This window comes from Natrialba sp. SSL1 (assembly GCF_001861355.1).
Taxonomy (GTDB): domain Archaea; phylum Halobacteriota; class Halobacteria; order Halobacteriales; family Natrialbaceae; genus Natrialba.
Genome location: NZ_MASN01000052.1, coordinates 166288 through 220950, shown reverse-complemented (window position 1 = coordinate 220950; position 54663 = coordinate 166288). Strand labels below are relative to the sequence as shown.

Below are 54663 nucleotides of genomic sequence, written 5' to 3'. Positions count from 1 at the left end.
TGCTGCCGTTCCGCTGCGATAGACGGCGTACAGGACGAGGACAGCAATCGCGAAGTCGCTGCTGTGTTCGACGAGGTGGTGTACCGTCATCGGGACGAGGCCGAACACGGTTCCGAGTCCGACCAGCGACCGCGCGACGAGCAGCCCGAGCACGATCGTGATCAACAGATAACGGGTCGTTCGCCGCCGCGAGTAGGCCACGACCGCCGCGCCAAAGAGGATCGTCGTGCCGGCGACCGCGAGGAAAATTACGGCGAGTAACACGGGCGCGAACTCGGGCGCGAGCCACTCGACCTCGAACGGATTCGTATGGTTCATCGACACGAAGCTACGTGCGATGGTCCGGAACGAACCGACGTATGTGCTTCGATCGTCCCTTTTCCGGCGGCAGAGCGAACCGCCGTCCGCTGACCGGCGATACGCTCTCCCTCACGACGCTCACGATTCGGATTTCGGAACGTTCCCGACGATCGGGAACGAGCAAAACGCGTTATGGTGGTCGCGCCCATAGGCGCTGCTACCCAACTCGTAGTCGACTACGATTACGATTACGATTGCGACCGTGACCACAACCGCGACCGCGACCACAACCACAACCGCGACCACAACTACAACCAATCTCCCCAACGCAACTGTACCCCACCCCCTATCCACTGCCAATCTCCAGCAGACACACCACTCTCTCACACTATGACGACAACCCGACGCCAGATTCGAACCCACGTACAGGACAACGCCGGCATTCACTTCAACGAACTCGTCCGCGAATCCGAGTTCGCCCCCGGACAGGTCCAGTACCACATCCGCCAACTCCTCGCCGCGGACGAACTCGTCCGCAGCGAGTTCTACGGTCGAACCCACTACTATCCTCCCGAGTACGACGAGTGGGAACGCGCCACCCTTGCACTCTTCCGGCGCGAAACCGCCCGCACCATCGTCGTCCATCTCATCGAACACGAACCCGCAACTCCGGGCGCGGTCGCTGACACGCTCGGCATTGCACGGAGTACACTCGAGTACCACCTCGACCGACTCGTCGAACAGGGGGTCGTCGAGAAGTCCTACGACGAGCGCAATCGAGTGACGCTTCGACTCGCGAACGCGGAGGGGACCGGTCGGTTGCTGTCGACGGTCGAGCCGACGGTGCCGGATCGGTTGGTCGACCGGTTTACGCGGCTGGTGGATGGACTGCTCGACGAGTCGGGAGAGCGGTAGGTGGATAGATGGTCAGGTCGCTAGACTGGTAGACCGGTAGCGGTCGTCCCCGCGTTCGGGATTCAAGAACTGAACCACGTTTTCGACAGCCGTACCATAACCACGAATAATACGGAGTGTGGAGAGTCGGGTATGGATCCCTCCACAGATCGACGACGGTTCGTGCAGGCAATGGGCGGCGGGTTTGTGGTTGCGCTCGCCGGCTGTCTGAGCGACGACGATGAAAACGGTGCGGAGAACGGTGGAGACGGGACGGGGAACGGTGACGACAATGGTAACGGCGATGGCGATGGTGATGGTGATGGCAGTGAAGGGCTCGTGTACGCCTTCGCGCCGAATACAATCGCGATCATCGACCCCGAGAACGGTGCGGTCGTCGACGAGATCACGGATGATCTCGACGACGAAGGGTGGGGCGATCCGCGAATCACTGCGGACTACAGCGAGATCTACGTCATTCGAGAGTCACCCTCGCAGGTGCTCGTCATCGACACCGACGGCCGCGAGATCGTCGACGAAGTCGACATCGGTCCGGGGCCAACGCACATGTATCACCCGAACGACGACGAGATGTGGGTTCACTCGGACGACGAAGGCATGTTCTACGTCATCGACACTGACTCTCACGAGGTCACCGACATCGTCGAATCGGGCCTCGAGAACGAGGGCCACGGCAAACTGCTCTACCACGAGGACTTCGGCTCGATGGGGTACGCGACGAACGTGAACGATCCCGGCGCACCGGTGATCGACCTCGAAAACTACGAGCGAAGCGACTTCATCGAATTCGACGACGACGATCAGGGAACCCACTACAAGGCGTACAGCCCTGAAACGGGGCTGGCGTACTTCGAGTTCGGGGACGAGACTGTCGTCGTGGACACCGAGGACGACGACATCGTCGACACACTCGAGTTCTCTGGCGGGATGTATCTCTCGCCCGACGAGCAGGTACTCGGCTTCCTCGACGGGGACAGCATCCGGTTCATCGACGCGACCAGCGAGGATAGCGAGGAACTCGGCGTCGTCGACGTCGGGGAGGGCCCCGACGCGCTTCGCTATCACGAGAGTGAGGACGGCACGCTCTACGCCGCAACCGCCCACACCCACACCGACGAGGCGTCGATCATCGACGTCGACGAACTCGCCGTCGTCGAGACGGTCGACGTCGGCGACATCGTCCGCCCCGAGGGTGCCCACCACTTCCACCGTTCCGGCGTCGCCGGCGGCGACTACTTCATTACGCCCGCCGACGAGGACGGAATCATCGCGATCGTGGATATGGAAGCACAGGAAGTCGTCGACCACGTTGAGGTCGAGGAAGGCGTCGACACAGTCCAGTACGTCGGAGACTCGGGCGTCGGCTACTCCAGTCGACTCCGCTAACTAATGCGTTCGAGATCGTCGCTCACTGAACGCGACGTGCCCGCTCGCCGGTCGCTTCTCGCGGCGATACTCGCGTGTCTCGTCGTCGCTGCACTCGCGATTGGACTCGTCGCGACGCCGGCCGCGGCCCACGCCTACCTGAGCGAATCGGACCCGGCAAACGGTGAGCAGGTTGATGACGTACCCGAGGAGGTATCCCTCTACTTCTCGGGTGACGGCGTTGTCAATGCTGACATCACCATTGAGGGTCCGGACGGCGAGGTCGTCTCGGCCGAACCCGAGATCGATTCCGACGATACGCAGATCGTTCGCGTGCCGATTGAAGACGCCGACGCCGAGGCTGACGCCGACGTTGACGCTGACAGTGGCGGTGAGGACGGCATGTACACCGTCGACTGGGAAGTCCTCGCTGACGACGGCCACACCACCTCGGGCTCGTTCTTCTTCGCCGTCGGCGACGAACCGCTCGACCGCGACGCCGTTCTCGAGGGGTACGAAGACGACGAGACGGACGAGTCGGTTCCACCGGTCGAGGCGGGCGCGAAAGCGCTGTTGCTCATCGGCGTCGTCGGCCTGATCGGCATTCCGGCGATCACGACCCTTGCGGTCGGTCCAGCCTTCGCTCGCACGCAGCGACGAGAGGCAATCGACCGCCGCCTCACCCGACTACTCGTCGGTGCTGCAGTACTCATGTTCGTCGGGGCGTTCGCCCTCGGACTCGCTCGGAGCACGGCACTGGGGCCACTCTCGGTCGAGACGATCACCCAATTCGCGGAGACGCCACTCGGTCAGGCCTGGCTCGTCCAGTCCGTCCTCAGCCTCGCGTTGGTCGGGCTCACGGTGGCGATAACTCGTAGACGGCCTCCCCGTCGCACGTCGCTCGTCGGCACGTTCATCGGGGCACTCGCTATCGCGGGAACGATCGCCTGGACGAGTCACTCGGCGACTGCGATCGACCGACTCCAGGGAGCGCTCGTCGACTTCGTCCACCTCGTCGGCGCTGGCCTCTGGGTCGGTGGCCTGGTCGTCCTCGCGTTCGTCGTCCTTCCACACGTTCGCGCGGCCGACACCGACGACCGATCCGCGCTCCTCGCGCGAACGATCCGCCGATACTCGATCCTTGCGCTCGTCGGCGTCACACTCGTCGTGACGACGGGACTCGTCCTTGCCTCCTGGCACGTTCCGACCGCTGACGGTCTCACGGACACGTTCTACGGCCTCACGCTGGTCGCGAAACTGGTCCTCATCGCCGCGGCGCTCGCACTCGGTGGCGTCACTCGGTTCGTCCTCCTGGGACGACTCGAGTCGGCCGGCAAAACTGGGGCGACTGGCGACGCACGACCGGCGAGCACCGACGGTGGAGTCGACCGGGACGATGACTTCACCACGGGATCCCGAATTGCTCACGCTGTTCGACTCGAGGTCGCACTCTTGATCGTGGTCGTGCTCCTCTCTGGTGTGCTTACGTCCGCGCCGACGGCCGCGGTCGCGGGTGTTGACGACGACGTTACCGAAGCGACGATCGAGTACGAGTACGACGATGTGCTCGTCGAGGTGACAGCGCTCCCGGCCGTCGACGGGACAAACGAGTCGTTCACGCTCGAGACGGACGAGCCGATCGTCTTCGAGATTACATTCCTTGACGACGGGGAGCCGATCGAATCGGACCAATCTGTCCGACTGCTTGCAAGCAGCGAGGAGGGGACGGAGATCGAGGTCGAACTCGAGGCCCACGACGACGGCACGTACGCGACGGTTCAACCCCTTCCAGACGAGGGTCACTGGGAGCTTCGCGTGACCGGCGCTCCCGACGGATCGTACGTGAGTGAATGGATCGATGCAACTGCCGTGTCGGCGGACGGTCACGGCGGTCACGCCCACGGCGAGCACGATCACGAGCATGACGACGAGCACGATGACCATGCGGACCATGCTCACGACGAGCACGAAGACCACGACTCGAGTCCCGACAGCGCTTTCGCGACGCTGTTACAGTTCGGGGCCGTTGCCATCGGTGTCGTCGGTTTCGTCGCTGTCGTGATCGAGACAACCCGCTTCCGGGACTAATCCGGACCGGTAAGCCGTGACTTGTCCGCCCCGCCGTGAGACTCACCACAGGCAGGGCTTGCCTCGGAAATCGCGAACACTTAGTACGGTGGCTTGCAACACACTTCATCATGGGATTCGACGACATGGACGTCGACACGATCTGGATGGACGGTGAATTCGTCGACTGGGACGACGCCCAAATCCACGTCCTCACGCACGGCCTCCACTACGGCAGCGGCATCTTCGAAGGCGCACGTTGCTACGAGACCGAAAACGGCCCCGCAATCTTCCGCTGGGAGGAACACCTCGACCGTCTCTTCCAGTCCGCACAGCCCTACGAGATGGAGATCGACCACTCGCGCGAGGAGCTCACCGAGGCCACGCTCGAGCTCATCCGCCGCCAGGATCTCTCCTCGTGTTACATTCGCCCAGTGGCTTTCTACGGCTACAACTCACTCGGCGTCAGCCCCGACGACTGCCCGACTCGAACCGCTATCGCCGCCTGGCCCTGGGGCACCTACCTCGGCGAGGAGGCACTCGAGAAGGGTATCGACGTGATGGTCTCTTCCTGGCGCAAGCACGCCTCGAGTCAGGTGCCGACGAACGCCAAGACCACGGGGCTGTACGCCAACAGTCTGCTCGCGGGCGAGGAGGCACGCCGGAACGGCTACGCCGAGGCACTGGTCCTCAACAAGGAGGGTAACGTCGCCGAAGGGCCAGGGGAGAACATCTTCCTCGTCCGTGACGGCGAGATCTTCACGCCGGGGCTCTCGGAGTCGATTCTCGACGGCATCACCCGCAACACGGTGATCACGCTCGCCGAGGATCTGGGCTATACGGTCCACGACAACGTCTCGATTTCGCGAGGCGAACTCAACACGGCTGACGAACTGTTCTTCACCGGCTCTGCGGCAGAGGTGACGCCGATCCGGAAGGTCGACAACGTCGTCATCGGTGACGGTTCGCGCGGTCCCGTGACCGAGGATATCCAGTCGCGGTTCTTCGATGTCGTCGAGCGGACGACCGACGAGTACGACGAGTGGTTCCAGTACGTTTGAGAGTCACGCTCTGCTTGCTCGCGTCTTTGGAACGGTTCTGGAAAACGTGAGGTGGGAACGGACACGTTCACACTCAAAACCGGGTTTCTGCGTCGATTCTACTTTCGTGACTTCTTCCAGGAGCGACTAGGCTACTTGCCGTGGCCCGCGACAGGAATCGGAGGGGAGAACGGGAACGCGAACAGAAACAGAAACGGAAACGGAAAACCGCTCAATCGTCGTCGGACTGTGTCTTCTTCGCGCTGCTCTCGTCGATCACGTCGATCGGAACACCCGCATCCATCCCGCGTGTTCGGTCCGCATCGCCGAAGCCCGCGCTCAACACCCGCGTCAGCGCATCCTCGACGTCCTCATCTAGCTCCGTAATGCGCTCTGAGTGGACTTCGATGACGAACCCGGTCGTAATGTTCGGCGACGTTGGGAGGAACAGCACCTCTCTGCCGTCTTCGGTGACTTTCCCCGTCTTGAACGCCGTCATTCGAAGCCCGTCCCACACCTCGAGTTTGACGGGTGTCTGGAGCGATTCCTGCTCACCGAAGGCGGTTTCGGCGGCCATCTTCGACGCGTTGTAGACGACGCGCATGACGGGGACCCGATTGGCGACGTTGTCGACGAGGCGCTCGACCAGACTGCCGACCGTCGTCCGCATGAGATAGCCGACGGAGAACGTCAGAATAATGAGGACCGTCAGTGCGACGACGACACGAAGGAACTGTGCGAGCTGCTCGCGCGTCTGCTCGCCGGCAATCAACGGCTCGAGTGCCTCCGCTTCGAGAATGAGGCCGGGCGTAATGCCGGCGATGAGGCCGTAGAGCCAGTAGATGACGTAGAGCGTAATGAGGACGGGCCCGAGGACGATCAGGCCGCTCGCAAAGTCCCGCTTCCACGAAGCCATGTCGATTCCCTCTCACTACGGGCTAATGAGCCCTTCCCTTTGGGTCCCGTTTGCACTCGTTACCGGCCGATGATCGCACGCAGCGCGAACCAGAGGTTCTCCTTTCGCTCCATAACACGCCGATAGAAGTACGACTTCCAGCGCCCGCCGTAGGGGACGTACTGCCAGACCTCGTGCTCCTCGGCGAGGTCGTACTGTGCGTCCTCTCGCACACCCATCAGCATCTGAATCTCGAACTCCGTCCCGTACTCCTCGTGCAACTCGATCGCCCGCTCGATCATCGCCGGATCGTGACTGCCGACCGCGACGCCATCCTCGAAGTGCTCGAAGGCGTACTCGAGTAGCGCCTCGTATTCTTCGTTGACCCGCTGGCTGTTCGTGTAGGCTACGTCGGCTGGCTCGTCGTACGCGCCCTTGACGAAGCGGACCTTGCCCGGCACGTCGGCGAGGCGTTCGATGTCCTCGCGCGTGCGCTTGAGGTTCGCCTGGACGCAGACGCCAACGCCGCCGTCGGCCCACGGGTCCGACGAAGAGTCTGTTTCGCCGCCACCGTCACCGCCGTAGTACTCCCGGGCAAGTTCTTCGTAGGCGTCGAGGGTCGCATCGGTCGTCGTGTGGTCTTCCATATCGACCCAGACGAAAACGCCGCGGTCGGCTGCTGTAGCGACGATGTCCTCAAGTTCCTCGCGGAAGACATCCTCGCCGAGGTCGAGACCGAGTTGAGAGGGTTTGACGGAGATACAGGCGTCGAGATCGGCGTTTGCGATATCTTCGATAAGCGAGCGATACTCCGCGGCGTCGTCGCTCGCGGGCGCGCGGTCGTCGTAGTGTTCGCCGAGCAGATTGACGATTACGTTGACATCTCGCTGGTTGACGGTTCGGACGTGATCGAGGGCCTCGGCGGGAGACTCCCCGGCAACGAACCGGTTTGCGATCGGCGGGATCATATCGATGACCTCGCTGGCCAGTCATAAGGAGTTTAATATCTCGCGCTGACTGCCTCTCTCTGCATCCGAATACTCTCCGATTAGTGAACGAATGGGCGCTGCTGAGTCGGATTCGTGACGAACCCACCATCTCCCAGCCAACGCGCCATCCCCTAGCCAACGGCTTTACCATCGCGACCGGTCACAACCGGTAAGAGCACCCTCTCACTACTCTCGTCCAGCATGGACGCTCCCGATATCGTCGTCCTCCGTGAAGGAACGGAGGGGCTCTCGATGGACTCGTACGCCGACCGACTGCGCGAGCGACTTCCGAACCGCACCGTCGCGCTCGCCCGAACACCTGCTGACGAACGCGACCTCGTCCCACAGGCTCGCGTCGTGACCGGGATCAGTATCGACGAAGACCAGTTAGCGCGCGCCGACCAACTCGAGTTGTTCGCCTGCGTCTTCGCGGGCACTGACCACCTTCCGTCGGCGGCGTTCCGTGAGCACGGCGTCACCGTAACGAACGCGGGCGGGATTCACGCCCCTGGCATCGCCGAGCAAGCCATCGGCAACATGCTGGTGTTCGCGCGGAATCTCCACGAGGGGTGGCGACGCAAGCAACAAAACGAGTGGCGACACTTCCAGTCCCACGAGTTCACCGATAGCACCGTCACGGTCGTCGGCCTCGGTTCGATCGGCCAAGAAACCGTCACGCGACTCGAGGGCTTCGACGTCGACACGATCGGCGTCAGGTACACGCCGTCGAAGGGCGGACCGACCGACGAGATCATCGGCTTCGACGAGGCGGCCATCCACGACGCGTTCGCCCGTAGCGACTACGTCGTGCTCGCCTGTCCGCTGAACGACCTGACCCGTGGCCTCGTCGGCGAAGCGGAACTCGCGACGCTGCCGCCGAACGCAGTCGTCGTCAACGTCGCTCGCGGCGGGATCGTAGACACTGACGCGCTGGTGTCCGCGCTCCAGTCGAACGCGATTCGCGGCGCGGCGCTGGACGTGACCGAACCCGAACCGCTGCCAGCGGATCACCCGCTGTGGGACCTCGAGAACTGTCTCATCACGCCGCACACGGGCGGCCACACGCCGAAGCACTGGGACCGACTGGCGGATATCGTCGCGAGCAACGTCCGAACGCTCGAAGCCGCTGGTGAGGACAGTGCGAGCGAAGCGACAGCAGGAAAACAGCACGATGAGGACTCCGAACTCGAGAACGTCGTCGTTCGTCCCGATTCGTCCTAACATCCGTCATCCCGTCGTGTTCCGTGTGTAACACAACCGCCTCCGAGGCGAGACCGAATCACTGCCGGTTAAGGCATCTCGGCGCATCGCGGCGAATATGGCAGTACTCGAGACAGTCGTGATTGCGTTCTGGGCGATGTTGCCGGCGTACGTTCCGAACAACGCGGCGGTGCTCGGCGGCGGAGGCAGACCGATCGATGGCGGCCGGACGATGGGCGACGCGCGGCTGCTTGGCGACGGCAAGACCTGGCGCGGAACGGCGGCGGGAATCACGGCAGGACTCGTCCTCGCGGGCGTGCTGACCTTTTTCGCCGACGACGTGAGTAGCGTGCTCGGCTTTGCCGTGCCGGCGTTCGAGCCGCTCGCAGCGCTCGGACTCGCCGCCGGTGCGATGCTCGGTGATATTCTCGCTTCGTTCCTCAAGCGCCGCACTGGCCGCCAGCGCGGCGCGATGTTCCCCGGACTTGATCAGCTCGACTTCGTCGTCGTCTCGCTCCCGCTGACAGCGCTGCTCGCGACGCAGTGGTTCTTCACGTGGTTTACGTGGGACGTCATCCTCGTCGTCGTCGTGCTGACGCCGATTCTTCACGTGACGACGAACATGATCGCGTACAAACTCGGACTGAAGAACGAGCCCTGGTAACGGTCGGTCACCGATCCGACCGTCGTCTCGAGCAGTCGAGAACTGAGCACGGTATCGAGGTCGACATACCCGCTTACGACGGTGCCGGCGGCAACATCGCCTCGTCCATCCAGAACGACTCGACGGCCTTTCCGAGCGAAGCGAACTCGCCCGGACTGTCTGGCTTCGTGAGATAAGCGTTCGCGCACAGATCGTAGCTCTTGGCGATATCCTCGGTCGCTTCCGAACTCGTCAACACGAGGACCGGTAACGACGCGAGGTCGGGATCGCTTCGGATCTCCTCGAGTACCTCGAAGCCGCTCGTTCGGGGGAGGTTCAGATCGAGCAAGACGAGGTCGATGCTTGGATTCGAGTCCGTCTCCGAACCAGTGCTTGTCGACACCTGCTCTTGCAGGAACGACAGCGCCTCGTCGCCATCGCGGGCGGTGTGAAACGTCGTCTCGATATCGACGGTCCGGAACGCTTCCTGTGCCAGCCGAACGTCGCCCGGGTTGTCCTCGACCAACAGGATATGTACCGACTCGTTCGTCGATGGAGAGGGTGATGGGGTACTCATGGGTTACTAGTACAAAACCGGACTATTCAGATAAGGCTGTGTACAAATAGCCTTGGTATGCGGTCGGTTTCGGAGAGTTCTGTATCGTCTGGGAGAGCGTCGGGATGGGGTTGGCTGTACGAACGGTGTCCGCGGTGCGTATAGTGTGAGCCACGAACGAGGGTGCCACAATATTGACTTCGGCGACTCGGTTCCACACCGCTTATTTCGGTTCGTCTCGCCACTTCGAGCAATGACGACCGATTCCGAGGAGGGAGAGAGCGCCACCGATGCTACCGACGCTACCGACACCACCGTCGACACAGAAACACTCATCGAGGCACTTCGAGACGCCGACGCCGTCCAGTTCGGCGAGTTCGAACTCGCCCACGGCGGCACCAGCGAGTACTACGTCGACAAGTACCGCTTCGAAACCGACCCCGACTGCCTCGAAACCGTCGCCGAGGCCTTTGCAGACCGAATCGACGCCGACGATAAACTCGCCGGCGTCGCCCTTGGCGCTGTCCCGCTCGCCGCCGCAACCAGTGTCGTCGCCGGCGCACCCTACGTGATCGCGCGCAAACAGCGCAAGGAGTACGGCACGGCCAACCTGATCGAGGGCGAACTCGAGGCGGGCGAGGAAGTGGTGGTACTCGAGGACATCGTGACGACGGGAACGAGTCTGGTCGATGCGATCGAGTCGCTTCGAGAGGCTGGCGCGACGGTCGACCGCGCGCTGGTGGTCGTCGACCGCGAGGAGGGCGGCCGTGAGAACGTCGAAGATGCAGATGTCGAGATGGAAGCGCTGGTGACAGCGAGTGAGTTGCTCGCTGACCGTGGCTGACCGCGACTGACCGCGACTGACCGTGACTGACCGTGACTGAGATGCTGTCTACGTGCGTCGTTCTGCTACTGAGCTACGCGTCCTCTTTGGCCTTGTATCGACGGTAGATCCCCACCGAGAGGACGAGCGCTGCAACTCCAGCGACTGCGAGTGATCCACCGACGACCCACTGCCCACGGAATCCGACCAGCATCGCGCCGAGACTCGCTGCGAAGATCCCGCCGTGAACGAGGACCCCGACGGTGACGAACGCCAGCAGTGTCGACCGATCGATCGACTCGAACGTACTCGCGATGTCCTCGTCGGCTTCGCCGTCTCCGGTGGAGCCGTCGCCGAAGGGATCGTCGAGCGGGTCATCCCCAAACGGGTCCTCGAACGGATCGTCGTCTGATGGGTCCAACACGGTGATCGGTTCGCGAGGTGGACTCAAAACCGTTCGGCCGCCGTCTCTCTCACTCTCACGCTTTCCATCCGTTTCGTTCTGCCTGCCCGTTTCGTCCCGGCTCACATCCGTTGGAGCACCCTCATCACAATGTTTTTATCCTGCACCGGACAAACCGTAGCTACGATGGTAGGTGTCCGCTTTACAGGGGCTTTCGCCCGCTTCTAACCCTCACCTACCGCTCGCTGTGTCGGCCGCGACCCACAGCAGAGCGGCACACGTACACGCCACACACGGCCACGAACTCGGACCCGAACACGGTCAGGCGGACACCGATCCGAACTTCTCGCAGGGCCACCACCAACAGAAGTTCACCAGTCACAACCAGCCAGAGCCATGTCAGAATCAGACCCACAATCAGAACCAGCACAGCTAACGGTCGTCCTCCCGGACGGCTCCGAACTCCACGTCGACGAGGGCGCAACGGTCGAAGACTGCGCCTACGAAATCGGCCCCGGTCTCGGCCGCGACACCGTCGCCGGCAAACTCGACGGCGACCTCGTCGCCAAGGAGCAACCAGCCTACGACGGCGCCGAACTCGAGATCATCACGGACCAGTCCGACGAGTACCTCGCCGTCATGCGACACTCGGCCTCCCACTGCCTCGCACAGGCAGTCGAGCGCCACTACGACGACGTCGACCTCGCCATCGGTCCACCGACGGACGAGGGCTTCTACTACGACTTCGACAACCTCGACATCGACGAGGAAGATCTCGCCGCACTCGAGTCCGAAATCGCAGACATCGTCGACGAGGATTACGAGATCGAGCGCGAGGAAGTCACGATCGAAGAGGCCGAAGAGCGTCTCGCGGACGAGCCCTACAAGCTCGAACTCCTCTCCGAGTTCGCCGACGAGAACGAGCAGGTCACCTTCTACAAGCAGGGCGAGTGGGAGGACCTCTGTGCCGGCCCGCACGTCGACTCGACGGGCGAGATCGGCCCCGTCAAGCTCCTAGAAATCGCTGGCGCCTACTGGCGCGGCGACGAGGAGAACCCAATGCAGACGCGCATCTACGGCACCGCGTTCGAAGACGAGAGCGATCTCCAGGACTTCCTCGAGCGAAAGCAGGAAGCCGAGAAGCGCGACCACCGCCGCATCGGCAACGAGATGAACCTGTTCTCGATTCAGGACGTAACTGGTCCCGGCCTGCCGCTGTACCACCCGCCGGGGAAGACGGTACTGAAGGAACTCGAGGACTTCGTCGAGGACCTGAACAAGGACGCCGGCTACGACTACGTCGAGACGCCACACGTCTTCAAGACGGACCTCTGGCACCGCTCCGGCCACTACGAGAACTACGCCGACGACATGTTCATCTTCGATGTCGGCGACGACGAGTTCGGCCTAAAGCCGATGAACTGCCCCGGCCACGCCGCTATCTTCCAGGATCAATCCTGGAGCTATCGCGACCTGCCGATCCGCTACGCCGAGAACGGCAAGGTCTACCGCAAGGAGCAGCGCGGCGAACTCTCGGGCCTCTCGCGCGTCTGGGCCTTTACGATCGACGACGGCCACCTGTTCATCCGCCCCGACCAGATCGAACAGGAAGTCGAGGAGATCATGGACATGATCATCGACGTACTCGAGACGTTCGACCTCGAGTACGAGATGGCACTCGCCACGCGCCCCGAGAAGTCCGTCGGCAGCGACGAGATCTGGGAGCACGCAGAGGAGCAACTCGAGAACGTCCTCGAAAAGCGCAATCTCGACTACGATATCGAGGAGGGCGACGGCGCGTTCTACGGGCCGAAGATCGACTTTGCGTTCGAGGACGCCATCGGCCGTGCGTGGGACGGGCCGACGGTCCAGCTGGACTTCAACATGCCAGACCGCTTCGACCTCTCCTACGTGGGCGAGGACAACGAAGAGCACGAGCCGGTGATGATCCACCGCGCGCTCTACGGCAGCTACGAGCGGTTCTTCATGATGCTCATCGAGCACTACGAGGGCAAGTTCCCGCTCTGGCTCGCGCCGGAACAGGTCCGCGTCCTCCCGATTTCGGACGCGAACCTCGGCTACGCCTACCAGGTCGCAAACGAGTTCGACGACTTCCGTGTCGAGGTCGACGACCGCGACAGCACCCTCGAGCGAAAGATCCGCGCGGCCCACGACGACCGGGTGCCGTACCAGATCATCGTCGGCGACAACGAGGAAGAGGACGGGAACATCTCGGTCCGCGACCGCTTCGAGGATCAGGAGTACGACGTCGAAATCGAGGACTTCCGTGACCACCTCGTCGCCGAGCGCGACGAGCAGCGCTCCGAGCCGGACTTCCTCCAGGGCTGAGACGGGCTGCTATAGCGATCTACCGGCGTATCCACATACCCACGCAATCACGTACCCACCACGCATCCACGCAATCACGCACCCACGGAACGATGGGATTGTGCCGGAAATGCTGCCCAAGTGTCCGTCTGAGGGACGCTCGCCGGTTTCTGTTCACCGATTTCTGCTTTGGCAGTCTCACTCCGTGAGTGTGGACTCTTGATCTCGTGCGCCAGTGAGTTCGCGAACGGTCTCGATGCCGATGAATCGGGGCACGCGTTCCGCGTAGCGTTCGTACCCCTCACCGTACTGCTCGCGTAGCCAGGGCTCTTCAGCGAACGGTAATGCGAGCCACCAGCAGAGGAAGACGGTACAGACGATGGCCACCAATGCCGAGTTTGTGAGCAACGCAAACCCGACCGTTGCGGCGATGTAGCCGACGTACTGCGGATTTCTCGAGTACCGATACCAGCCACCAGTCCGCAACTCACCGGACAGCCCCTTCGTTTCCTCGACGCCAAGATCACGGCCGGCCGCGAAGGCGACCGCGAAGCCGCCGAGGAACAGGACCGCACCCGCAGCGAAACTCGGGACTCGTGGAAGCCCGAGGCTGTTCCAGTCCAGATACGCGAGTACAGCCAGGACGACGTTGAGCAGGTGCGAAATCGTCCAGTGCGCGTAGAACTGCCACGTTCGTTCGCCCGGTGGCCAGTAGGTGGCAACGCCGAGCGCGCTGGCGACGATGCCCGAGAGGTTTGCGATCACGAGTGCGAGACTTACGGCGAACACCGCAGTCGGTATCGACAGCGAACCGAGTTCGATCACGGCGGCACCTCCGCCACGTGCTCCTCGGTTGTCGCTCGCTGCTCGCGTTTCACCAACTGTTGTCGACCCATATGGGATTGTCACGGCGGGACCACCGTTCGCGTTTTCGCGGCTCTACTAGTGTATATATAAGTGAACTGTCCTCGCAGAACTGAACGACGACCGATGAAGCACCTCGATGTCCGCCTTTCACAGCCCGACTGGATGCTCCATCCGATGCAGCGATTCATCCGCGAGACGAATGTGGTTCGCTACGAAGAACTACTGACGTGGAACGTCGTCGGTCGCGAGGACGGACTCGAGTACGAACTGTTCTACGTCGACGCCGATCGCAGCCCCTACGAAGAGAGAATCGAAGCCGTCGACTCGGTTCGCTGGTACGATCTCACGCCGATCGACGACGAGACGTTTTACGTCTACATCTGTCAGGAGACGCGTCAGGAGGACATCCGATGGCGCGAGGCGTTCGCCGCGCTCGATCTCGTGGTCGTGCCACCAATCGTCTACGATTCTGTAGCCGATTTCTACATGACGATCGTCGGCGCTGGCGACGATCTACAGGCGCTACTCGATGGGTTGCCCGACGAAATCGGCGTCGACGTTCGTGCGATCGGTGAGTACGACCGCCGTCACGTCCCGCTCAGCGGCGACCTGACGGAGCGGCAGTTCGAAGCGCTCGAGGCAGCTGTTGAGGTCGGCTACTTCGAAGTCCCGCGTGAGGCCGGCGTTGATGAGGTTGCCGACGAATTGGGCTGTGCCTCGAGTACGGCGTCGCGACTACTCCAGAAGGCGCAGGCACGTGTGATGCGGCGTCTGGTGCGGCGGTACGGTCGAAAATAGTCGACCCACGGTTCGTCCCGCCGTTCTCTCTAACAGTCGGCTTCATCTCTCGAAATCCCATGTTCGTGATGGTCTCTCACTCACGGGGAGATCGAAATCCACATGGTTGCGGAATCGTGCATACCTATATGAACCGAGCCGAGAAGGCTGCCCTCCAGCTTCGGGCGGTCGACGTTTTGCGGATGCTGAAAGAGACGCGAACCTACGACGAACTTGCGGAGACGACGGGCCTCCCGGCGGGCGACCTCAACCGCTACGTCAACGGCCACGTCCTTCCCGGTACCGAACGCGCCCGCGAAGTCGTCGACGACATCGGTCGCGAGGCCATCGCGGACGAACTCAACGCCCGCATTCGCGTCGACGACGAGGGGTACGTCGACAACTCCGGCACCGTCTTCGATCAGTCCTTCCTCGATCTCGTTGCGCCCGTCGTCGCCAACGGCTTCGAGTTCGACCGTCCAGATGTCGTCCTCACCGCCGCGACGGACGGAATCACGCTCGCCGCCTCGCTCGCGAGCTACTACGGCACTCGCTGTGCCTACGCGAAGAAAAGCAAGGAGACCGCCGTCGAGGAGTTCATCGAGGCCCGCCAGCGCCTCCAATCCGGCATCGAACTCACCTACTACCTACCCGCCTCTGCCGTCGACGCCGGTGACTCCGTTCTCGTCGTCGACGACCTCATCCGCTCGGGCGAAACGCAGGAACTACTCCTCGACATCGTCGAAACCTCCGAGGCGGAGGTCGCCGGCGTCTTCGCACTCATCGCTGCCGGTGACGACGGGATCGAACGCGCCCGCGAGCGAACCGACGCACCGGTTGGTGCGCTGACGACCGTCTGATCGCTGTCCGCCTCTCGTTGATATCCTCCACAAACACGTCTCTCCGTCCGATCAATCCACCCGACGCTCAGTTCTCGAGTCCCGCCTCGAACTCATCGAAGAGCGACGACACGCGTTCCTCGATTTCGTCGCGAATCTCGCGCACTCGCTCACGGTTCTGTCCGTGTGGGTCCGGGAGATCCCAATCGCGGCTGTCTACGGCGTCGGGTAGTGACAGCGTCGAACAGCCCATCGTCACGACGTAGTCGCTGGACTCGAGTACCGCGTCCGAAATCTCCCGCGGGGTCCGATCCGAGATGTCGATCTTATCACCGTACAGTACCTCAACCACCTCGTCGTGGACGCTTTCTGCAGGGCTAGTGCCGCCGGTGCGGATTTCGATCTGATCTTCGAGGTCCCGGCTACTGCGCTCGCGTTCGGCGTAGGCGGTCGCCATCTGGCTCCGGCCGGCGTTCTGGACGCAGACGAACGCGACCTGGAGCGGAGGCGTCGTGTGTGGCGCACTCATGGCTGGTCGTAGCGCAGTTGGGGTCCTAAGCGTTCGTATGAGTTCTCGTGTGCGGAACGTAGACACGGATACAGCCAGCCGGAGTCGCTGGCATCAAGCAAGTGACCTGTTCTTGAGTCGGCGTGAACTGGTAGAGTTGCTTACCGAACGATCGTCACCGGCACCGGCGACCGTCGTGCGACGTTCTCCGCGACGCTGCCCAGCAGAATCCGGCTCGCACCAGTCCGGCCGTGGCTCCCGAGTGTAATGTGGTCAACGTCGTTCTCCTCGGCATAGTTCACGATCGAGCGCGAGATGCCGCCGACGACGCGATCCGTCTGGATCTCGACCCCGTGCGTGTCGGCCTGTTCGCGGGCCGATTCGAGTAGCTCGTCGGCGCGGCTCTCGTGGTGTTTCTGAATTTCTTCGTAGTTCGCCATCGCACCGCCTTCGATCCCCGTTGCGGCGTAGAAGTCACCCGGATCGATGACGTGTAGTGCCGTGATCGTCGCGTCGGGGTACTCCTGGCAGGCGAACTCGAGTGCGTCGGTCGAGCGGTCCGAGTCGTCGACTGGGACGAGGACGTGGCTTGGCATAGTCGCCACTACGGCTGACTGTGATTTAAACTCCAGGCCGTTCTCTCGGGCGCTGGGATGGCCGATTCGTCCTGCTCCTGCGGGTTGCTGTGCAAGCGCCTCACCGTAAGTGGGGGGACCACGGATTGTTGTCGCGACGGCTCCCGTCGACGACGCTGTCGCTATGTGGGCGTAGAAATACAAATACAAATACAAAAGCGGAATCGAATTCGAGACCTTACTTCGCGCGACCCCGACCGCCCGTGTTGGACGGTCGGACCTTCTCTGCGCCCTTGCCGCGGTTGTTGAGACCGCGGTTGTCCTTGCCGGCGTTGGTGAGCCCACGGAACGCGCGGTTCGTGTGGGCGTCGTCGCAGATCCAGTTCAGGTCGTCGTCGTTCTGGATCGCAGGGTGTTCGGGATCCACGAGGATCACTTCGAACCACTTCTGGCTGCCGTCTTCGCCGACCCAGTAGCTGTTGAGGACGCGCAGGTTGGGGTACTTGCGCGAAACGCGCTCCTCACCGATGCGCTGGATGTTCTTGCGCCGCCCGATGCGGTTGACACCCTGGCGCTTGGTTCGGCGACCGGCCTTGAAGCGCTGCTTGCGTGCAGTCCCCTTGCGGACCGACACGCGGGTCACGATGATGCCCTGCTTTGCCTTGTAGCCGAGTTCGCGCGCCTTGTCGAGGCGGGTCGGACGGTCGATGCGCTCGATTGCGCCCTGCTTTCGCCATTCCTGCTTTCGCTGCCACTGCAGTTCCCCGAGCTTGCCGTCGTCGGGGTCCTTCCATGCCTCCTTGATGTGGGAGTAGAAGCTTTTTGCCATTGTTTGTCACCGCGGGCGTTTCCTGGTTCAATCCGAGCGCCGGATCACATCCCGTCCTGTGGCGGCGTCGCGTGCCGAACAGGTGCCCGCTGGTGCCCGCGATCCAGCGAGTCGGTTTCACCTATCCAACTCCCGAGTATAAGAGCTTCGAAGCGGGCGGACCGTGTCGTGTCGTGACGATCCACCGCAATCCGCCCGCTGTTCAGGCCTCTCTGGCCTCGAGTTCGGCCTCAAGTACCTCGTACTCCCGCGAGAGATCATCCCAAAACTGATCCACCGACTGCAGTGACTCTACGTCCGCGAGTCGGTTGTGCAACCGCTCGGCCTCCGCCTCTGAGGTCGATCCGACGTACACTGCCTCATCGATCACCGTTGCGAGCACGTGCTTTTGGTACTCGAGTGCTGTCTCTGACATCCCGAGTGAACAGATGACACAGTGAGTGATAGCTATGCACAGCACTAGACCGTTTCTATACGACTAACAGGCTGCTAATCGATGCGTTCCGTTGATTGATCAGCCGTAATTACAGTTCACGGTCGTCCGGTTCAGAAATCGCCTGCAGGCTTTTCGAGATCCCACTCGTTGAAACGGTTCGGTGTTCGACGTGAACCGCGGTTCTGTATACAGAACGGTTCTATCTTCTTGAGGCGAGAGAATCCCGTCGTTTTACGGCGGGCGTGAATCGCCGCACCACAGACGTACGTGTTCTGTGGCCGCACTGGGTGCTGACCGACGTAAAACAAGCCAGATAACTCCGAGTCAGCAGGGTAGAACCTCGGTCCCACTGCCGGATAGGAGTAACGGCGGCGTGGCCCCGCCAGCACCCCGTCGGTGTGTAAACGGAAGTTCCCAACGCAGCGGGCCTCGGTTCGTGGGAAGCCTCGCCGTCGTCGGGCGTAGCCCGACTGCCTGAGGGATCTTCGATCCCTCTCCGTAAACGGCGAGGAGGAGGTCACTCGGGCCATCAGCAGCGTATTCTCTACGAGTTCCATGCGGGGAAGGCGAATTACATACTTTCAGATAGTCACGAAATTCTGTATATCGAAATCCTGTTTATTAGTTCCACTTCATAATGTCTCACAGTAATCATCTGGCAGATACTGCGAGCAACTCACACTCAGTCGCCCAAAATGACGCAAAATAGGGCCGTGCGGATCGTTAGTCGTCGTTGTTTGCTTGTGTCCGACGAATCGTCTCGAACTCGCCGTCGATAATTTCGGTCGCAACCTCGTCGCCATCGATTTCATCTGAAACGTGCTGTGGATACTTTCGGCGAAAGTACCCCACCGCATTTCGGAGATCGCGCCGGAGGAACTCCTCGGCGTTTTCGTGATTCGTCGGCACGGCCTGGGGCCAGTCGAAGATTGTGACGCCTCCCTCGTCCAAGAAGACGTTGTACTCGCTCATGTCTGCGTGAACGTAGCCGTGTTCGTACGCACGTGCGATTTCGGAGACGAGCAGATCGAGTACGCCGAGCACCTGGTCGTCCTCGAGTTTCGTCCGTGAGAGTTCGACGCCGTCCATCTTCTCCATGACGATGGCGTGGCGGTTCTGGTCGATCGGCTGGGGAACCGCGACATCTGGGTATAGCTCCTCGAGAATCTCGTATTCGCGCTCAGCGGCCTTCCGGGCGGTGTACATCCAGGAGACGTGCTCCTTGTCGGACGTGTAGTCGCGTTCTTTCTGCACTTCACGGAAGTTCGTATACCCCTCGCGGTGGTACTTCAGCGCGAGCGGTTTGTACGATCGAACCTCGTAGACGTCACTCTCCTTGCCGACGCCCAGTGGCGAGCCAAACTCGGAGATCGTCTCGCGCTCGACGAGCGCGCGCAACGCGAGGATGTCGTAGCCCTCGAACTGCAGGGTGTACCCCTCGTACTGGATGGTTTTCTTCTCGACGAGCCCCCGTTTGAGACAGCGCTCGAGGCGGTAGTCCACCTCCTCTTCGGTGAGACTCGAGAACTTCGGGAGCTTCTCACGCTGGACCCACTCCGAGAAGCGCATCCCCTGTTCGACCCCCGAGAGGAGATAGAAATCCTGCTCCTCGAGTTCGGGCAACATTTCGGCGACGTTCCGCACCATATAGTCGGCGTAGCCGCCGTGTACGTAAAAACGTCGTGACACGGCACACTGTCGAAGTAAACTGGATAGGGCTATATCGAATCCGACGAATTTCCCGATTCTGTCTGGGTGCCGAATTCTCATTCTCTCACGAACCGAACCCATACCACTAACTCAACCGGCGGCAAGGAACAGGTATGACTGCGCTTGCCGACCGCGAGTGGCGACTCATCACCGACGAGGCCCGCGACGGGGCGACACAGATGGCACTCGAGGAGGCCGCCGCTCGGACGGCACTTGAAGAGGACGTTCGAACGGTTCGCGTCTACTCCTGGGAGCCGAGTACCCTGTCACTTGGCTACCGACAGGAGGCAGACTCAGTGGACTGGGACTTTTGTGAACGTGAGGGGATCGACGTAACCCGCCGCCAGACGGGTGGCGGCGGAATCTATCACGACCGATACGCCGACATCTCCTACACGGTCGTCGCGCCGGCCGAGGAGGTACCGGGCGATCTGATGGAGTGCTACGCGCTCTTTTGTGAGCCGATCCTCACAGCCTTCGAAGAGATGGGCGTCGACGCCGACTTCGCCGCCGCCGAGCAGTCGGCGATCTACAAACCGTCGTGCTATCTGCGGGACATCAACCCGGCCCACGACGTGGTCGCGCCGGCGAGTTCGCCCACAGAGTCCCGAAAAATCAGCGGTAACGCCCAGTACCGCCAGCGCGACGTTGTCATCCAGCACGGCTCGCTGAGTTACGCCCGCGAACCCGACAAACACGTCGGCGTATTCGACGAGGTACTCGAGATGGACACCTTCACCGACCGGGTGACGAGCATCCGCGAGGAGTCCGGGATCGACCGCGAGGACGCAGTCGACACCCTTGCGGCGGCGCTCGGTGACTGGTGTGACGCGACGCCGGGCGAGTGGCGAGACGAGGAACTGGCGACCGCCCGCGAGCTCGCTGACCGAAAGTACGGATCGGACGCGTGGATCCGAGAGCGAGAGGTTCTCGAGGCGGGAGAGCAGTAGCGTCTGTCGTCGCCACTCGCTCGGCGGGTCCCGAAAACGGACTGCTTTTGATCCGACGGCCGTACCGCTCAGTATGCGACTGACCGGACCGACCGGGATCGGTATTCGAGCCCTGCTCGGTGCCGGCATCACCGCGGTTACGCTGCTCGCGAGCGCGTACGTCGTCACCGTCTTCGCCGCGGCTGTTCTCATCTTCGTCGCGATGCAACTCGGGCCACTCGAGTTCACCGAGACGGGATTCCTGTGGGCGCTCGCCATCGGCGCGATTCCGGTCCTGCCCTGTTTTGCGATCGTCATCGCACACGCCATTCGACTGGAGCGCGTCGAACTTCTCGAGGGGACCGTTCCAGCCGCGGAGATCGACGCGGATGGAGGGCGATCGCTCGAGGCCTCGGTGACGCGACTGGCGACGCAGTTCGGCATTGCAACACCCGAGGTTCGGGTGCGGCCGGACGTGATGCCGCTGGCGTACACGACCGCTCGGCCGACCGACCCGGTACTCGCTGTCCGCCGCCGTGGCTCACCCGTCATTGTCGTTTCGAAGGGACTCGTGCAGACGCTCTCGAGTGACGAACGCGAGGCCGTGCTGGCTCACGAGTGTGCCCACTTGGCGAACGACGACCTCCAGCTCACCTCGTGGCTGCTCGTCCCGTTGTTCGCTGCCGAGTTCCTGTACGAAGCCGACGAAAACGACGAAGACGACCACTGGCGACTCGACCCGCTCGGTTGGGCGCTCACGTCGCTGTCGCTCGTCGGCGTCGGCGTGTTCGCTCGCGGGCGCGAACTCGCCGCGGACTGCGCGGCTGTCGAAGCCACCGGCGATCCTGGCGCGCTCGCGTCAGCACTCGAGCGGCTCGCGAATCGCCGTCGTCGTCGCCGTCGCCGACCATCGACGGACCTCCGTCACGCGCAGTCGACGAACGCGATCAACGTCGTGCCGACGCTGGGCGAGGGTGTCGACTCGGGTGGTCTGCGATCGACGCATCCACCGCTCGAGGTGCGACTCAGGGCGCTGCGGTCGGTGGCCGCCGCGTAGCGATCCCCGGTTGGAACGTCGCGAGCGGACGGTCGGCTCGTAGTGAGTGAACGGTCGGCTCGTAGCGAGCGGACGATCGGATTGGTCCGAAGTACCTATCACGAACCGGTACTGACGAGGATTCATGACCATGAAGGTCGGCGCACACGTTTCGATCTCCGGTTCGCGCGTCTCCTCCGACACCGAGACGCCGCCGTACGACGACGTTCGCAACGCAATCTCCCGCCAGCTCGCCTTCGGCGGCAACTGCGGACAGATCTTCACCACCTCGCCGCAAGTCTGGGCCCAGCCCGAGATCAGCGACGAGGCCGCCGCAGGCTTCCGCGAGGAGACTGACGCGGAACTCGAGGGACCGTGGGTGATCCACTCCTCGTACCTCGTCAACCTCTGTACCCCGAAGGACGACCTCCGTCGGAAGTCCAAAGAGAGCATGCAGGCCGAACTCGACGCCGCCGACAAACTCGGCGTTCCGTACGTCAACGTCCACCTCGGCGCACACACCGGGGCCGGTGTCGAGGGCGGCCTCGACAACGCGGCGAGCCTGATCGACGAACTCGACGTTCCCGAGGGCGTCGAGATCCTGATCGAGTCCGACGCGGGCAGCGGCACGAAACTCGGCGGCGAGTTCGCCCACCTCGCGGGCATCATCGACCGCACAGAGACGGAGATCGGCATCTGTATCGACACCGCTCACACGCTCGTCGCGGGCAACGACCTCACGACACCCGAGGCGGTCGACGAGACCGTCGGCCGGTTCGACGACGAGGTCGGACTCGAGTACCTCAAGTACATTCACCTGAACGACTCGAAGCACGACGTGGGCACGCACAAGGACGAGCACGCTCACGTTGGCGAGGGTTACATCGGAGAGGACGGTATGCAGGCGATCGTCAACCACCCAGACCTGCGCGAGTTGCCGTTTGCACTCGAGACGCCGACCGAGGACGGTCGCGGCTTCGCCTGGAACATCGAGAAAGTCAAGGAGCTGCGAGAGGCGGAAGTAGAGGCCTGATCACTGCGACAGAAAGGGTGTGTGGCGATCGGGAGTGTCAGTAGCTCCCGGGTTCCGTCCCGAGACATCCCAACCCCACCCCCAATTCCACCCCGAAAATCGACCCGTTTTTACCCAACACACGTTTACTGGCAGCCGTGCGCGAGTTCTCCGAAGACTACCTTCACCGGACCCGCGAGGGCATGTGGGATGACTCCCGGGCGGCACTCGAACCACTCGCACTCGAGTCCCGCGAGCGGATTCTCGATGTCGGCTGCGGGACCGGCGAACTGAGCCGCGTGCTCGCGGCGGAGTCGCCGGGCGAGGTCGTCGGCTGCGACGCAGACCCTGACCTGCTTCGGGCCGCAGCGGCGAACGCGCCGCCCATCCCAACCGTCGCCGGTGACGCCTACCGACTGCCGTTCCCCGACGACGCCTTCGACCTCGTCGTCTGTCAGGCGCTGTTGATTAACCTGCCCGACCCGGCGGCCGCGCTCTCCGAGTTCGCTCGCGTCTCGCGCGACCTTGTCGCAGCCGTCGAGCCGGATAACGGTGCCGTCGAGGTGGACTCGAGTGTCGGTGCTGAGGACGCTCTCGAGCGGCGGGCTCGCGACGCCTATCTCGACGGCGTTGCGACCGACGTTGCGCTCGGGGCCGACGCCCGCGAGGCGTTCGCAGCGGCGGATGCTGATTTTGAGGTATTCGAGACGCGCCGGTACGACCACGTTCGAACCGTCGAACCGCCCTACAGTGAGGGAGCAGTCGCTGCGGCGCGGCGAAAGGCGACGGGTGCGGGGCTAGCCGACGACCGAGAGACAATGCTCGAGGGTGCGTTGACGGCGGCGGAGTACGACGACCTGCGAAGCGAGTGGCGAGCGATGGGCCGTGACGTAATCGAGCAGATGGAAGCGCGAGCGTATCGCCGGCGCGAGGCCGTTCCGTTTTTTGTTACTGTTGGTCGAGTGTGACGCGCTTTTCGACAGGTGAGCAGTGTTGTTTTCCGGCTACCCCTCGTCCTCAGTGCGCTGTCCGAGCAACGACGCGTAGATGCCGACGAACCCGATTACGACGATGAGAACGCCGGTGAGCAGGTCGATCAGCGAAAGCAGTGCGAGCACCGATCCGGTGAGGACGAGCGCGACGTTCGCGAGCAGCGCGACACGCGGCGACTGAATCAGATCGAGAAGCGCAGACGGCGACAGCGAACTCATATCGGTGACCACCGACAGCAGCGACAAAATTCTTCGTATTACGCTCGCAGCATCGAGTAGTCGGTACTGAGCGTCTCTGTGTCCACCGCCTGCCACGCAGGGCGAGCGACCGGACTTACATATGCTCTCTCTGTGAACTGTTTACCATGGCTGCAATCGAACTCGCGGGACTGACGAAGGACTACGGCGAGGTGGTCGCCAACGACGACGTCACGTTCTCCGTCGAGCGCGGCGAAATCTTCGGTTACCTCGGCCCGAACGGGGCCGGCAAGACGACGACGATCCGCGCGCTTCTCGGACTCATCTCCCCGACCGACGGCACCGCACGCGTGCTCGGCCACGACATCACCGACGAATCGGACCTGCTCGAGGGCAAACGCGATATCGGCTACCTGCCCGATAGTCCGTCCTTCGATGAGGGGGCGACTGGGCGGGACGTACTCGAGTTACACGCCCGAATCAAGGGAGACGAGCGAAGCGAGGACCTCCTCGAACTGTTCGATCCACCCCTCGACAGGGAGGTACGCGAGTACTCACACGGCAACGTCCGCAAACTGGGGCTGGTGCTGACGTTCATGCACGATCCGGAGCTGGTGATCCTGGACGAGCCGACGAGCGGGCTCGATCCGCTGATGCAACAGCGATTCGCCGAGTTTCTGCGAGCCGAGCGAGAGCGGGGCGTGACGGTGTTCTTCTCGTCGCACGTGCTGGGGGAGGTGCGTCGGCTCTGCGACCGAGTGGCCATCATTCGGGAGGGCCAGCTCGTGACGGTCGAACCGGTCGAGTCGTTGCTCGACAGGAGCGGGAAGGTGGTTCGGCTTCGGACGGCAGAGCCGGTCCCGTTCGAGCGGTTCGATCCGTCGTCGCTCGCGGGTGTCCACGATCTCGAGACGAGTCTCGACCGAGAGGACGGGGCGGCGGATGACTCGGAAGCAGCGTTTACGGAGTGTACGTTTACCTTCACCGGTGACGTGAACGCGCTGGTCGAACGAGTCGACGGAATCGGGCTGCTCGACCTCTCGGTTGAGGAGGCGCCACTCGAGGACATCTTCATGCGGTTCTACGGCGCGGAGGACGAGGTGGGTGCCGAGCGATCGCCGGACAGTGTCGGGAGAGACGAGTCGGAAGACGAGGTGGGCGACGAACAGACGCATGGAACGGCGCGATCCAGCGGAGGTGGCGACGATGCTTGATCTCGCGCGCTACGATGGCCGTCGTCGGTTCAAAGGGAGTGTCTACCTCTCGATCGGTCTCACACTGCTCGCCGCGCTCATCGTCTGGATCTTTCCGTCGTTTCGTGACGCGATGGACATGGACGAACTGCTCGCGGCCTATCCGGAACCCGTCTTACAGGTCATGGGCATTCGAACGATGGCGACGCTCGAGGGCTTTCTCGCCGTCGAACTCTACGTCTTCGGCTGGATCATCCTCCTCGGGCTTTACCTCGCCTACAGTACGGCGGGCGTCATTGCGGACGATGTCGACCGCGGCCGGATGGACGTTCTTCTCTCGCTGCCCATCTCCCGCGCCCGCGTCGTCGGCGAGAAGTTCGCTGCGATGGCCGTTCCGATCGTGCTCGTCAACATCCTCACCCCCATCGTCGTCTACGTCGGCGCGCCGTTGATCGACGAGTCGATTTCGGGGGCCGACCTGCTCGCCGTTCACCTGTTCTCGATTCCGTATCTCTTTGCCTGTGCCGCCATCGGCTTGCTCGCATCTGTGGTCTTCGACCGCGCGAGCATCGCCCAGCGCGTCGCTCTCGGCGTCACCTTCGCGCTGTTCCTCGTCGAGTCTCTCCTCGAGGGAACGGATTACGAGGCGGTCGGGGCCATCGCTCCGATGCGGTACTTCGACCCGAACGAGATTCTCATCGAGAGTACCTACGCTGTCGGCGACGCTGCGGTGCTGATCGGGATGGTGATCATCCTCCTGCTGGCCAGCCAGTTCTGGTTCAGGCGGCGCGACATTTCCTGACGGCCGCTGTCGACGCCAGTCGGGTCGGTTCCGTAGCTCGGTACTCACCATCCCCGTTCCCTGTCTCCGAACCAAAACTGGTTACGGGTGCTATCAAACGCGGCGATATCACCCGTAGTGTCCTATTCTGGTTGTCAACTAAGAGAGGAGGAACCAATTCTGGTTACTCCAGGTCCCATAGCTATTTGCTCCCTCTCTCACATCGTTATGTCCATGGCGATACAACGGCGGTCGTTCATCGCGACGATCGGAAGCGGCCTCGCTGCCGGTGCCGCAGGCTGTCTCGGTGGCGACGAGACGGCCGAGGACGCACCGGGAGTCGCAGGCGAGACGCTCACGCTGACAACGACGACTAGCACGTACGACACGGGACTGCTCGACGACCTCCACGTCCCGTTTCAGAACCGCTACGGCGTGACGATCGACACGATTCCCGAGGGAACGGGTGCGGCGCTCCAGATCGGTCGCCGTGGCGACGCCGACGTCGTCATGGTCCACGCCCGGCCGCTGGAGGACGAGTTCATCGAAGACGGTCACGGCGTGAACCGGCGCGATCTGATGTTCAACGATTTCGTGATCGTCGGCCCTGCGGATGATCCGGCTGGGACCGCAGACGCCGACGACGTGATCGGGGCACTCGAGTCCATCGCGGAAACCGACTCGACGTTCGTCTCCCGCGGCGACAACTCGGGGACGCACACGAAGGAGCTCGAGCTCTGGGAGGAGACGGACGTCGGCGAGCCGGGTGGCGAGTGGTACCTCGATGCCGGCCAGGGGATGAGCAGCGTGCTCTCGATGACGAACCAGCAGGGAGACTACACGCTTACGGACCGGGGAACGTACCTCTCGATGCGCGCCGATCTGGACCTCGAGATCCACGTTCAGGGGCCGGTCGAGGGCGGATCGGACCATCTGGCCAACCCCTACGGGATCGTCGCCGTGAATCCCGCGGTGCACGAGAACGTCAACTACGAACTGGCGATGGCCTACATCGGTTTCATCACGAGCCTCGAAGGGCAGTCGATCATCGAGGAGTACACCGTCGACGACGAGCAGTTGTTCTATCCCGAGGCGCTCAGCGAGGAGCCGAACTTCGAACAGTACGTCCCAGCGGAGTGGCGAGTATCAGGCAATGATGCCGGTGATGGGTCGTAGTGTCGATGACAGCGTTCAGCTCCCAGCTATGGAGTGGGGTGGCCCAGTCGGCACCCGGTACCGTCGCGTTCGCCGCTGACTTCCCGTTCGAGTGGACCTACATCAGGAGCATCGTCGAGGTCTCGCTCTACGTGAGTCTCACCGCCGTCGTCCTGAGCACGCTCATCAGCATCCCACTCGCCCTGTTCGTCGGCTTCAAAGAGTTCCCCGGAAAGAGCGTACTCGCCTCGGTCATTACGACGGGGATGGGCTTTCCGAGCGTCGTCGTCGGGCTCGTCGTCTTGCTCGCCGTTTCGAATCAGGGCCCGCTCGGCTCGCTCGACCTCGTGTTCACCCCCGAGGCGATGATCCTCTCCCAGATCGTGCTCGCGGCACCGGTGATCACCGGCGTGAGCCTCGCGGCCGTCACGAGCGTCGAACAGCAGGTTCGGGACGCGGCGTTCGCGATGGGCGGGACCCGCCTCGATGTCGCACTCGTGACGATCAAGGAAGCCCGCTACGGCATCGCGACAGCTGTCCTCGCCGGCTTCGGTCGCGCGATCAGCGAGGTCGGCGGCGTCCTCATCGTCGGCGGCAACATCGTCGGCCCCGAAGGCGAGTCCTACACACGGACCATCACGACCGCGATCCAGCTCGAGGCCCGCCAGGGGCGCTTCGAACCGGCACTAATCCTCGGCGTGATCCTGGTCGGCCTCGTCCTGTTCGTCAACGCGCTCGTGATCTGGCTCGGGAACAGCGGAGGCGGCAGTGGGGGTGGGAGCGGTGGTAACACCGGTACCGGCAGCAGCGGAGACAACGGCGGTGGTCCCCGATGACTCTCCGCGCCGACACCATCCGCCACGGCTACGCCGACACCACCGTCCTCGAGAACGTCTCGCTCAGCGTCGACCCCGGCGAGGTTGTCGCCATCATCGGCCCCTCCGGCGTCGGCAAGACCACACTCCTGCGCCTCCTCGCGCTCTTCGACCGACCGCGCGAGGGCGTACTCGAGTACGACGGCGTCGACGTCTGGGCGACCAGCCAGCAGGAGCGTCTTGCACTCCGTCGGCGCATCGGCATGGTGTTTCAGGACGCCAGTCTCTTCGACGCGAGCGTGCGCCGGAACGCGGAGTACGGCCTGCACGTCCGTCAGTCGTGGTCCGACCGGTTGCGTCGCGAGATCGCCGATCTCGTCGGACTTCGAAACGGGACCAGCGACGCGCTGGAGGCGCTCGACATCGTCGGACTCGCGGACGAACTCGATCGCCACGCCAGTTCCCTCTCGGGCGGCGAGGCCCAGCGCGTCGCGTTCGCGCGAGCGCTGGCGTACGATCCTGACGTGCTCCTGCTCGACGAGCCCACGTCGGACCTCGACCCGCGGAATACGGCCGTGATCGAGGATGCAGTCCGCGAGGCCAGTGTGCGCGGGATCGGCGTCGCAATTGCGACGCACGACATGAACCAGGCCCGGCGGGTCGCCGACCGCGTCGCGGTGTTGCTCGGCGACGGTATCATCGAGGTCGACGATACTGAGACGGTCTTCGAGGAGCCGGCCGACCCGCGAACCCGCAAGTTTATCGACGGAGAATTGATTTACTGATGGCTCGCAGTCGATACCACTACCATCACCTCGCCCTCACATGACCGTCGAAAAAGACTACCAGACTGAACTCACGATCGGCGACGTAACGATCGACCGCCAGGACGTCGAGATGCTCGCCGCGATCGACGACCACGGCTCGATGCACGCTGCCGCCGACGCGCTCGGTCGCTCCTACGCTCGCCTCCAGCGTCGCGTGGTCGCACTCGAGGACGCCGTCGGCGCGGTCACCGAACGCCGCCGCGGTGGCGCGGACGGCGGCGGAACCGAACTCACGCCCGTCGCCCGCGACCTGCTCCGGCAGTTCGAACGCCATCAGACCGAACTGGACGGCGTCGCTCGCGCCACGGCATCCGTCTTCCCGGGCACCGTCGTCGATCGGACGGGCGAACTCGGAACGGTCGAGACGCCCGTCGGGCGGATCGTCGCGCTGGTTCCTGCCGACGACTCGTCGGTCCAGGTCAGCGTGCGCTCGGATGCGGTCGTTCTCTCTGCGTCGTCTGGGTCCGCCGACGGTGCTGGTGCGAAAGAACAGACGACCGCGCAAACGAGCCTCAGAAACCAGTTTACGGGCACCGTCGCCGCCATTGACGCCGCTGACGCCATCGCAAGCGTGACGCTCGATCTGGGGGAGGGACAGAGCCTGCAAACCGTCATCACACGGACGAGTCTGGAGCGACTGGCACTCGAGTCCGGGGCGGACGTTCAGGCTTCGTTCAAGGCGACGGCTGCGCGTGCGATTCCGGTGGCCGAAGACGGTTAGGTCTGTAAACCGACGCCCCTCAAACGACGTCGCCGCGTACCGTTACGCCATCCTGCTCTTCGCGCCAGGCGTGTAGCTCCTTGGCCGCGGTCGTCGCCTCCTCGTCTTCCATCCCGAGCATCTCCAGAGCCGCCGACAGCGTTGGGAGCGCGAGTTCGCTCTCGCGGAGCTTTCGGAACGCCTCGTCGCTTCGGGTACCGTCGGCCCAGAGGCAGACGCCGCGAGGATCGAGCAGTTGGGTATAGTCTTCGCGCAGTTTTGCACCCCGAAGGCGCTGCGTGACGTTGTCCTCGAAGGAGGCGTTGCAGACCTCGAAGTGGATCGGTTCGTCGCCGGTCCCGTGTTCGTCTCCGAGGAGGTGCGCTGCGAGACACTGCTCCGGTGCGGCGTGCCCGTTTGCGTTCGCGCGCAGGAACTCGGGGTACTCCTCGGCCCAGTCCGCGCGGACGGATTTGCCGACGCCTTCGATCCCGTGGGATTCCTGAAAGCGCTCGTCGGGATTCTGCTCGTCGCTCCCTCCACTGCCGCCTGCAGCGGGCGCGCTTTCGTCACGCAGCAGAATATCCTTGGTCAGATAGATATCGAGCCGTTCGACCGGATCCAGCCCCAGTGCAACGTCACCGAAGGCCCAGACCTCGCGGACCGGAACCGGCATCCGTTCGTTCTCCACGGTGTCGACGAGGGACTCGAGTCGGTCGACTGCGTCGGCGCGGTCGAATCCGTTCCTGTTTTCACTCTCAGTCTCGCTTCCGCTCTCATTCCTGTTCCCGTTCCCGCCTCCACTCTCGGCTTCGCTCTCGCGCCCGCTATCGCCACCAGTGTCGCTCATTATCGACGGTGGGTACTCGAGTTGCAAAACGGTTTCTCAGCCGACGCCCGCTCAGGCGCGTTTCGACCGATCCGTCGTCACGTAGACGGTCTTTCGAATCGTCGCGTGAACGGTGCCCTCGGCGTCGACGAGGTCGACGGTGTAGTGGCGATCGATCGAGTCCGTTCCCTCGCGGTCGAGTTCGGCGCGGATCGCGTCGAGTTCTTCGTCGGTCATCGTGAATCGCGCGTACAGCGTCTCGGTGCCGGGTTTTGTGAAGCGAATCTCGGCTTCCTTGTCCCAGACGGTGTACTCGTCGCCGAGGGTTTTCAGGAGCATCATCATGTGGAACGGATCAGTTGCGGCGTACATGCTGCCACCGAAGGTCGTCCCGACGTAGTTGCGCGTCCGCCAGGTGTGGGGGAGTTTGATGCGGATCTCCTGCCAGTCGGGCGCGATATAGGTGACTCGGCCGCCGGTGCGTCGATAGGCGGGAAAGAGATTGAACCCGAGCCGATAGAGTCGGGCGCGGAGGGAATCGAACATGGGTCGACTCGCACGGGCGCTTTCAAAGCAGTTCCCAAACACTGTGTTCGTGGCTGTGCGTTGTTGCTCGGTGAGCCGTCGGCCCGTTCTCTCGCCGGCAACGTCACCACACTGTCCTGTCAAGAGAGCAGGTTTTTATCTGATCCGCCCGAAGTGAACCGTATGCGACACCGCGTCTTCAACGAGGACGGCGAGACCGAACTCGTCTTCGTCATGGGCTGGGGCAACCGCTGGACCCACGAGAACGTCAGCTGGCTCATCGGGAAGCTCACCGACGCCGGCTACCGGGTTCACGCCTTCGAGCTTCCGACGAACATCGAGGACTTCAAAGCTGACTGGCTCGAGCCGGTTGCAGAGTACGTCCTCGACCTGGAGGAGTATCAGCTACTCGCCCACAGCGCGGGCGCACTCGTCGCGCAGGCGCTCGACGGTGCGGACAACCACGTCTACCTGAGCCCGTGGTGGGGGTACAACATTGATCTGCCCGAACAAGCGCTCGATCTCGTTTCCAGCGTCCCGACGACGCTCCCGTGTATTCCGGTCGGCGAAATGGGACGCGACGCGCTCGGCGAGAAGGCGACGGACCACCAGATTTCGACGACTCCGCGCTGGGTCTCACCGGCGTTCGTCCGGGAGATCCACCACGCCCAGCAAAATCTCCTGACGATCGACCACGATGCGGTGGTCTTCTGTACGCTGCGTGACTCCGTCGTCGACCTCGAGCCGATCGGCGAGCGCGTCCCCGCAGAGCACGTCGTGCTCTACGACGGCGGCCACGAACTGTTCTCCTCGCCGACGCGCGAGCGCTACGTCGATCTGCTCCTCGACTCGCTGCAGGACGGTGCTGAAGCCATCGAGGATCGCTCGGTCGTCCCGCCACGGACACCAGCAGCGCCCGAGTCTGCCGAGTAGTGATTCCAGCAACGAGCCTGGTAGCGATCCAGACACGATCCCGGTAACGACTCAGACAACGTCCTGGTAGCGACCCAGACAACGTCCCCACCAACGATCCCAGTGACCACAGCGCACGCAGGAGACGAAACCGACATACGCGTTCGACGGCAAAGCCACCGCGATGGACTGCAATCGGTGTGACGAGGAGGCGGTCATGCACGCCGCCTACTCCGGGGCACACCTCTGTGCGGATCACTTCCGTGAATCGGTCGAGAAGCGGGTACGCCGGCGCGTGCGCCGGGACGACCTGGTCCCGAAGGACGCGACGCCGGAGAACCCGCAAACGTGGGTCATCGGCCTCTCTGGGGGCAAGGACAGCGTCGTCCTCACCCAGATTCTCCACGAAACGTTCGCCAAGGACCCGCGCATCGAACTCGTCGGCCTGACGATTCACGAAGGGATCGAGGGCTACCGCGACAAGAGCCTCGACGCCTGCGTCGAACTGTCCGACGAGCTCGACATTCGCCACGAGGTCGTCAGCTACGAGGAGGAGTTCGGCATCCAGATGGACGACGTGGTCGAGGACGACCCCGAAAACATGGCCGCCTGCGCCTACTGCGGCGTCTTCCGGCGCGATATCCTCTCGCGCTACGCAGACGACCTCGGCGCAGACCTCCTCTTGACGGGCCACAACCTGGACGACGAAGCCCAGACCGCGCTGATGAACTTCCTCGAGGGCGACGTCGAACAAATCGCCAAACACTTCGATGCGAGCCTCGGACCGCTCTCCGAGCGCGAGCAACAGGACGAGTTCGTCCCGCGAGCCAAGCCGCTTCGTGACGTTCCCGAGAAGGAAGTCGCACTCTACGCCCACATCAACGACCTGCCAGCACACATCACGGAGTGTCCACACGCGAGCGAGGCCTATCGCGGCGAGATTCAGCAGCTGTTGTACGACCTGGAGGAAAACCACCCCGGTACCCGCCACTCGATTCTCTCTGGATACGAAGAACTCGCGGGCATCACGTCCGACGAGTTCAGCGGCGACGACGGCGCAGACCTTCAAGACTGTACCGAGTGTGGATCCACGACGACCCGTGATATCTGCCGGAAGTGCTCCCTGCTCGAGGCGCTGGTGTAGCTACTCGAGTACCGTCTCGCAGTACGCACACGTCTCCCGTCCCGCATCGTTCGGTGAGCCACAGCTCGGGCAGTTCGTCGAGCCAGTGTGACCGGTGGTGCCCGTTTCGCCCGCCTCGAATCTCGAGTCACTGTCGTCACCGGCTTGAAGCGGTGCACCACAGCCGGCACAGTAGTGGACGCGCCACGGCTGTTCATCGGAACCCTTGCTGTCCGCGTGGCGATTACGCTCGTCACCCTGATCGCCCTTCTCGCCAGCAGCAGTGTCCGTAGCCGTAGCGTCGAATACATCCGCCTCGATTGCCGTGCCGCAGTTCGGACAGTAGTCCGGCAGTTCGCCACTTGGCCCGCCGTTTTCGGGACGGGTTCGAGTTCGATACACCTGGACGGCCCCGATCACGAGCAATGGCACGAACACCGCCATCCCGATCGGGCCCATCGCCAGCAGCGTGACGAACAGCAGATAGCCGGCGGCGAGAACGCCAAGGATCCGAAGCGCAAGCGAGACCGTCATTTCGTCCGGGTTCGGATTCACGCCACGTAAGTTTCAGGGACGATCACGGCCACGTGTAGTCATCGGCAGGATGCTTCCCACCTGCCGCCGTTCTGGCTTATAGTAACAACTGCAACTAGGTACACACTGATCGCACTTTCGCGGTTCTCACCCAGTTCACTCGCTCGCGGGTCACGTTGTTCTCCGCTCCTCGTCCGCGGTTCTCACTCACTTCGTTCGCTCACGGGTCACGCTGTTCCCCGTTCGCTGTTCCGCGGTTCTCGCTCACTTCGTTCGCTCCGAACCGCGCTCGCTCCGAACCGCGCTCCCTTCGAACCGTTCTCGCGCCCGCTCGAGATCAGTCGGCGTATTCACGTTTCGATGCCAGCCATCGAGTTCGACCCCGACGTACTGGGCACCGTCAGCGAGCAGGGACTCGAGTGCAGCCGTGAGTTCGAACTCGCCGCTGTCGGCGCGGTCGAGTGTCCGACAGGCGTCGAGCAGGTCGGGCCCGTCGTGGGTCTGGACGCCGGCGGCCATGTAGCCCGTCGTCTGCCCACGTTCGAGTGTCGACTCGACGGATCGAATACGGCCGTCGGCTGCGAGCGAACACAGTGCTGTCGCTTCGGCTTCGTTTCGCGAGACGCGGTCGAGTAGGAGTGTCCCGTCGACGCCGGGTTCGCGGTGACGGTCGACGAGCGCCGAGAGGTCACAGTCGAGGGCGTTGTCGCCGTTGATCGTCAGTACGTCGTCCGGAAAGGCGGTGTCTGACACGTTTGCGTCTTTGTCCTCCTCTCCGTCCTCGTTCTCGTTCTCGTTTTCGTTCACGTTCACGTTCACGTTCTCGTCATCAGGTGCGAGTGTGACACCGTAGCCATCCTCGGCCGCCCGGCAGACAGCGTGTGCGAGTCCTTTCCGATTGCGTTGCCACGCGTAAGACACTGGCACGCCGTCGACCGTGCTCCCGATGCAGTCGACGATTTTGTCACCCCGGTAGCCGACGACGATGGTGAACTGCTCGATCCCGGGAACGGTGTCAGTGACCGTCTGCAGCGTTCGGCGGAGCAACGGCTCGCCACCGACCTCGAGCAGCGGCTTCGGCGTGTCGTCGGTGTACGGCTGGAGCCGCGTGCCACGCCCGGCAGCAAAGACGAGTGCGTGCATCGCTGGTCGTCTCACACTGTCTTCGTGGGGCCTGTTGTACATTCCGGTCGAATACCGCACGAACCGGTGGTATCGAATACGAGGCGCTGTCCGCACACAGTCTCACGTCAAGTAAGACACTCGGAAACGAGATGAAACGAAACGAAGCGGTCCACACAAAATCGAAATCGAACCGCAACCGTACTGCAGTGACTGCGCCGCAGTCTGGCGTCAGTTAACGGATAACGTCGACGCCGTTTTGCTTGTCGAGTTCGCTTCGGCCGCCGTCGCTCTGGGCACCGAAGCTCTGGCCGGACTGTTCGACGTTGTTGCTCGCGTCGAAGTCGCCGTCGTTGAGTCCCTCGATGCTCGCACGGGACTTGTCGGCCTGCTTCTGCGTCGTCGGGCCCAGCACCTGCGCGCTCTGAACACCGGTCATGATCGCCATGACGCGGACCTTGCCCTTGTAGTTCTCTTGAATCCGGGCGCCCCAGATGACGTTTGCAGACGCCTCGAGGCGCTCCGTGATGTTGTCCGCGATGCCCTCGGCCTCTTTGAGTGTGAGGTCCGGGCCACCCGTAATGTGGACGAGACCACCGGATGCACCACGGTAGTCGACGTCCAGTAGCGGGTGGTTCATCGCGTCCTTGACGACCTCGTCGGTCTTGTTCTTATCCTGTGTCTCGCCGACGAGCATCACCGCGACGCCGCCCTGATTCATGATCGTGGACATGTCTGCGTAGTCCAGATTGATCAGCGACGGCTGGGTGATCGTCTCCGAGATTCCCTTGACGGTTTCGGCGATGATCTGGTCCATCACCGAGAACGCCTTGCCGATCGGAAGGTTCGGGACGTAATCGAGCAGTCGGTTGTTGTCGAGGACGATGATCGAGTCCGCCTGATCGCGGAGCTTCTCGAGTCCTTCCTCAGCCTTGACCGTGCGGGCACGCTCGACGTTGAACGGCGTCGAGACCATGCCGACGACGATCGCACCCTGCTCTTTGGCGATCTTCGAGACGACGGGGGCGGCACCCGTGCCGGTGCCACCGCCCATACCTGCTGTCACGAAGACGAGGTCTGCGTCACCGAGGACCTCTTTGACCGTGCTCTGGGCCATTTCCGTTGCGCGTTCGCCCATCGACGGGTCACCGCCAGCGCCGAGCCCGTTCGTGAGCGACTTGCCGACGAGGATCTTCGTGTCGGCTTCGATCATCTTCAGGTGCTGTTTGTCCGTGTTGATCGCCACGGTGTCAGCGCCGTCGACGCCAATGTTATACAGCCGGTTGATGGTGTTGTTGCCGGCACCGCCACAGCCGACGATGACGATTCGGGGGTCACCGAACTCGTCGTCGTCCATCGTGGCGTCCATCTCTCGGGCTTCCTGTTCCGCGTTCTCAAGGGCGTCCTGAACAATATCCTGCATTGTTAGACCTTTGCCCAGTTGTGTTTCCCGGCCTGTTCGCTGTGGCCGTCGTACTGCTCGTTGATCATCTCGCGGACGGCCGACCGGATCGCTTCACTCCGGTTCGGGAACTCGCCCGAGTCAACCAGCTGCTCTACCTCATCGATCTGCTGTTTCGGAATTCGCAGTGTCACACGCTCCATTGTTGTATTCCCCGTTGGGTAAGACGATGGCGCGCCCCTGTCAGACGCGCCGTGTCTTACACCGCGATCGCCCACAATCGGGCGATTTTGGGCAGTTCCTGCCCGGTGTAAGACAATCGTCTTACGCGAATAAACAGAATACCGTCCTTCATAATAAAACTATCGGCGAGCCGGAGTTTCAGTGTCTTACAACTGTTCGTCAGCTGTGACTGTCAGACAGCTATCGGGGCTCTAAGACGTCTGCTGCCGGCGTCCGCCGTCCACAACCGGGGCAGAACGACCAGTCTGACCGGTACTCATCGCCACACTCACAGAACAGCCGTCGCGAGGACTTCTCGCCACAGTTCGGACAGTGGACGTGGTCTGCGTCGACGGCTTCACCACACTGATCACAGGTGTGGCTCTCTGTCGACGCTGTCTGTGTGTTCATCTGTGACTGCTCGTTGGTCCGAGTGGGTGCCGATCGATCCTGTCCGACAGCACTGCGATCGGTTGGGCTAGCCTGACCACTGTCTGTCTGAGTGCCCGGTTGTGGACTGTTCGTCCGTGTTGTCTCACGCGTCTGCACGCTCGGCGCTTGCTCCTGTTCAGCCGAGGACTGCCTGGGGATACCCTCGGCAACGCCAGTCAGCGAAATACTGACGTTTACATCCTGTGGGTCACGTGCTGGCGGCTGCCTCCGCATCCGACTCTCACCGCGACGCCCGGTGTCTGACGTCGTTTCCACCGCTCTGACTCGACGACCGCGACTCTCGTCCGCTTGGGACTCGAGTCGCTCATCGAGCCGTTCGTCGACATGCTCGCAGACGAACTCCTCGAGCATGCACTCGAGTTGCGTGCCGAGTGATGGTTCTTCGGTGGGTGTCGATGCCGCTGCTCGTTCCGCACGCGCCTCGTCGGCGGTCCGTCGCTCGGCATCGTCGTGGCCGAGATAGGACCGAAGGGCCTGACGCATCGCCTCGCTCTTGGAGAGTTCGAGGGACTCGAGTTCCTCGACGAGGTCGTCGTCAGCGCGGAACGTGATCTTGCTCATGGCCGATATACAGGCATATTGATACGCCTCCTATATCAATCATGCTGTTACGTGGTACCATAGTTGGGTCGGCGCAGAAATAATAACCCTTATGTCTACCTCGGCGACTACGTTTGAGTGCGACCGCCCTTAGCTCAGACTGGTAGAGCAGTCGACTGTAGATCGACTTGCCCCCCGTTCAAATCGGGGAGGGCGGACTCGTTTTCCAGCCGCTTCGTAGTTGACTGACGATTGATCTGCCTTTCCGACAGTCACTTCCGTTCGAACCGACGTCTCCTCCAGCTACTGTAGACGGCGTGCAGTAACGCGTCTATCACGATGGTCTATTGTCTCCTGGCTGCCTACCGCGGGCAAACAGCGGGAAAACGCAGTGATCGCCAGCAGAGCGCAGTGTGCCCTGCGGTAGTGGTAGGTGGTGACGGTGGTAACTGACACTACCGCGGGCATTGGTCCCATAGTGATCCCGGGAGTAAGTGCCTGTGAACGTGGCAAACGACGTTTGCATAACTTCGAAGTCGAAGGTTCGATTGCGAACAGGGTGTCTTCCTGCCGGCCGTAGTCTACTCGAGTCCCCTACGATTGTCACTCTTCGGCTGTGGTTGACCGTGATTACGTGGCTCTGCGTCATCGTCTGCGTCTCTAGGTCATCGTAGTCGTGCACGCACGCGCTGGCCGACGGCTTTTGGTCGACGTGATGATAGCGCCGCGTATGAGTGAAAACGGCCCCGGCGGGAGCAACGACGGCAGCGAGAACGGAAGCGGCCCGGACCCTGATGTCGATCGCGTCCAGGACCAGGCCGAACAACGACAGTCCCAGCGCGCCGAGACCACCGAATCCGTCCTTGAGGATGTCGAGCGGCATCTCGGGGAACTCGAGTACCCAGTCACTGGCGAGGAGATCGCGACCGAGTACGGGAGCGACCCGATCGACATGCCGAACGAGACGGAGTCGCTTGGCAGTGTGTTTGACCGGCTTGCAACCGAGGAGTTCGAGAGCGAAGCGGCGGCGAGGGAGGCGATTTATGGCGAAGTGACGGGCGAAGCGGCTGGTCGAGCAGAGGCGAATCCGGAGCGGGATCTGGACAGTCTCGATGACGAGACGCAGGGGTCGGCCAGCGACGCGGGAAGCGAGTCGCTCTGAGGATACCGGAGGATACCGGGTTCCTGTCCCGGTTCCGTCGCCGGATCGTGATAGCAGAACGGATTTACGTCAGCGTCGTCTTTCCTCGCATATGGATTACGAGTCGAGTCTCGACCGAGCGATGGCGGACGTTCCCGACATTGGGGGCGACGAAGAACGGTTACAGATCCCCGACGCACAGACACAGAAAGACGGCGCGTTCACCCGGTTTACGAACCTGGGCGAAATCGCCGACGTGCTCTCGCGTGAGGACGAGCACCTTCACCGGTTCGTTCAGCGAGAGATGGGAACCAGCGGCAAGTTCGAGGACGGACGCGGCCGGTACAACGGGACCTTCTCCGAGCAGGACTTCAACGCGGCGGTCGACGCCTACGTCGACGAGTACGTCCTCTGTACGGAGTGTGGCCTGCCGGACACCCGCCTCGTTCGCGAGGACCGCACGCCAATGCTGCGCTGTGACGCCTGTGGTGCGTTCCGACCGGTCACCAAGCGCTCGACGAGCGCCGCACAGCAGCAACAGCAGGAAGCCGTCGAGGAGGGCAAGACCTACACCGTCGAAATTACCGGCACCGGCCGCAAGGGCGACGGTGTCGCCGAAAAGGGCGAGTACACGATTTTCGTCCCCGGCGCACAGGAGGGTGACGTCGTCGATATCTACATCAAGAATATCTCGGGCAACCTCGCGTTCGCGCGACTCGACTGAATTGCTGGCTCACCGGAACGTATAGCGCGGTTTCTCTCCGTTCATCTCCTGCTGATCTCTCTGCTGCCCCTGTTTCATTCGTTTTTCCGACACCGTCTGAGAGCCATCCACTGGTGTTCGATTTGTTCTCTCTCACTCCTTCTCGTCCCCTCTCGCTCACTCTCTTACCTGAATTGAGGCGCTAAGGCCCCTTCCTCAACGAGCGACCGGAGGGAGCGAGTAGGGAGGGGATACAGCGTCCCCAGAAATCTCCGATTTCTGGTGTGCGAACGAGACGCGGAGCGTCTCGTCAACGCCGCACAAGTATCAAGCACGTCCGACGCTCGGCCCACAGGCCCACGCAATCGCAACCCTTATTTGTGTATTTTGTGTATATTGTAGTGTGGCAACACGCAAGAACATCTCTATCCGCGACGACCAAGCCGAGTGGATTCAGGAGAACCACCTGAGTCTGTCTTCGTTTGTCCAAGAGAAACTTGACGAACACATCGAAGAACGCTCGTAGATGAACTACAACTACAGGTATCAGCTCCGACCGTCCGACGCTCTCGAAGAACAGTTAGCGTGGACTGTCGATACCTGTAGACAGGTCTACAACCATTTCCTTCACCGCCTCAACCGCACCGACGACACCTCGGCATACAGCGAACAGAAACTCCTGCCCAGCCTCAAGAAATGGTGGAACGACCTGAAACAAGTACACTCAAAGGTTCTTCAGAAGGTCGTTCAACGGTTGTATGACAATCTCACGACGCTTCGTGGTCGCAAAGAGAACGGATACCACGTCGGCACGCTCAACTGGAAAGCTCCGGGGGAGTTCCGCAGTTTCACTTACAGTCAATCCGGCTTCAAGCTCAAAAACAAGAGCGGTCGGACGCGACTGTGGCTCTCGAAACTCGGAGAAATCCCACTTACCTTCCACCGTGACCTGCCCGACGACGCCGAAATCAAGACGGTCACAATCAAGCAGGAACCCACCGGCGAGTGGTACGCCATACTCGGCATCGAAACGGCCAAATCCCCACCAGAGAAGCCTGAGAATCCCGAGAAGTGCGTCGGTATTGACGTTGGGATTCTCAAGTACGCTCACGACACGGACGGAACCGCCGTTGAATCTCCCGCCTTATCCGACAAGCGCGAACGCTTGGAACAGGCACAGCGTTCCCTTTCACGAAAAGAACACGGCTCTGCGAATTGGGAGAAACAACGCCGAGTTGTGGCCCAACGCTACGCTGACCTCAAGCGAAAGCGCCGTGACTTTCTCCACAAGTTGTCGAACTACTACGCTATCGAGTACGATTTAGTAGCTGTGGAGGACTTAGACGCGAAAGGCTTGGTTGAACTACCGGGCAATTCACGGAACCGAGCAGGAGCGGCGTGGGGAACGTTCCTGCGGATGCTCGAATACAAGTGCGAACGCGAAGGTACGTATTTTGTTGCCGTAGACCCGAGTGGCACAACCAAGGAATGTGCGTCCTGCGGCGTTTCGACGGACAAACCGCTGTGGGTGCGCGAACACTCGTGTCCTGCCTGTGGGTTTGAAGCGGATAGAGACGCGAACGCAGCGTGGAACATCCTTTCTCGCGGCATCAAGCAGTTAGGAGAGGGACACTCCGAATCAACGTCCTCAGAACCTGTCGGTTCTGATGGGCTGCGAAAATCACTCAGTGATTTTCGAACGCCTGTGGAGACTGCGCTTCCTGTGGATACCGATTCAGTGTCTGCAAAGCGCGTCGTAGAAGCAGGAAGCCCCACCCTCAAGCGCGAGCCGTCAGGCGAGAGGTAGGGTGGGGTAGTTCACGCTCTGGCACACCGACACCACTTCTGGCCGATTCGCGAGAACCGCGAAGATAAAGTTAACTTGGGGTAATCACACGAACGTGGGAGTCTCGTTCGACCTCTTCGATACGCTCGTTACCGCCGACTACCCGGCCGATCCCGCCGCAGCCGTCGGAACCGAACTCGCCGAACGCGGCGTCTCGGTGCCCGACGACTGGGCGGACGCGTACACGGAGATCCACATCGACGCTCCCGACGGCGCGGAAGTACCGCTCCCCGCGCACGTCTCGCACGCGCTCGCGAGTCGCGGTGTCACAGTTCAGGGGAACGCAGCCAGGCGAGCAGTCGTCGCCGCGTTCGACCCTGACATCGAAACCAGACCGGGTGCACGGGCGGCGATCGACGCCGCTCGCGACCGCGGCCACGAAGTCGCGCTCTGCTCGAACTGCAGCGTTCCAGAACTCGTCGGACGAACACTCGTCCGATCTACCCTCTCGCGCGATGAGTTCGATACCATCGTCACGAGCGTCGGCTGCGGCTGGCGAAAACCCGCACCCGAAATCTTCGAGCAAACCGCGACCGAACTCGGTATCTCGCTCGCCGACCTCGTCCACGTCGGCGACGATCCGCGAACCGACGGCGGTATCGTGTCCGTCGGGGGAACCGCACTTTTGCTCGCCGACGAACGGATGACAGACGACAGCAGTACGCCAGGCGAGGAGACGAGTGACGACTTAGGAGACACACACGTACTCGAGTCCCTCGCCGAATTTCCTGACACACTCGACGCACTCGATTCCCTCGCCGACGTCGATGAACTCGAGTCCGAAGGTGAGCGACAGCAATGACGACCACTGTACCAGCTCATCGGGCCGAACGCGCGAGGGGAGACTCATGGTGACCACGGCTATCCTCCTCGCGGTCGCGCTTGCGCTCGATCACGTCGCTGGCGAGCCGCGAAATGCGTTCCATCCGGTCGCCTGGCTCGGCCGCCTCATCGCGCCGTTCGACCGCGAGTGGAGCGAACACGAGCGGTATCAACGCCTCGTCGGCATTCCGATCGCACTCGTCGTGCCGCTCGTCCCCGCCGCCGCGGCCGCCGGGTTCGTTCTCACCGCAACCGTCCTGTCACCGCTCGCCGGCATCGGGGCCGCCGCACTCGTCCTTTGGCTGACGATCAGTTTGCGCTCGTTACTCGAGTTGACCGACGAGGTCGTCCGCGCGACGGCCGGGTCTGCGGCGGCACTCGAGACGGCTCGCGACCGCGTACGCGGCCTTGTCGGACGTGACACGACCTCGCTTTCGCCGGCCGAACTCCGCAGTGGGGCACTCGAGAGCGCGGCGGAGAATCTCGCGGACGGTCTCGTCGCGACGCTCTTGCCGTTCGCGCTCCTCGCTCCGTTTTCGCTGCCCGCTGCCGCAGCGGCGGCCGCGTGGGTCAAGGGCGTCAACACGCTCGATTCGATGCTCGGCTACCCGTCGAAGCCACACGGAACCGCGAGCGCGCGGCTGGACGATTTCGTGATGTGGGTTCCCGCCCGTCTCTCGGCGGTCGCGATCGCACTCGGTGCGGGTGCACCGCTCGCGCTCCGATGTGCAGCCACGTGGGCTCGGACGCCACCGTCGCCAAACTCGGGGTGGCCGATGGCGACGCTCGCGTGCGCGCTTTCGGTTCGCCTGCGCAAACGAGATGTATACGACCTCAACCCCGACGCAGAACTGCCGGCACTCGAGGACGGCGAGCGCGCGACGAGCGTGATCCGTGCGGCTGCCGTCGTCTCGGCCGTGCTTGCGCTGGTTCTCGCGACGGGGGTCGCTGTTCTCGCAGCCCAGTTCGGCATTGTGGACGGACCACTGATCGCTGAAATCCACTTACTGCAGCCACAGCCGCCTCTCGCGGAGGCGGGACAGTGGCTGTAAGACGCTGGCTCCGCGCAACCCGCGGCGCGCTCGGCTTCCTGACGCGACTGCCCGTTCGCCACCGTGATGGCGACTGGGATGCGTTCCGATCCACGCCGGCCGCGTTCCCGCTCGTCGGACTCGTCGCGGGCACACTCGCCGCAGTGCCGTTGCTCGCGGTCGACGTGCTCACACCGCCGGTCGTCGCCTTCGGCTACCTGCTCGCCGTCTACGCGGTGACCGGGATTCACCACCTCGACGGCGTCGCCGACCTCGGCGACGCGCTCGTCGTCCACGGCGACGCCGACCGCCGGCGCGAGGTCCTGAAGGATACGACGACTGGCGTCGGTGCGATCCTCGCCGTCGCAATCACGATTTCGGGACTCGCACTCGGCGGACTCGGTCTCGCTGCACTTCCAGCGTTGACGGCTGTCACGGTCGCCATCGGCACCGAAGTCGGCTCGAAGCTCGGCATGGCGACGATGGCCTGCTTCGGCCGCGCGCCGTACGAAGGCATGGGCCAGCAGTTCACCGAGGCGTCGACGCCCGGTGACTGGCTCGTCCCGGCAGCGCTCGTCCTCTCGGCGGCGGCGCTCGCCTGGCCGCAACCGGTCGCGCCCGCCGTCGTTGGGGGCATCGCCGGCGTTTGTCTCCCCTGGTACTGGGCGACCCGCCACCTCGGCGGCATCAACGGCGATATCTTCGGCGCGGCGAACGAACTCGGCCGCATCGCAGGACTGCACGCGGGGGTGATCGCGTGGACGCTCTTGTGATGTGCGGCGGGAAGGGCACCCGACTCGAGAGCGACCACGAAAAGCCGCTCCACCCCATCGCGGGTGTCGCGATGGTCGACCGCGTCGTGGGTGCACTCGAGTCCAGCCAGATCGAGACGATCTACGCTGCAGTCTCGCCCAATGCGCCGGAGACGCACGCACACCTTTCCGAATCAGACCGAGATGTCCGTCTCGTCGATACCGCGGGCGAGGGGTACGTTGCCGACCTGTTGGCTGCGCTCGACCGGCCGGAGATTTCCCAGCCACTACTCACAGTCGCAGCGGACCTCCCGTTGCTCTCCGCAGCCGCCGTCGACCGGGTGCTCGCGACGTACGACGAGCGCGGCGCAACCGGGTCGATGACTGTTTGCGTTCCCGAATCCCGAAAGCGAGAACTCGGTGTCAGTGTCGATTCGCGGCTCGAGCGGACAGGTGGTGACGCTGCCACTGCCCCCGACGAAACTGCTCTTGTCCCGACCGGAATTAATGTCGTCGGCGAGACGACCGCTGACGACACGAGTGACCACACTACGACTGACAACGATACGACTGCCCACAACACAACCGACCACACTACGACGGACAACAACACGACCGATCACGACACGACAGACGACACCCCACCATCCATGACTTACGTAACCGACGACCCACGACTCGCGATCAACGTGAACCGACGCGAAGACGCCCACATTGCTGCCACGCACATCCGGGACCCGGAAACACGAGCAACGCGCGCGGCGCGAGAAACGGACGACAGCCGGAGTGACGAGCGATGACACAGCCGCGAATCATCCTTCCCGCCGGCACCACCGAAACTGCGCTCATCGACGGCATCAGCGCCGCCGGCGCGGCTCCCGAACTGATGGCTCACACTCCCTCCGCCGACGTGGAGATACTCGAGTTCGGCGCGCCCGCGCGCTCGCCGGTGACGCCGGTCAGTCCGAACGGCTGTCCGACGCCGGCGGCGGTCACGCGGGCCGTCCGCGAGGTGTGCGGATTCGACGTGACGGTAGTCGACGCCGGGCTGGCCAAGCCGACGAGCGTCCCCACGGTCGACCTCGGTATCGAGCCGGGGAACGATGTCCGCGAGACCGCGGCTGTCCCGGACGCAGCGGCGATTTTCGACCGCGCACACGGCTACGGAGCGAGCCTTCCCGACGGCGAAGACGACATCGTCATCGGCGAGACGGTTCCCGGCGGCACGACGACCGCACTCGGCGTGCTCACCGCCCTCGGCGAGCCGACCAGCGTCTCCTCGTCGCTTCCGGAGAACCCTGTCGAGCGAAAGCGCCGCGTCGTCGACGAGGCCCTCGCCGCGAGCGACCTTGCGGCCGGCGACTGCGAATCCGCACCTTTCGACGCGATTCGGGCCGTCGGCGACCCGGTCCAGCCGACCGTCGCCGGCATCGCGGCAGGGGTACTCGAGTCCAGCCCCGCTGCGAGCGTCACTCTCGCGGGCGGGACGCAAATGGTCGCCGTAGCCGCGATCCTCCGTCACGCGGGTGTCGACGCACCGCTCGAAATTGCGACGACCTCGTTCGTCGCGGCCGAGCAGGGCGACCAACTCGAGTCGGCCTGCGCTGCGCTCGACTGCGAGCTGACGGTGACCGATCCTGGCTTCGCCGACCACGAGCGCGAGCACGTCGCGATGGACCGCTACTGCGCCGGCGAGGCGAAGGAAGGCGTCGCCATGGGCGGTGCGCTCTCGCTGGTTCCCGAGGGCGAGCTGTCGGCGGTCAGAGACCGGTTCGAGACGGTTTGTCGGCGGCTGGGGATCGAGTCTGACGGGCTTGCAGAACGTTCTGGCTCGGATACAGCCACCGACACCGACCCCAACACCGACACACCTTCCAGCGGCGAACCGGAATAAGCACCCGAAGCCGACCATGGACTCTAACTCCATTCACACCATCGGTCGTGTTCCCCACGGCGGCGAACCCGACCCGGCCGTCGTCGATGCCTCGGCGAACACCAACCCGAACACGCCCGACGGCGTCGGCGAAATCTACCGCAGTGCACTCGAGGAGTCCCGCCGCTATCCCGACGACGAGTACGCCGAGTTTCGGGCTTCGGCAGCCGACTTCGTGGGCTGTGACTCCGATCAGGTGATCCCAACACCCGGCGGGCTGGCCGCGATTCGACTAGCGATGGAACTCGCGCTTGAGCCCGGCGACGAGGCGCTCGTCCCGTACCCCAGTTTTGGCGAGTACGCCCGCGAAGTTCGCCTACAAGGTGCAACGCCGCAGTTCGTCCGCTACGACGACCTCCTGTCGCTGCGCACGGCTGCACTCGAGTCCACCTCGCTCGCGATTATCTGCACGCCGAACAATCCGACGGGTGACGCGGTCGAGGTGGCCGACCTCGTCGCGTTCGCGAACCGCTGTGCGGAGGCGGGAACGACGCTGCTCGTCGACGAGGCGTTTCTCGGCTTTACCGACTTACCCTCCGCGGCAGCCGCTGCACTCGAGTCCGACTACGCGCACGGCCGCGAACACGTCATCGTTGCCCGCTCACTCACCAAGCTGTTCGGCCTGCCGGGTCTACGCGCCGGCTTCGCCATCGGGTTCGGTGAGAATCGTCGGGCACTCGAGTCGGCCCGTCGCGCGTGGTCTCTCGGAACGCCGGCCGCGCGCGTCGGTGCGTACTGTCTCCGACAGGACGAGTTCGTCCACGAGACACGCGAGCGAGTCACCGAGGAGCGCGCGCGAGTTCGCGAGCGGGTGGAGACCGAACTCGGGTTCGACGTTGCGCCGTCGGACGCGCCGTATCTGCTGTGTGACGTTGGAGAGCACAACGTCACCGACGTGATCGAGACGGCGCGCGAGCGCGGGGTGGCCATCCGCGATGCCCGTACGTTCCGGGCGCTCGACTCGCACATCCGAATCGCAATCAAAGATCGGGAGACGAACGATCGGGTGCTCGCGGCGCTCGGCGCTGGCGAGCCGGAGGATACGGACGGCGACGGTGACCGATGACCGCCGACGAGCCCGCCTATCAGGCCGTTCGCCGCGCCGGCGTGCTTCGGGTGTCCCGACCCGGAACCGAGTGGCTCTCGAGTGGCTGGAACGGCGGCCGCTGGCAGTCCGAGGCTGCGTACAACATCTCGGTTCCAGACGGCTGGGGCCGCCAGGAACTCGGCGCGTACGTCGCGTCGCGACTCGAACGGGCGGGGTTTCAGGAAGGGGCGTCTCCCGGCCGCGATGGTCGATCGGACGCCAACCAACAGCAACGGCAACCAGGACCGGCGCTCCTCACCGGCGTGGATATGGCCGACGCCCGCGGCGCACACTGCGGTCCCGTCACGGCGTACGCAACCGCCGGCATCTCGAACCCCGCCGCGCTTCCGATGGATCCCGCGGGTGGTTCGCTGCCTCCCACAGACGCTCAGACTAGCGAGACGGATGACACAGCGACCACCATCGGCACCGTTAACGTCATCGTCGGAACCACGCGCGCACTCGAGTCCGGCGCGCTCGCGAACCTTCTGGCGGTCGCCGTCGAGGCCAAGACCGCGACGCTGCTCGCCGAAACCGGTTTCCCGGGAACGACGACCGACGCGGTGATCGTCGGCCACGATCCGGCGGGCGACTCAGACGAGTTCACCGGCAGCGCGACTCGCGTTGGCGCGGCGACACGGGCCTGTGTCCGTGAGGCGGTTCAATCGTCGCTCCGCGTCCACTACGAGGGAGACGAGTACGCGCTCCCTGCTTCCGTTGCGGACGCGGCGTACGGTGTTTCGACCGACGTTGAGGCGACGGTGTTCGAACCGCCGGGGGCTGACGCTCAGGACGTTGATCCCGTTCCCAGTCAGAACGCAGAGATTGGCCACGACGGCCAGGATTAACTCCCTCCGAACCGAAGCCACACCGATGGCTGACGACTCCGACTTGGATCCGGCAGCGATTCGATCGATCGCCGTCTCGCCAGCCGATGTCGTCGACGCCTACGCCTATACACAGGAGAATCCCGGCGAGGCCGTCCTCCGGATCACGCCCCCGTTCCACGGCCGGATGCGCGCTCGTATCCACGTCTACCGACACGACGATGCCGAACTGACCGGTGCGGTTCACGTTCGGCCGGCGAACGTACTCGAGTCCGACGTGCTCGAGGCCTATCCGGCGTTCGACGAGGTGGCGGCCGGTGGAGGGCCAGCCGGTGAGGGGAGAAGCGAGGGCGGTGCGGATGATGCGGATAATGCGGAGAATGAGACTGATTCTGCTATTGCTACCGATACTGGCTCCGCCAACCGCCGTAAGCGCCATGCAGAAGCTGTCGAGGAGTGGCAGGCACAGGCGCGTGAGGCAATTCTTGAGTCAGTTCAGATTGATACAGAGAATGGCCAGCGAACGGTCGATGTCAAGTCGCTCGGCTGAGCGGAGAGCGTTGCCGACCAGTATAGCGTGTCGACAGTGAATTTCACCCGGGAGAATTCGAACGAGAGAGGTTCGATACCGACCACTTTCACTTTCACCACGGACGGATCGGATTGACATACTGTCAGTCCAAGTGATGCGTATGACACTGATCGTCGACCGAAGTGATGACCGCTCCCGAGGCGAGCTCACCGAGGACGAAGCCGGCCACAGCGCAGCCGCTCAGCGCGAACGAATCGAAGTCACCGAACTGCACGCGGCTGGCGTCGAGGAGTTCATCCACGATCGGACTGACGTCGACACCGACCAGGTCTCACTCGAGCACCGGGGTGCGCGTACGTACCTCGTTCTCGAGGAGTAAGCCGACTGTCTCCCGTCGACCCTCGGCCACAGCAGAAACGGCTCTGGCGAAGCCACCCGCAGTCACGTCACACCGCTAGTCAACTACTCAACCCACACCGACCACACCACCCATACCACCACACTTCACTCCGCCTCACCCCGCTCGATCGGCGCGCGAACGAGATTCCCCCACTCTGTCCAAGAGCCGTCGTAGTTGTGCACGTCGTCGTACTCGAGTAACTCGTGGAGCGCGAACCACGCGATTGCGGAGCGCTCGCCGACGCGACAGTAGGTGACGACGGATTCGTCGCCGTCGATGCCCTCGTCTGCGTACAGTTCCTCGAGCTCGTCCGGCTCCTTGAATCGGCCGTCGTCGCGCAGGTTGGTCTTCACCGGGACGTTCGACGCGCCGGGGATGTGGCCGCCACGCTGGGCGGTTTCCTGCAGTCCCTCGGGGGCGATAAGTTCGCCGGAGAACTCCTCCGGTGAGCGAACGTCGACCATCGGGATGCCGGCCTCGCGGGCCTTGTCCACGTCGTCTTTGTAGGCGCGGATGCTCTCGAACGGTCCCTTCGCGGTGTACTCGACGGAATCGAAGTCGGGCACCTCGTCGGTTAGCGGATAGTCCTCGTTCACCCAGTAGTCCTTGCCGCCGTCGAGAACGCGCGCGTCGTCGTGGCCGTAGTATTTGAACTCCCAGTAGGCAAAGAGCGCGAACCAGTTCGGAATCCAACCGTTGCCGTAGAAGACGACCGTGGAGTCCTCACTGATACCATGTTCGCCGACTGTCGCCTCGAAGTCGTCCTTCTTTAGGATGTCTCGCTGGTCCTGATCGGAGAGGTCTTCGTCCCACTGCATCCCGATCGCTCCGGGGATGTGGCCTTCGTCGTACCGCGAGGGGAAATCGCCTTCGTCGGGAGACTCGGGGCTGTTGACCTCCACGAGCCGGTAGTCCGGCTCGTCCGCCTGAAACTCATCTAGGTGGTCTTCGACCCAATCCGCCGAAACTAATACGTCGCTGTCGTGGTCGGACATGCGGAGGCCACTCCGACGAGCACCGTCAAAAACGTAACACGCGGCTGTCGGACACGTCCGAAATCGAACCGGTAGGCCTACTTCGATCGGTTCACGACCCCCTGTATGCGACTCGCACGGATCGAGACCGAGGACGGGCCGGTGGTTGGGCGGTACGAGGACGGCGTCGTTCACCCGACGGACGACACCGACGACAGCACGTACGAGGTCGGCGTCGACGGCGACCTGCTCCCACCCTGCGAGCCGACGGCGCTCTACTGCGTCGGTCGAAACTACGCCGAGACGCTCGAGCAGATGGAGTACGAGCGTCCCGAGGAGCCGGATTTCTTCATCAAACCGCCGGCATCGTTACTGGCCCACGAGGAGCCGATTCCCTACCCTGCGTTCACCGACGAACTCACGTACGCAGGTGAACTCGCGGCCGTCATCGACGAGGAGTGCCACGACGTGACCGAGGACGAAGTATCTGAGGTCGTCCGCGGCTACACGATCATGAACGACGTGGACGCACTCGACCAGCAGGGTCGCACCGCGCGGAAGGCGTTCGACGGCTCAGGCCCGCTCGGACCGTGGATTGAAACCGAACTCGACGCGACGGACACAGAAATCGAGATGCACACCGACGTGGCGGGCGAACGCCGCCAGGAAGCGACGACGGATCTGATGCTGTTCGATGTTGCCGAAATCATCTCGTACCTCTCGAAGCGGTTTACGTTCCGCCCGGGCGACGTCGTCGCCTTCGGCAGTCCCGCCAACCCCGGCCTCGTCGAACCTGGTGACACGGTCGAAATAACCTACGAGGGTGTCGGAACGCTGCGGAATACGGTTGCCGAGACGAGCCGGTAGCCACTCTCATCCGGCGGTGTTCGCCCGCCAACCGCTCCCATTACCGAGGCGTTCGCCACCCTTCGCACCGAGACCAAATCCGATCAGGAAGAAGGCACCGAGGAGAATGTGTACGGGGCTGTCGAACGGCCCCGCGGTCACCTCGAGGTAGCCCCACCAAGCGACGTAGACGGGAAATCCCCCGGCAAGGAGAGAGTCGGTGCGCACCCCGGTGAGCCGCGAGAACAGCGCCCCGGAGACGGCGCAGACGAGTACCAGCGAGAGGATTAGTCCCGGTTCGCCGACCCAGGCATCGACCGTCGACCAGGCATCACGCGCTGGCACCGTGAGGACGTACGAGACGAGGAAGACGAAGCCAGCACCGCCGAGAATTTCGGTGAATCGGTCGGGTATCTCTTGCTCGTTGTGCGGTTGGTCGGGCATCCGTTGCTTGCTGTACGGTTTTCTATCGACGAGTATAACTGTTCGTCTCGAACAGTCGTCCGCAGACGACTCCGGTCCACAATCGGTTCCGGTCGGAAGGTAGAAAGGCACTTCAGCGCGAACCATCTCCACGAACACGTGAGCGCTGACGCGACACGACGTGTCGAAGTCTACCCCGACCGCGAGGCCGTCGTCGAGTTCGATCCCGATCTCACCTTCGAGTGCGTCGACGACTGCACTTGGTGCTGTCACCACGGCGTCCTCCTCTACGATCGGGACCTTCTCGAGCTCGCTCAGCGAGCGAACCTCGCCGAGACGACGACCGACTTCCGCGGCGAGAAGTTCGTCACGCGCGAGGAGAAAGACCGAGAGGAACACGTCGCAGACGACGGCGCCGCCTGCGCGTTTCTCCGCGAGGATGGCCTCTGCTCGTTACATCTGGAAGAGGACTGGAAACCGGCGCGGTGTTCTGTCTTCCCGCTCGGCGTCTGGCTCGAGGACGGCGACCTCCACGTCGACATCCGCGAGTCTGCCCACGACCACTGTGACGGCCTGAACGTCAGCGAACGCCGCGTCATTGACAACCTCGAGGCTTTCCTGCCAGAACTGTTGTGGGAACTCGAGAACCCCGATTCAGAGCGCGAGTTATAACACAACTGATATGTATTCACTGAAATAGCTGATTTCCCCGTACCAGGGCTGTGGTGCGTGGTACCACGACTTTCCGATGATTTAAACGTCTGCCGAACGTAGGTCAGGTGTGACAGAAGACTCCGGGCGACGGAACCTCCGTATGCCCAACAGCGATGAAGTATTCGCCGTCGTAACCGAACACCTCGGTGGCAACCACGTGCAACTGCGGTGTGAGGACGGCGAGGAACGTCTCGGCCGTATTCCAGGCCGAATGAAGTACCGAACCTGGATCGAGCAAGACGACATTGTCGTCGCCGAGCCCTGGGACTGGCAGGACGAGAAGGCCACGATCGAGTGGCGCTACACCAGCCAGGACGCCGACCAGCTCCGTCGCGAAGGCCACATCGACTAATTATACTTCGGTGGCAGTAGCGCTGCGCTGATCTCTATACCCATATCCGCGTTGGACCCATAGCTCCAGCCACGTTCACATCCGCCCTTACACCCCACAGAGCCGCCGCTCCCCCACTCGCGAACGTGTCTTGCAATAGGGTCGATACCATCACACCGTAGCTGTTTCCGGCCCTCGAGTTACCCAATCGGATCGACCACAGCAGCAGCTATTTCTCCAGAAGGCGTCCCGTTATCGCCTCGCGCCCCACACTGTCAGGACCTAGGTTTTTCACTCCACCGAGAGTCAGGTCGACTATGCAACCACTCTCCGGGAGCTCCGTCGTCGTCGTCGGAGCCGGTGTCGGCGGCCTCTCTACCGCTTGCTACCTCGCCGACGCCGGCGCTGACGTTCGCGTCGTCGAAAAAAACGACCAACTCGGCGGCCGTGCGAGCCGCCTCGAACGCGACGGCTTCCGGTTCGACATGGGTCCATCCTGGTATCTGATGCCCGATGTCTTCGAGCGATTCTTCGCCACCTTCGATCGAACGCCAACGGACTACTACGACCTTACGCACCTCGATCCCCACTACCGAATTTTCTTCAAAGAGAACACAAGCCCGGGTCTCGAATCAGACGGGACTCGAGTACGAACAGATGGAAGCCCCCCAGCGACAACCGCGATGACGGCCTCGGCCCAGATTCCGGGCGACCGAATCGACATCACACCGGAACTGGAGCGAACGAAGGAACTGTTCGAGATGTACGAAGACGGCGCTGGTGAGGCACTCGAGCGTTACCTCGAGAAATCTCGAGAGAATTACGAGGTTGGTATGGAGCACTTCGTCTACGAGGATCGGCCGCGGCTGCGAGATTACATCGACCCGGCCGTTGCGCGGCAGGCACGCGGGCTCTCGTTGCTCGGATCGATGCAGGGCCACGTCGAGGACTACTTCGACCATCCACAGTTACAACAGATCATGCAGTACACGCTGGTCTTCCTCGGCGGCTCGCCGTCGAACACGCCGGCGCTGTACAACCTGATGAGCCACGTCGATTTCAACCTCGGCGTCTGGTATCCCGAGGGCGGGATCGGTGCCGTCATCGACGCCTTCGTCGAGCTCGGCCGCGAACTCGGTGTCCAGTACGATACCGGGCGACCGGTGACGACAATCAAGGGCCGGACAGGGGCGTTCCTCGTCGAGACGACCGACGGGCCGCTCCGGCCGGATCTGGTGGTGAGCAACACCGATTACGCGCATGCCGAACAGGAACTGCTCACGCCCGAACGGCGCGGCTACGACGCCGACTACTGGGAGTCCCGAACTTACGCCCCCTCTGCGTTCTTGCTCTATCTCGGTGTCGAGGGCGATGTCGACGAGCTTGCCCACCACACGCTCGTCCTCCCGACCGACTGGGAGGAGCACTTCGGCCAGATCTTCGATGATCCGCAGTGGCCCGAGGACCCGGCGTACTACCTCTGTGTCCCCTCCGAAACCGACGACACCGTCGCGCCCGACGGCCACAGCGCGCTGTTCGTCCTCGTCCCGATCGCACCGGGACTCGAGGACACCCCCGAAATGCGCGACCAGTATCGGGATCTCATCCTCGACGATATCGAGACGTACACGGGAACCAGCCTCCGCGATCGGATCGTCTTCGAGGAGGACTTCTGTGTCTCCGACTTCGCCAGTCGGTACAACAGCTACGACGGGACCGCACTCGGGCTCGCCCACACGCTCAGACAGACGGCCCTGTTCCGTCCGCCACACCGCTCGAAGCAGGTCGACGGGCTCTATTTCACCGGGGCCGATACCACGCCGGGAATCGGCGTCCCGATGTGTCTGATCAGCGGCGAGCTGACGGCTGAGGCCGTACTGGAGGATCATGGGAGTGCCTGAGAGCATACTTGGACTTGCGAGGATGGGATTGCGTGTGGAGGGGGACTCGAGTACCGCTCTGCTTTCTCCATCCTCTCGTGCGGACGACGTATCGGACGACAGCACCCCTTCAGCCAGTGCTGACAACGGGAATACCAGCGGAGCCAGCGAGACCGCTGGCCGAGGCGGTTTCGAGTCGCTCTCGTACCTGTTCACGCTCTCGCGCCCGCGATTCTGGTTCTACCTCGCCGGACCCGTGCTGGTGGGCATCGCCTACGCGGCTGAGGGCACAGGTGACCTGGTCACGCTCGCGACGGTCGCGCTGTTCGCGTACTTCCTCGTACCGGCGAACGTGTTCCTCTACGGAATCAACGACATCTACGACCGCGAGATAGACGCGAAGAACCCGAAGAAAGCGGCCGACGAACGGGAAGCGCGCTACCGCGGCCAGGGGTACGTGCCGGTCGCCGTTGCGCTCTGTGCGGCGCTGGCAGTCGTCCTCGTTCCGCTCGTGCCGAGCGCGGCGTGGCCCTGGATCGCCGTCTTCCTCGTTCTCGGCGCAGCCTACAGCGCGCCGCCGGTTCGGTTCAAGACAACGCCGTTCCTCGACTCGGTCTCGAACGGGCTCTACATCGCGCCGGGAGCGGCAGCCTATGCTGCGGTCGCTGGCACGCAGCCTCCAGTGCTCGCCGTTGTAGGTGCCTGGCTCTGGGCGATGGGAATGCACACGTTCTCTGCGATTCCCGATATCGCACCCGACCGGGAGACCGGGATCCGTACGACTGCGACCGTCCTCGGTGAAACGTGGACGTACGGCTACTGTGCTGCCTGCTGGCTGGGCAGCGCGGGCGCGTTCGCCGCGCTCGACGTGCGCCTCGGTGCGCTGTTACTGGTCTATCCGGCACTCGTCGCCACTATCGTCGCGACCAGAATCGACGTCGACCGCGCCTACTGGTGGTTTCCGGCGATCAACACTGTCGTCGGCGCGGCGATGACTATGGGCGGCCTCTGGGTGATGCTCTATGGATAGTCCGGACTCGGGCTCGGAAGCGAGCA

62 protein-coding genes and 1 tRNA gene (2 of these 63 cut by a window edge) are annotated in these 54663 nt (G+C 63.0%); 42 read left to right on the top strand and 21 right to left on the bottom strand.

What is annotated here, in order from left to right; all coding sequences use genetic code 11:
• Window positions 1-318 carry the 5' portion of a DUF7471 family protein gene (locus tag BBD46_RS18385; RefSeq protein WP_071403113.1) on the bottom strand. It extends 12 nt beyond the left edge of the window, so the window shows 318 of its 330 coding nt (coding positions 1-318); the start codon lies at window positions 316-318; its stop codon lies off the left edge, out of view.
• Window positions 319-690: 372 nt separating this feature from the next.
• Between BBD46_RS18385 and BBD46_RS18380 the strand changes: the two genes are divergently transcribed.
• The 4 genes from BBD46_RS18380 to BBD46_RS18365 all read left to right on the top strand — a co-directional run bounded on the left by BBD46_RS18380 (window position 691) and on the right by BBD46_RS18365 (window position 5708).
• On the top strand, window positions 691-1215 hold the full coding sequence (locus tag BBD46_RS18380; protein ID WP_071403112.1) for a winged helix-turn-helix transcriptional regulator: 525 nt from the start codon (window positions 691-693) through the stop codon (window positions 1213-1215).
• 132 nt (window positions 1216-1347) lie between these two features.
• The gene (locus BBD46_RS18375) at window positions 1348-2601 is read left to right on the top strand and encodes a hypothetical protein (protein WP_071403111.1); all 1254 of its coding nucleotides are present in this window, start codon (window positions 1348-1350) and stop codon (window positions 2599-2601) included.
• A 3-nt stretch (window positions 2602-2604) separates the two neighbouring features.
• On the top strand, window positions 2605-4668 hold the full coding sequence (locus BBD46_RS18370; protein WP_071403110.1) for a copper resistance CopC/CopD family protein: 2064 nt from the start codon (window positions 2605-2607) through the stop codon (window positions 4666-4668).
• Between the two features lie 110 nt (window positions 4669-4778).
• A complete protein-coding gene (locus BBD46_RS18365; RefSeq protein WP_071403109.1) occupies window positions 4779-5708 on the top strand; it encodes a branched-chain amino acid transaminase in 930 nt (309 codons plus the stop codon).
• Window positions 5709-5919: 211 nt separating this feature from the next.
• Here the strand turns inward: BBD46_RS18365 and BBD46_RS18360 are convergent, their stop codons facing one another.
• Window positions 5920-6603 carry a DUF502 domain-containing protein gene (locus BBD46_RS18360; protein ID WP_071403108.1) on the bottom strand — a complete coding sequence of 228 codons (684 nt, stop codon included), beginning with the start codon at window positions 6601-6603 and terminating at the stop codon, window positions 5920-5922.
• A 59-nt stretch (window positions 6604-6662) separates the two neighbouring features.
• Window positions 6663-7550, bottom strand: coding sequence for a proline dehydrogenase family protein (locus BBD46_RS18355; RefSeq protein WP_071403107.1), 888 nt, complete (start codon window positions 7548-7550; stop codon window positions 6663-6665).
• A gap of 222 nt (window positions 7551-7772) precedes the next feature.
• On the opposite strand from BBD46_RS18355, the gene BBD46_RS18350 reads away from it, so the two are divergent.
• Entirely contained in the window at window positions 7773-8792 is a 1020-nt protein-coding gene (locus tag BBD46_RS18350; RefSeq protein WP_071403106.1) for a D-2-hydroxyacid dehydrogenase, read from the top strand.
• A gap of 97 nt (window positions 8793-8889) precedes the next feature.
• Window positions 8890-9435 carry a CDP-2,3-bis-(O-geranylgeranyl)-sn-glycerol synthase gene (locus BBD46_RS18345; RefSeq protein ID WP_071403105.1) on the top strand — a complete coding sequence of 182 codons (546 nt, stop codon included), beginning with the start codon at window positions 8890-8892 and terminating at the stop codon, window positions 9433-9435.
• 73 nt (window positions 9436-9508) lie between these two features.
• On the opposite strand, the gene BBD46_RS18340 is transcribed toward BBD46_RS18345, so the two are convergent.
• A complete protein-coding gene (locus BBD46_RS18340; RefSeq protein ID WP_071403104.1) occupies window positions 9509-9991 on the bottom strand; it encodes a response regulator in 483 nt (160 codons plus the stop codon).
• Window positions 9992-10223: 232 nt separating this feature from the next.
• Between BBD46_RS18340 and pyrE the strand changes: the two genes are divergently transcribed.
• Window positions 10224-10814, top strand: a complete 591-nt coding sequence (pyrE, locus tag BBD46_RS18335) for an orotate phosphoribosyltransferase (protein ID WP_253184603.1) — start codon at window positions 10224-10226, stop codon at window positions 10812-10814.
• A gap of 73 nt (window positions 10815-10887) precedes the next feature.
• Here the strand turns inward: pyrE and BBD46_RS18330 are convergent, their stop codons facing one another.
• The gene (locus tag BBD46_RS18330; RefSeq protein ID WP_071403185.1) at window positions 10888-11217 is read right to left on the bottom strand and encodes a DUF7322 domain-containing protein; all 330 of its coding nucleotides are present in this window, start codon (window positions 11215-11217) and stop codon (window positions 10888-10890) included.
• Window positions 11218-11592: 375 nt separating this feature from the next.
• Here BBD46_RS18330 and thrS point away from each other — a divergent pair, with 375 nt between their 5' ends.
• Window positions 11593-13545 (top strand): threonine--tRNA ligase, encoded by a 1953-nt coding sequence (thrS, locus tag BBD46_RS18325; protein WP_071403103.1) that lies wholly within the window; start codon window positions 11593-11595, stop codon window positions 13543-13545.
• Between the two features lie 177 nt (window positions 13546-13722).
• On the opposite strand, the gene BBD46_RS18320 is transcribed toward thrS, so the two are convergent.
• A complete protein-coding gene (locus BBD46_RS18320; protein WP_071403102.1) occupies window positions 13723-14349 on the bottom strand; it encodes a methyltransferase family protein in 627 nt (208 codons plus the stop codon).
• A gap of 165 nt (window positions 14350-14514) precedes the next feature.
• Between BBD46_RS18320 and BBD46_RS18315 the strand changes: the two genes are divergently transcribed.
• Entirely contained in the window at window positions 14515-15189 is a 675-nt protein-coding gene (locus tag BBD46_RS18315; protein ID WP_071403101.1) for a helix-turn-helix domain-containing protein, read from the top strand.
• Window positions 15190-15317: 128 nt separating this feature from the next.
• Complete coding sequence (locus tag BBD46_RS18310; RefSeq protein ID WP_004216761.1) at window positions 15318-16028, top strand: phosphoribosyltransferase family protein; 711 nt, start codon at window positions 15318-15320, stop codon at window positions 16026-16028.
• Window positions 16029-16095: 67 nt separating this feature from the next.
• Here BBD46_RS18310 and BBD46_RS18305 read toward each other — a convergent pair whose 3' ends face one another.
• The 5 genes from BBD46_RS18305 to BBD46_RS18285 form a co-directional block, all read right to left on the bottom strand.
• The gene (locus tag BBD46_RS18305) at window positions 16096-16536 is read right to left on the bottom strand and encodes a low molecular weight phosphatase family protein (protein WP_071403100.1); all 441 of its coding nucleotides are present in this window, start codon (window positions 16534-16536) and stop codon (window positions 16096-16098) included.
• Window positions 16537-16676: 140 nt separating this feature from the next.
• The gene (locus BBD46_RS18300) at window positions 16677-17111 is read right to left on the bottom strand and encodes a universal stress protein (RefSeq protein ID WP_071403099.1); all 435 of its coding nucleotides are present in this window, start codon (window positions 17109-17111) and stop codon (window positions 16677-16679) included.
• Window positions 17112-17328: 217 nt separating this feature from the next.
• On the bottom strand, window positions 17329-17919 hold the full coding sequence (locus tag BBD46_RS18295; protein WP_004216765.1) for a 50S ribosomal protein L15e: 591 nt from the start codon (window positions 17917-17919) through the stop codon (window positions 17329-17331).
• Window positions 17920-18121: 202 nt separating this feature from the next.
• Window positions 18122-18334 (bottom strand): hypothetical protein, encoded by a 213-nt coding sequence (locus BBD46_RS18290; RefSeq protein WP_071403098.1) that lies wholly within the window; start codon window positions 18332-18334, stop codon window positions 18122-18124.
• Between the two features lie 744 nt (window positions 18335-19078).
• On the bottom strand, window positions 19079-20002 hold the full coding sequence (locus tag BBD46_RS18285; protein WP_071403097.1) for a serine/threonine-protein kinase RIO2: 924 nt from the start codon (window positions 20000-20002) through the stop codon (window positions 19079-19081).
• A 176-nt stretch (window positions 20003-20178) separates the two neighbouring features.
• Here BBD46_RS18285 and BBD46_RS18280 point away from each other — a divergent pair, with 176 nt between their 5' ends.
• From BBD46_RS18280 to BBD46_RS18265, 4 genes are all read left to right on the top strand, one after another.
• Complete coding sequence (locus BBD46_RS18280; protein WP_071403096.1) at window positions 20179-21015, top strand: lipoate--protein ligase family protein; 837 nt, start codon at window positions 20179-20181, stop codon at window positions 21013-21015.
• A gap of 73 nt (window positions 21016-21088) precedes the next feature.
• Window positions 21089-22051 (top strand): M48 family metallopeptidase, encoded by a 963-nt coding sequence (locus BBD46_RS18275; RefSeq protein WP_071403095.1) that lies wholly within the window; start codon window positions 21089-21091, stop codon window positions 22049-22051.
• A 130-nt stretch (window positions 22052-22181) separates the two neighbouring features.
• Window positions 22182-23063, top strand: coding sequence for a deoxyribonuclease IV (locus BBD46_RS18270; RefSeq protein ID WP_071403184.1), 882 nt, complete (start codon window positions 22182-22184; stop codon window positions 23061-23063).
• Window positions 23064-23200: 137 nt separating this feature from the next.
• Window positions 23201-24010 carry a class I SAM-dependent methyltransferase gene (locus BBD46_RS18265; protein WP_071403094.1) on the top strand — a complete coding sequence of 270 codons (810 nt, stop codon included), beginning with the start codon at window positions 23201-23203 and terminating at the stop codon, window positions 24008-24010.
• A gap of 36 nt (window positions 24011-24046) precedes the next feature.
• Here BBD46_RS18265 and BBD46_RS18260 read toward each other — a convergent pair whose 3' ends face one another.
• Window positions 24047-24253 (bottom strand): hypothetical protein, encoded by a 207-nt coding sequence (locus BBD46_RS18260; protein WP_071403183.1) that lies wholly within the window; start codon window positions 24251-24253, stop codon window positions 24047-24049.
• 146 nt (window positions 24254-24399) lie between these two features.
• Between BBD46_RS18260 and BBD46_RS18255 the strand changes: the two genes are divergently transcribed.
• From BBD46_RS18255 to BBD46_RS18230, 6 genes are all read left to right on the top strand, one after another.
• Window positions 24400-25446: an ABC transporter ATP-binding protein gene (locus tag BBD46_RS18255; protein ID WP_071403093.1), complete on the top strand. Its 1047-nt coding sequence runs from the start codon at window positions 24400-24402 to the stop codon at window positions 25444-25446.
• A complete protein-coding gene (locus tag BBD46_RS18250; protein WP_071403182.1) occupies window positions 25439-26227 on the top strand; it encodes an ABC transporter permease in 789 nt (262 codons plus the stop codon). The genes BBD46_RS18255 and BBD46_RS18250 overlap by 8 nt, the downstream gene beginning before the upstream one ends.
• Before the next feature lie 213 nt (window positions 26228-26440).
• Window positions 26441-27382 carry a substrate-binding domain-containing protein gene (locus BBD46_RS18245; protein WP_071403092.1) on the top strand — a complete coding sequence of 314 codons (942 nt, stop codon included), beginning with the start codon at window positions 26441-26443 and terminating at the stop codon, window positions 27380-27382.
• A gap of 5 nt (window positions 27383-27387) precedes the next feature.
• Window positions 27388-28197, top strand: a complete 810-nt coding sequence (locus BBD46_RS18240; protein ID WP_253184602.1) for an ABC transporter permease — start codon at window positions 27388-27390, stop codon at window positions 28195-28197.
• Entirely contained in the window at window positions 28194-28961 is a 768-nt protein-coding gene (locus BBD46_RS18235; protein ID WP_071403090.1) for an amino acid ABC transporter ATP-binding protein, read from the top strand. The genes BBD46_RS18240 and BBD46_RS18235 overlap by 4 nt, the downstream gene beginning before the upstream one ends.
• 40 nt (window positions 28962-29001) lie before the next feature.
• On the top strand, window positions 29002-29724 hold the full coding sequence (locus BBD46_RS18230; protein WP_071403089.1) for a molybdenum-dependent transcriptional regulator: 723 nt from the start codon (window positions 29002-29004) through the stop codon (window positions 29722-29724).
• 19 nt (window positions 29725-29743) lie between these two features.
• Here the strand turns inward: BBD46_RS18230 and BBD46_RS18225 are convergent, their stop codons facing one another.
• Together BBD46_RS18225 and BBD46_RS18220 are read right to left on the bottom strand one after the other, a co-directional pair.
• Window positions 29744-30553, bottom strand: coding sequence for a DUF7095 family protein (locus BBD46_RS18225; RefSeq protein ID WP_253184601.1), 810 nt, complete (start codon window positions 30551-30553; stop codon window positions 29744-29746).
• 51 nt (window positions 30554-30604) lie between these two features.
• Complete coding sequence (locus tag BBD46_RS18220) at window positions 30605-31078, bottom strand: DUF4442 domain-containing protein (protein ID WP_071403088.1); 474 nt, start codon at window positions 31076-31078, stop codon at window positions 30605-30607.
• 162 nt (window positions 31079-31240) lie between these two features.
• On the opposite strand from BBD46_RS18220, the gene BBD46_RS18215 reads away from it, so the two are divergent.
• Both BBD46_RS18215 and ncsA read left to right on the top strand, forming a co-directional pair.
• Window positions 31241-31990: an alpha/beta fold hydrolase gene (locus BBD46_RS18215; protein WP_071403087.1), complete on the top strand. Its 750-nt coding sequence runs from the start codon at window positions 31241-31243 to the stop codon at window positions 31988-31990.
• 163 nt (window positions 31991-32153) lie between these two features.
• Window positions 32154-33113 (top strand): tRNA 2-thiolation protein NcsA, encoded by a 960-nt coding sequence (gene ncsA, locus BBD46_RS18210; RefSeq protein WP_071403086.1) that lies wholly within the window; start codon window positions 32154-32156, stop codon window positions 33111-33113.
• On the opposite strand, the gene BBD46_RS18205 is transcribed toward ncsA, so the two are convergent.
• The 5 genes from BBD46_RS18205 to BBD46_RS18185 all read right to left on the bottom strand — a co-directional run bounded on the left by BBD46_RS18205 (window position 33114) and on the right by BBD46_RS18185 (window position 37386).
• Window positions 33114-33626 carry a zinc ribbon domain-containing protein gene (locus BBD46_RS18205; protein ID WP_071403085.1) on the bottom strand — a complete coding sequence of 171 codons (513 nt, stop codon included), beginning with the start codon at window positions 33624-33626 and terminating at the stop codon, window positions 33114-33116.
• 264 nt (window positions 33627-33890) lie between these two features.
• Entirely contained in the window at window positions 33891-34769 is an 879-nt protein-coding gene (locus BBD46_RS18200) for a nucleotidyltransferase family protein (RefSeq protein ID WP_071403084.1), read from the bottom strand.
• Between the two features lie 214 nt (window positions 34770-34983).
• Window positions 34984-36171 carry a cell division protein FtsZ gene (gene ftsZ / locus BBD46_RS18195; RefSeq protein WP_006652212.1) on the bottom strand — a complete coding sequence of 396 codons (1188 nt, stop codon included), beginning with the start codon at window positions 36169-36171 and terminating at the stop codon, window positions 34984-34986.
• 2 nt (window positions 36172-36173) lie between these two features.
• A complete protein-coding gene (locus BBD46_RS18190; RefSeq protein ID WP_004216792.1) occupies window positions 36174-36353 on the bottom strand; it encodes a ribbon-helix-helix domain-containing protein in 180 nt (59 codons plus the stop codon).
• 220 nt (window positions 36354-36573) lie between these two features.
• The gene (locus BBD46_RS18185) at window positions 36574-37386 is read right to left on the bottom strand and encodes a zinc ribbon domain-containing protein (RefSeq protein WP_071403083.1); all 813 of its coding nucleotides are present in this window, start codon (window positions 37384-37386) and stop codon (window positions 36574-36576) included.
• Window positions 37387-37509: 123 nt separating this feature from the next.
• Between BBD46_RS18185 and BBD46_RS18180 the strand changes: the two genes are divergently transcribed.
• The 14 genes from BBD46_RS18180 to BBD46_RS18120 all read left to right on the top strand — a co-directional run bounded on the left by BBD46_RS18180 (window position 37510) and on the right by BBD46_RS18120 (window position 48418).
• A tRNA-Tyr gene (locus BBD46_RS18180) sits at window positions 37510-37583 on the top strand.
• 512 nt (window positions 37584-38095) lie between these two features.
• On the top strand, window positions 38096-38527 hold the full coding sequence (locus BBD46_RS18175; RefSeq protein WP_071403082.1) for a DUF5789 family protein: 432 nt from the start codon (window positions 38096-38098) through the stop codon (window positions 38525-38527).
• A gap of 91 nt (window positions 38528-38618) precedes the next feature.
• Window positions 38619-39230: a translation initiation factor IF-2 subunit beta gene (locus tag BBD46_RS18170; RefSeq protein ID WP_071403081.1), complete on the top strand. Its 612-nt coding sequence runs from the start codon at window positions 38619-38621 to the stop codon at window positions 39228-39230.
• 382 nt (window positions 39231-39612) lie between these two features.
• On the top strand, window positions 39613-39735 hold the full coding sequence (locus tag BBD46_RS23380; protein ID WP_256375002.1) for a hypothetical protein: 123 nt from the start codon (window positions 39613-39615) through the stop codon (window positions 39733-39735).
• Complete coding sequence (locus BBD46_RS18165) at window positions 39736-41016, top strand: RNA-guided endonuclease InsQ/TnpB family protein (protein ID WP_071403080.1); 1281 nt, start codon at window positions 39736-39738, stop codon at window positions 41014-41016.
• A 94-nt stretch (window positions 41017-41110) separates the two neighbouring features.
• On the top strand, window positions 41111-41857 hold the full coding sequence (locus BBD46_RS18160; protein ID WP_071403079.1) for an HAD family hydrolase: 747 nt from the start codon (window positions 41111-41113) through the stop codon (window positions 41855-41857).
• A 46-nt stretch (window positions 41858-41903) separates the two neighbouring features.
• On the top strand, window positions 41904-42929 hold the full coding sequence (gene cbiB / locus BBD46_RS18155) for an adenosylcobinamide-phosphate synthase CbiB (RefSeq protein WP_071403180.1): 1026 nt from the start codon (window positions 41904-41906) through the stop codon (window positions 42927-42929).
• Window positions 42920-43681: an adenosylcobinamide-GDP ribazoletransferase gene (cobS, locus tag BBD46_RS18150; RefSeq protein ID WP_071403078.1), complete on the top strand. Its 762-nt coding sequence runs from the start codon at window positions 42920-42922 to the stop codon at window positions 43679-43681. The genes cbiB and cobS overlap by 10 nt, the downstream gene beginning before the upstream one ends.
• Window positions 43681-44460, top strand: coding sequence for an NTP transferase domain-containing protein (locus tag BBD46_RS18145; RefSeq protein WP_071403077.1), 780 nt, complete (start codon window positions 43681-43683; stop codon window positions 44458-44460). The genes cobS and BBD46_RS18145 overlap by 1 nt, the downstream gene beginning before the upstream one ends.
• Complete coding sequence (cobT, locus tag BBD46_RS18140; RefSeq protein ID WP_071403076.1) at window positions 44457-45554, top strand: nicotinate mononucleotide-dependent phosphoribosyltransferase CobT; 1098 nt, start codon at window positions 44457-44459, stop codon at window positions 45552-45554. Before BBD46_RS18145 ends, cobT begins: the two co-directional genes overlap by 4 nt.
• A gap of 16 nt (window positions 45555-45570) precedes the next feature.
• Window positions 45571-46659 (top strand): pyridoxal phosphate-dependent aminotransferase, encoded by a 1089-nt coding sequence (locus BBD46_RS18135; protein ID WP_071403075.1) that lies wholly within the window; start codon window positions 45571-45573, stop codon window positions 46657-46659.
• Window positions 46656-47528 (top strand): adenosylcobinamide amidohydrolase, encoded by an 873-nt coding sequence (locus tag BBD46_RS18130; protein WP_071403074.1) that lies wholly within the window; start codon window positions 46656-46658, stop codon window positions 47526-47528. The genes BBD46_RS18135 and BBD46_RS18130 overlap by 4 nt, the downstream gene beginning before the upstream one ends.
• A 25-nt stretch (window positions 47529-47553) precedes the next feature.
• Window positions 47554-48057 (top strand): hypothetical protein, encoded by a 504-nt coding sequence (locus tag BBD46_RS18125; protein WP_071403073.1) that lies wholly within the window; start codon window positions 47554-47556, stop codon window positions 48055-48057.
• Window positions 48058-48199: 142 nt separating this feature from the next.
• The gene (locus BBD46_RS18120; protein WP_071403072.1) at window positions 48200-48418 is read left to right on the top strand and encodes a hypothetical protein; all 219 of its coding nucleotides are present in this window, start codon (window positions 48200-48202) and stop codon (window positions 48416-48418) included.
• Window positions 48419-48543: 125 nt separating this feature from the next.
• Here the strand turns inward: BBD46_RS18120 and BBD46_RS18115 are convergent, their stop codons facing one another.
• The gene (locus BBD46_RS18115; protein ID WP_071403071.1) at window positions 48544-49434 is read right to left on the bottom strand and encodes a sulfurtransferase; all 891 of its coding nucleotides are present in this window, start codon (window positions 49432-49434) and stop codon (window positions 48544-48546) included.
• A gap of 105 nt (window positions 49435-49539) precedes the next feature.
• On the opposite strand from BBD46_RS18115, the gene BBD46_RS18110 reads away from it, so the two are divergent.
• On the top strand, window positions 49540-50280 hold the full coding sequence (locus BBD46_RS18110; RefSeq protein WP_071403070.1) for a fumarylacetoacetate hydrolase family protein: 741 nt from the start codon (window positions 49540-49542) through the stop codon (window positions 50278-50280).
• Between the two features lie 6 nt (window positions 50281-50286).
• Here the strand turns inward: BBD46_RS18110 and BBD46_RS18105 are convergent, their stop codons facing one another.
• Complete coding sequence (locus BBD46_RS18105; RefSeq protein WP_071403179.1) at window positions 50287-50703, bottom strand: MFS transporter; 417 nt, start codon at window positions 50701-50703, stop codon at window positions 50287-50289.
• Window positions 50704-50841: 138 nt separating this feature from the next.
• On the opposite strand from BBD46_RS18105, the gene BBD46_RS18100 reads away from it, so the two are divergent.
• From BBD46_RS18100 to cruF, 5 genes are all read left to right on the top strand, one after another.
• Window positions 50842-51354 carry a YkgJ family cysteine cluster protein gene (locus BBD46_RS18100; RefSeq protein ID WP_071403069.1) on the top strand — a complete coding sequence of 171 codons (513 nt, stop codon included), beginning with the start codon at window positions 50842-50844 and terminating at the stop codon, window positions 51352-51354.
• A gap of 109 nt (window positions 51355-51463) precedes the next feature.
• Window positions 51464-51748, top strand: coding sequence for a translation initiation factor eIF-1A (locus BBD46_RS18095; protein WP_076738713.1), 285 nt, complete (start codon window positions 51464-51466; stop codon window positions 51746-51748).
• A 296-nt stretch (window positions 51749-52044) separates the two neighbouring features.
• On the top strand, window positions 52045-53628 hold the full coding sequence (locus BBD46_RS18090; RefSeq protein WP_071403068.1) for a phytoene desaturase family protein: 1584 nt from the start codon (window positions 52045-52047) through the stop codon (window positions 53626-53628).
• A gap of 22 nt (window positions 53629-53650) precedes the next feature.
• Window positions 53651-54637, top strand: a complete 987-nt coding sequence (locus BBD46_RS18085; RefSeq protein WP_253184600.1) for a prenyltransferase — start codon at window positions 53651-53653, stop codon at window positions 54635-54637.
• Window positions 54630-54663: the start of a bisanhydrobacterioruberin hydratase gene (cruF, locus tag BBD46_RS18080; RefSeq protein ID WP_394326835.1), read on the top strand. Its footprint extends 938 nt past the window's final position; 34 of the gene's 972 nt are visible here — the first part of the coding sequence; it begins with the start codon at window positions 54630-54632; its stop codon lies off the right edge, out of view. Before BBD46_RS18085 ends, cruF begins: the two co-directional genes overlap by 8 nt.

Excerpts from the sequence above, each read along its gene's own strand:
- BBD46_RS18380 (WP_071403112.1), top strand. The coding sequence starts at position 691 with ATGACGACAACCCGACGCCAGATTCGAACCCACGTACAGGACAACGCC.
- BBD46_RS18375 (WP_071403111.1), top strand. The coding sequence starts at position 1,348 with ATGGATCCCTCCACAGATCGACGACGGTTCGTGCAGGCAATGGGCGGC.
- BBD46_RS18370 (WP_071403110.1), top strand. The coding sequence starts at position 2,605 with ATGCGTTCGAGATCGTCGCTCACTGAACGCGACGTGCCCGCTCGCCGG.
- BBD46_RS18365 (WP_071403109.1), top strand. The coding sequence starts at position 4,779 with ATGGGATTCGACGACATGGACGTCGACACGATCTGGATGGACGGTGAA.
- BBD46_RS18360 (WP_071403108.1), bottom strand. The coding sequence starts at position 6,603 with ATGGCTTCGTGGAAGCGGGACTTTGCGAGCGGCCTGATCGTCCTCGGG.
- BBD46_RS18355 (WP_071403107.1), bottom strand. The coding sequence starts at position 7,550 with ATGATCCCGCCGATCGCAAACCGGTTCGTTGCCGGGGAGTCTCCCGCC.
- BBD46_RS18350 (WP_071403106.1), top strand. The coding sequence starts at position 7,773 with ATGGACGCTCCCGATATCGTCGTCCTCCGTGAAGGAACGGAGGGGCTC.
- BBD46_RS18345 (WP_071403105.1), top strand. The coding sequence starts at position 8,890 with ATGGCAGTACTCGAGACAGTCGTGATTGCGTTCTGGGCGATGTTGCCG.
- BBD46_RS18340 (WP_071403104.1), bottom strand. The coding sequence starts at position 9,991 with ATGAGTACCCCATCACCCTCTCCATCGACGAACGAGTCGGTACATATC.
- pyrE (WP_253184603.1), top strand. The coding sequence starts at position 10,224 with ATGACGACCGATTCCGAGGAGGGAGAGAGCGCCACCGATGCTACCGAC.
- thrS (WP_071403103.1), top strand. The coding sequence starts at position 11,593 with ATGTCAGAATCAGACCCACAATCAGAACCAGCACAGCTAACGGTCGTC.
- BBD46_RS18315 (WP_071403101.1), top strand. The coding sequence starts at position 14,515 with ATGAAGCACCTCGATGTCCGCCTTTCACAGCCCGACTGGATGCTCCAT.
- BBD46_RS18310 (WP_004216761.1), top strand. The coding sequence starts at position 15,318 with ATGAACCGAGCCGAGAAGGCTGCCCTCCAGCTTCGGGCGGTCGACGTT.
- BBD46_RS18305 (WP_071403100.1), bottom strand. The coding sequence starts at position 16,536 with ATGAGTGCGCCACACACGACGCCTCCGCTCCAGGTCGCGTTCGTCTGC.
- BBD46_RS18300 (WP_071403099.1), bottom strand. The coding sequence starts at position 17,111 with ATGCCAAGCCACGTCCTCGTCCCAGTCGACGACTCGGACCGCTCGACC.
- BBD46_RS18295 (WP_004216765.1), bottom strand. The coding sequence starts at position 17,919 with ATGGCAAAAAGCTTCTACTCCCACATCAAGGAGGCATGGAAGGACCCC.
- BBD46_RS18290 (WP_071403098.1), bottom strand. The coding sequence starts at position 18,334 with ATGTCAGAGACAGCACTCGAGTACCAAAAGCACGTGCTCGCAACGGTG.
- BBD46_RS18285 (WP_071403097.1), bottom strand. The coding sequence starts at position 20,002 with ATGGTGCGGAACGTCGCCGAAATGTTGCCCGAACTCGAGGAGCAGGAT.
- BBD46_RS18280 (WP_071403096.1), top strand. The coding sequence starts at position 20,179 with ATGACTGCGCTTGCCGACCGCGAGTGGCGACTCATCACCGACGAGGCC.
- BBD46_RS18275 (WP_071403095.1), top strand. The coding sequence starts at position 21,089 with ATGCGACTGACCGGACCGACCGGGATCGGTATTCGAGCCCTGCTCGGT.
- BBD46_RS18270 (WP_071403184.1), top strand. The coding sequence starts at position 22,182 with ATGAAGGTCGGCGCACACGTTTCGATCTCCGGTTCGCGCGTCTCCTCC.
- BBD46_RS18260 (WP_071403183.1), bottom strand. The coding sequence starts at position 24,253 with ATGAGTTCGCTGTCGCCGTCTGCGCTTCTCGATCTGATTCAGTCGCCG.
- BBD46_RS18255 (WP_071403093.1), top strand. The coding sequence starts at position 24,400 with ATGGCTGCAATCGAACTCGCGGGACTGACGAAGGACTACGGCGAGGTG.
- BBD46_RS18250 (WP_071403182.1), top strand. The coding sequence starts at position 25,439 with ATGCTTGATCTCGCGCGCTACGATGGCCGTCGTCGGTTCAAAGGGAGT.
- BBD46_RS18245 (WP_071403092.1), top strand. The coding sequence starts at position 26,441 with ATGGCGATACAACGGCGGTCGTTCATCGCGACGATCGGAAGCGGCCTC.
- BBD46_RS18240 (WP_253184602.1), top strand. The coding sequence starts at position 27,388 with ATGACAGCGTTCAGCTCCCAGCTATGGAGTGGGGTGGCCCAGTCGGCA.
- BBD46_RS18235 (WP_071403090.1), top strand. The coding sequence starts at position 28,194 with ATGACTCTCCGCGCCGACACCATCCGCCACGGCTACGCCGACACCACC.
- BBD46_RS18230 (WP_071403089.1), top strand. The coding sequence starts at position 29,002 with ATGACCGTCGAAAAAGACTACCAGACTGAACTCACGATCGGCGACGTA.
- BBD46_RS18225 (WP_253184601.1), bottom strand. The coding sequence starts at position 30,553 with ATGAGCGACACTGGTGGCGATAGCGGGCGCGAGAGCGAAGCCGAGAGT.
- BBD46_RS18220 (WP_071403088.1), bottom strand. The coding sequence starts at position 31,078 with ATGTTCGATTCCCTCCGCGCCCGACTCTATCGGCTCGGGTTCAATCTC.
- BBD46_RS18215 (WP_071403087.1), top strand. The coding sequence starts at position 31,241 with ATGCGACACCGCGTCTTCAACGAGGACGGCGAGACCGAACTCGTCTTC.
- ncsA (WP_071403086.1), top strand. The coding sequence starts at position 32,154 with ATGGACTGCAATCGGTGTGACGAGGAGGCGGTCATGCACGCCGCCTAC.
- BBD46_RS18205 (WP_071403085.1), bottom strand. The coding sequence starts at position 33,626 with ATGACGGTCTCGCTTGCGCTTCGGATCCTTGGCGTTCTCGCCGCCGGC.
- BBD46_RS18200 (WP_071403084.1), bottom strand. The coding sequence starts at position 34,769 with ATGCACGCACTCGTCTTTGCTGCCGGGCGTGGCACGCGGCTCCAGCCG.
- ftsZ (WP_006652212.1), bottom strand. The coding sequence starts at position 36,171 with ATGCAGGATATTGTTCAGGACGCCCTTGAGAACGCGGAACAGGAAGCC.
- BBD46_RS18190 (WP_004216792.1), bottom strand. The coding sequence starts at position 36,353 with ATGGAGCGTGTGACACTGCGAATTCCGAAACAGCAGATCGATGAGGTA.
- BBD46_RS18185 (WP_071403083.1), bottom strand. The coding sequence starts at position 37,386 with ATGAGCAAGATCACGTTCCGCGCTGACGACGACCTCGTCGAGGAACTC.
- BBD46_RS18175 (WP_071403082.1), top strand. The coding sequence starts at position 38,096 with ATGAGTGAAAACGGCCCCGGCGGGAGCAACGACGGCAGCGAGAACGGA.
- BBD46_RS18170 (WP_071403081.1), top strand. The coding sequence starts at position 38,619 with ATGGATTACGAGTCGAGTCTCGACCGAGCGATGGCGGACGTTCCCGAC.
- BBD46_RS18165 (WP_071403080.1), top strand. The coding sequence starts at position 39,736 with ATGAACTACAACTACAGGTATCAGCTCCGACCGTCCGACGCTCTCGAA.
- cbiB (WP_071403180.1), top strand. The coding sequence starts at position 41,904 with ATGGTGACCACGGCTATCCTCCTCGCGGTCGCGCTTGCGCTCGATCAC.
- BBD46_RS18145 (WP_071403077.1), top strand. The coding sequence starts at position 43,681 with ATGTGCGGCGGGAAGGGCACCCGACTCGAGAGCGACCACGAAAAGCCG.
- cobT (WP_071403076.1), top strand. The coding sequence starts at position 44,457 with ATGACACAGCCGCGAATCATCCTTCCCGCCGGCACCACCGAAACTGCG.
- BBD46_RS18135 (WP_071403075.1), top strand. The coding sequence starts at position 45,571 with ATGGACTCTAACTCCATTCACACCATCGGTCGTGTTCCCCACGGCGGC.
- BBD46_RS18130 (WP_071403074.1), top strand. The coding sequence starts at position 46,656 with ATGACCGCCGACGAGCCCGCCTATCAGGCCGTTCGCCGCGCCGGCGTG.
- BBD46_RS18125 (WP_071403073.1), top strand. The coding sequence starts at position 47,554 with ATGGCTGACGACTCCGACTTGGATCCGGCAGCGATTCGATCGATCGCC.
- BBD46_RS18120 (WP_071403072.1), top strand. The coding sequence starts at position 48,200 with ATGACACTGATCGTCGACCGAAGTGATGACCGCTCCCGAGGCGAGCTC.
- BBD46_RS18115 (WP_071403071.1), bottom strand. The coding sequence starts at position 49,434 with ATGTCCGACCACGACAGCGACGTATTAGTTTCGGCGGATTGGGTCGAA.
- BBD46_RS18110 (WP_071403070.1), top strand. The coding sequence starts at position 49,540 with ATGCGACTCGCACGGATCGAGACCGAGGACGGGCCGGTGGTTGGGCGG.
- BBD46_RS18105 (WP_071403179.1), bottom strand. The coding sequence starts at position 50,703 with ATGCCCGACCAACCGCACAACGAGCAAGAGATACCCGACCGATTCACC.
- BBD46_RS18090 (WP_071403068.1), top strand. The coding sequence starts at position 52,045 with ATGCAACCACTCTCCGGGAGCTCCGTCGTCGTCGTCGGAGCCGGTGTC.
- BBD46_RS18085 (WP_253184600.1), top strand. The coding sequence starts at position 53,651 with ATGGGATTGCGTGTGGAGGGGGACTCGAGTACCGCTCTGCTTTCTCCA.